Annotated in this window: 52 protein-coding genes, 1 tRNA gene and 1 pseudogene (1 of these 54 only partly in view); 29 read left to right on the forward strand and 25 right to left on the reverse strand. The window is 66.7% G+C overall.

Going from position 1 to position 55,839, the window contains the following annotated elements:
* Window positions 1–19: pseudogene (locus E6K76_04955) on the reverse strand (hypothetical protein); it reaches 398 nt to the left of the window's first position.
* A gap of 187 nt (window positions 20–206) precedes the next feature.
* Here E6K76_04955 and E6K76_04960 point away from each other — a divergent pair.
* The 5 genes from E6K76_04960 (at window position 207) to E6K76_04980 (ending at window position 4,938) form a co-directional block, all read left to right on the forward strand.
* A tRNA-Ala gene (locus tag E6K76_04960) sits at window positions 207–279 on the forward strand.
* Between the two features lie 64 nt (window positions 280–343).
* A complete protein-coding gene (locus E6K76_04965; protein ID TMQ59419.1) occupies window positions 344–1,165 on the forward strand; it encodes an IS1 family transposase in 822 nt (273 codons plus the stop codon).
* Window positions 1,166–1,210: 45 nt separating this feature from the next.
* Window positions 1,211–2,203 (forward strand): TGS domain-containing protein, encoded by a 993-nt coding sequence (locus E6K76_04970; GenBank protein ID TMQ59420.1) that lies wholly within the window; start codon window positions 1,211–1,213, stop codon window positions 2,201–2,203.
* A gap of 52 nt (window positions 2,204–2,255) precedes the next feature.
* Complete coding sequence (locus E6K76_04975) at window positions 2,256–3,647, forward strand: NAD-dependent succinate-semialdehyde dehydrogenase (GenBank protein TMQ59421.1); 1,392 nt, start codon at window positions 2,256–2,258, stop codon at window positions 3,645–3,647.
* A gap of 43 nt (window positions 3,648–3,690) precedes the next feature.
* Window positions 3,691–4,938: a hypothetical protein gene (locus E6K76_04980; protein TMQ59422.1), complete on the forward strand. Its 1,248-nt coding sequence runs from the start codon at window positions 3,691–3,693 to the stop codon at window positions 4,936–4,938.
* 52 nt (window positions 4,939–4,990) lie between these two features.
* On the opposite strand, the gene E6K76_04985 is transcribed toward E6K76_04980, so the two are convergent.
* Complete coding sequence (locus E6K76_04985; GenBank protein ID TMQ59423.1) at window positions 4,991–5,539, reverse strand: hypothetical protein; 549 nt, start codon at window positions 5,537–5,539, stop codon at window positions 4,991–4,993.
* 25 nt (window positions 5,540–5,564) lie between these two features.
* On the opposite strand from E6K76_04985, the gene E6K76_04990 reads away from it, so the two are divergent.
* On the forward strand, window positions 5,565–6,860 hold the full coding sequence (locus E6K76_04990; protein ID TMQ59424.1) for a T9SS type A sorting domain-containing protein: 1,296 nt from the start codon (window positions 5,565–5,567) through the stop codon (window positions 6,858–6,860).
* Window positions 6,847–7,710 (forward strand): hypothetical protein, encoded by an 864-nt coding sequence (locus tag E6K76_04995; GenBank protein TMQ59425.1) that lies wholly within the window; start codon window positions 6,847–6,849, stop codon window positions 7,708–7,710. Before E6K76_04990 ends, E6K76_04995 begins: the two co-directional genes overlap by 14 nt.
* Before the next feature lie 46 nt (window positions 7,711–7,756).
* Here E6K76_04995 and E6K76_05000 read toward each other — a convergent pair whose 3' ends face one another.
* Genes E6K76_05000 through E6K76_05010 form a run of 3 tightly spaced genes read right to left on the reverse strand, consistent with a single transcriptional unit; the run spans window position 7,757 to window position 10,714 of the window.
* Window positions 7,757–8,779 carry a threonine/serine dehydratase gene (locus tag E6K76_05000; protein ID TMQ59426.1) on the reverse strand — a complete coding sequence of 341 codons (1,023 nt, stop codon included), beginning with the start codon at window positions 8,777–8,779 and terminating at the stop codon, window positions 7,757–7,759.
* On the reverse strand, window positions 8,709–9,716 hold the full coding sequence (locus E6K76_05005) for an ornithine cyclodeaminase family protein (GenBank protein ID TMQ59427.1): 1,008 nt from the start codon (window positions 9,714–9,716) through the stop codon (window positions 8,709–8,711). The genes E6K76_05000 and E6K76_05005 overlap by 71 nt, the downstream gene beginning before the upstream one ends.
* A complete protein-coding gene (locus tag E6K76_05010; GenBank protein ID TMQ59428.1) occupies window positions 9,713–10,714 on the reverse strand; it encodes a threonine/serine dehydratase in 1,002 nt (333 codons plus the stop codon). The genes E6K76_05005 and E6K76_05010 overlap by 4 nt, the downstream gene beginning before the upstream one ends.
* A gap of 100 nt (window positions 10,715–10,814) precedes the next feature.
* On the opposite strand from E6K76_05010, the gene E6K76_05015 reads away from it, so the two are divergent.
* Window positions 10,815–12,725, forward strand: a complete 1,911-nt coding sequence (locus tag E6K76_05015) for a M61 family metallopeptidase (GenBank protein ID TMQ59429.1) — start codon at window positions 10,815–10,817, stop codon at window positions 12,723–12,725.
* A 32-nt stretch (window positions 12,726–12,757) separates the two neighbouring features.
* On the opposite strand, the gene E6K76_05020 is transcribed toward E6K76_05015, so the two are convergent.
* The 5 genes from E6K76_05020 to E6K76_05040 form a co-directional block, all read right to left on the reverse strand.
* Window positions 12,758–12,937 carry a hypothetical protein gene (locus tag E6K76_05020; protein TMQ59430.1) on the reverse strand — a complete coding sequence of 60 codons (180 nt, stop codon included), beginning with the start codon at window positions 12,935–12,937 and terminating at the stop codon, window positions 12,758–12,760.
* A complete protein-coding gene (gene feoB / locus E6K76_05025; GenBank protein ID TMQ59431.1) occupies window positions 12,934–15,210 on the reverse strand; it encodes a ferrous iron transport protein B in 2,277 nt (758 codons plus the stop codon). Before feoB ends, E6K76_05020 begins: the two co-directional genes overlap by 4 nt.
* Window positions 15,194–15,562, reverse strand: coding sequence for a ferrous iron transport protein A (locus tag E6K76_05030; GenBank protein TMQ59432.1), 369 nt, complete (start codon window positions 15,560–15,562; stop codon window positions 15,194–15,196). The genes feoB and E6K76_05030 overlap by 17 nt, the downstream gene beginning before the upstream one ends.
* Window positions 15,451–16,014, reverse strand: a complete 564-nt coding sequence (locus E6K76_05035; protein ID TMQ59433.1) for a metal-dependent transcriptional regulator — start codon at window positions 16,012–16,014, stop codon at window positions 15,451–15,453. The genes E6K76_05030 and E6K76_05035 overlap by 112 nt, the downstream gene beginning before the upstream one ends.
* A gap of 124 nt (window positions 16,015–16,138) precedes the next feature.
* A complete protein-coding gene (locus tag E6K76_05040) occupies window positions 16,139–16,636 on the reverse strand; it encodes a hypothetical protein (protein TMQ59434.1) in 498 nt (165 codons plus the stop codon).
* A 174-nt stretch (window positions 16,637–16,810) separates the two neighbouring features.
* Here E6K76_05040 and E6K76_05045 point away from each other — a divergent pair, with 174 nt between their 5' ends.
* Window positions 16,811–17,581: a transporter gene (locus E6K76_05045; protein TMQ59435.1), complete on the forward strand. Its 771-nt coding sequence runs from the start codon at window positions 16,811–16,813 to the stop codon at window positions 17,579–17,581.
* 42 nt (window positions 17,582–17,623) lie between these two features.
* Here the strand turns inward: E6K76_05045 and E6K76_05050 are convergent, their stop codons facing one another.
* On the reverse strand, window positions 17,624–19,243 hold the full coding sequence (locus tag E6K76_05050; GenBank protein ID TMQ59436.1) for a tetratricopeptide repeat protein: 1,620 nt from the start codon (window positions 19,241–19,243) through the stop codon (window positions 17,624–17,626).
* A gap of 18 nt (window positions 19,244–19,261) precedes the next feature.
* On the opposite strand from E6K76_05050, the gene E6K76_05055 reads away from it, so the two are divergent.
* The 5 genes from E6K76_05055 to E6K76_05075 are packed head-to-tail and all read left to right on the forward strand — an operon-like array spanning window position 19,262 to window position 24,934.
* A complete protein-coding gene (locus E6K76_05055) occupies window positions 19,262–20,803 on the forward strand; it encodes an FAD-binding protein (protein TMQ59437.1) in 1,542 nt (513 codons plus the stop codon).
* The gene (locus E6K76_05060) at window positions 20,803–21,228 is read left to right on the forward strand and encodes a hypothetical protein (protein TMQ59438.1); all 426 of its coding nucleotides are present in this window, start codon (window positions 20,803–20,805) and stop codon (window positions 21,226–21,228) included. Before E6K76_05055 ends, E6K76_05060 begins: the two co-directional genes overlap by 1 nt.
* Before the next feature lie 19 nt (window positions 21,229–21,247).
* Window positions 21,248–23,194, forward strand: a complete 1,947-nt coding sequence (locus E6K76_05065; GenBank protein TMQ59439.1) for a S9 family peptidase — start codon at window positions 21,248–21,250, stop codon at window positions 23,192–23,194.
* Window positions 23,195–23,249: 55 nt separating this feature from the next.
* Complete coding sequence (locus E6K76_05070; GenBank protein ID TMQ59440.1) at window positions 23,250–23,522, forward strand: hypothetical protein; 273 nt, start codon at window positions 23,250–23,252, stop codon at window positions 23,520–23,522.
* A gap of 2 nt (window positions 23,523–23,524) precedes the next feature.
* Window positions 23,525–24,934: an amidase gene (locus E6K76_05075; protein TMQ59441.1), complete on the forward strand. Its 1,410-nt coding sequence runs from the start codon at window positions 23,525–23,527 to the stop codon at window positions 24,932–24,934.
* A gap of 24 nt (window positions 24,935–24,958) precedes the next feature.
* On the opposite strand, the gene E6K76_05080 is transcribed toward E6K76_05075, so the two are convergent.
* Window positions 24,959–25,393 (reverse strand): CoA-binding protein, encoded by a 435-nt coding sequence (locus E6K76_05080; protein TMQ59442.1) that lies wholly within the window; start codon window positions 25,391–25,393, stop codon window positions 24,959–24,961.
* Window positions 25,390–26,442, reverse strand: a complete 1,053-nt coding sequence (locus tag E6K76_05085; protein TMQ59443.1) for a DNA-3-methyladenine glycosylase 2 family protein — start codon at window positions 26,440–26,442, stop codon at window positions 25,390–25,392. Before E6K76_05085 ends, E6K76_05080 begins: the two co-directional genes overlap by 4 nt.
* A gap of 365 nt (window positions 26,443–26,807) precedes the next feature.
* On the opposite strand from E6K76_05085, the gene typA reads away from it, so the two are divergent.
* Together typA and E6K76_05095 are read left to right on the forward strand one after the other, a co-directional pair.
* On the forward strand, window positions 26,808–29,177 hold the full coding sequence (gene typA, locus E6K76_05090) for a translational GTPase TypA (GenBank protein ID TMQ59444.1): 2,370 nt from the start codon (window positions 26,808–26,810) through the stop codon (window positions 29,175–29,177).
* Between the two features lie 31 nt (window positions 29,178–29,208).
* A complete protein-coding gene (locus tag E6K76_05095; protein ID TMQ59445.1) occupies window positions 29,209–29,985 on the forward strand; it encodes a prohibitin family protein in 777 nt (258 codons plus the stop codon).
* Window positions 29,986–30,118: 133 nt separating this feature from the next.
* On the opposite strand, the gene E6K76_05100 is transcribed toward E6K76_05095, so the two are convergent.
* The 6 genes from E6K76_05100 to E6K76_05125 all read right to left on the reverse strand — a co-directional run bounded on the left by E6K76_05100 (window position 30,119) and on the right by E6K76_05125 (window position 34,062).
* Window positions 30,119–30,532, reverse strand: coding sequence for a DoxX family protein (locus tag E6K76_05100; GenBank protein TMQ59446.1), 414 nt, complete (start codon window positions 30,530–30,532; stop codon window positions 30,119–30,121).
* Between the two features lie 54 nt (window positions 30,533–30,586).
* Window positions 30,587–30,982 carry a transcriptional regulator gene (locus E6K76_05105; GenBank protein TMQ59447.1) on the reverse strand — a complete coding sequence of 132 codons (396 nt, stop codon included), beginning with the start codon at window positions 30,980–30,982 and terminating at the stop codon, window positions 30,587–30,589.
* The gene (locus tag E6K76_05110) at window positions 30,975–31,526 is read right to left on the reverse strand and encodes a hypothetical protein (protein TMQ59469.1); all 552 of its coding nucleotides are present in this window, start codon (window positions 31,524–31,526) and stop codon (window positions 30,975–30,977) included. Before E6K76_05110 ends, E6K76_05105 begins: the two co-directional genes overlap by 8 nt.
* 154 nt (window positions 31,527–31,680) lie before the next feature.
* On the reverse strand, window positions 31,681–32,685 hold the full coding sequence (locus E6K76_05115; GenBank protein TMQ59448.1) for a DUF4097 domain-containing protein: 1,005 nt from the start codon (window positions 32,683–32,685) through the stop codon (window positions 31,681–31,683).
* The gene (locus E6K76_05120; protein TMQ59449.1) at window positions 32,682–33,470 is read right to left on the reverse strand and encodes an anti-sigma factor; all 789 of its coding nucleotides are present in this window, start codon (window positions 33,468–33,470) and stop codon (window positions 32,682–32,684) included. The genes E6K76_05115 and E6K76_05120 overlap by 4 nt, the downstream gene beginning before the upstream one ends.
* Window positions 33,471–33,483: 13 nt before the next feature.
* Window positions 33,484–34,062 (reverse strand): RNA polymerase sigma factor, encoded by a 579-nt coding sequence (locus tag E6K76_05125; GenBank protein ID TMQ59450.1) that lies wholly within the window; start codon window positions 34,060–34,062, stop codon window positions 33,484–33,486.
* Window positions 34,063–34,365: 303 nt separating this feature from the next.
* On the opposite strand from E6K76_05125, the gene E6K76_05130 reads away from it, so the two are divergent.
* The 4 genes from E6K76_05130 to E6K76_05145 all read left to right on the forward strand — a co-directional run bounded on the left by E6K76_05130 (window position 34,366) and on the right by E6K76_05145 (window position 39,699).
* On the forward strand, window positions 34,366–37,035 hold the full coding sequence (locus tag E6K76_05130; GenBank protein TMQ59451.1) for a hypothetical protein: 2,670 nt from the start codon (window positions 34,366–34,368) through the stop codon (window positions 37,033–37,035).
* Window positions 37,036–37,097: 62 nt separating this feature from the next.
* Window positions 37,098–37,676, forward strand: coding sequence for a DUF664 domain-containing protein (locus E6K76_05135; GenBank protein ID TMQ59452.1), 579 nt, complete (start codon window positions 37,098–37,100; stop codon window positions 37,674–37,676).
* Between the two features lie 8 nt (window positions 37,677–37,684).
* Window positions 37,685–38,503: a GNAT family N-acetyltransferase gene (locus tag E6K76_05140; GenBank protein TMQ59453.1), complete on the forward strand. Its 819-nt coding sequence runs from the start codon at window positions 37,685–37,687 to the stop codon at window positions 38,501–38,503.
* Window positions 38,500–39,699, forward strand: coding sequence for a serine/threonine-protein phosphatase (locus E6K76_05145; GenBank protein ID TMQ59454.1), 1,200 nt, complete (start codon window positions 38,500–38,502; stop codon window positions 39,697–39,699). Before E6K76_05140 ends, E6K76_05145 begins: the two co-directional genes overlap by 4 nt.
* Before the next feature lie 58 nt (window positions 39,700–39,757).
* Here E6K76_05145 and E6K76_05150 read toward each other — a convergent pair whose 3' ends face one another.
* From E6K76_05150 to E6K76_05165, 4 genes are read right to left on the reverse strand one after another with little or no spacing between them, the layout of a single operon-like run.
* Complete coding sequence (locus E6K76_05150; GenBank protein TMQ59470.1) at window positions 39,758–40,861, reverse strand: ABC transporter permease; 1,104 nt, start codon at window positions 40,859–40,861, stop codon at window positions 39,758–39,760.
* A 20-nt stretch (window positions 40,862–40,881) separates the two neighbouring features.
* A complete protein-coding gene (gene ccmA / locus E6K76_05155; GenBank protein ID TMQ59455.1) occupies window positions 40,882–41,655 on the reverse strand; it encodes a heme ABC exporter ATP-binding protein CcmA in 774 nt (257 codons plus the stop codon).
* Window positions 41,630–42,634, reverse strand: coding sequence for an HlyD family efflux transporter periplasmic adaptor subunit (locus E6K76_05160; protein TMQ59456.1), 1,005 nt, complete (start codon window positions 42,632–42,634; stop codon window positions 41,630–41,632). Before E6K76_05160 ends, ccmA begins: the two co-directional genes overlap by 26 nt.
* Window positions 42,631–43,149 (reverse strand): O-acetyl-ADP-ribose deacetylase, encoded by a 519-nt coding sequence (locus tag E6K76_05165; protein TMQ59457.1) that lies wholly within the window; start codon window positions 43,147–43,149, stop codon window positions 42,631–42,633. Before E6K76_05165 ends, E6K76_05160 begins: the two co-directional genes overlap by 4 nt.
* Before the next feature lie 54 nt (window positions 43,150–43,203).
* On the opposite strand from E6K76_05165, the gene E6K76_05170 reads away from it, so the two are divergent.
* The 4 genes from E6K76_05170 (at window position 43,204) to E6K76_05185 (ending at window position 49,625) form a co-directional block, all read left to right on the forward strand.
* Entirely contained in the window at window positions 43,204–45,003 is a 1,800-nt protein-coding gene (locus E6K76_05170; protein TMQ59458.1) for a DUF2156 domain-containing protein, read from the forward strand.
* An 880-nt stretch (window positions 45,004–45,883) separates the two neighbouring features.
* Entirely contained in the window at window positions 45,884–46,345 is a 462-nt protein-coding gene (locus tag E6K76_05175) for a helix-hairpin-helix domain-containing protein (GenBank protein TMQ59459.1), read from the forward strand.
* Between the two features lie 96 nt (window positions 46,346–46,441).
* Window positions 46,442–48,760 carry a 4Fe-4S binding protein gene (locus tag E6K76_05180; GenBank protein TMQ59471.1) on the forward strand — a complete coding sequence of 773 codons (2,319 nt, stop codon included), beginning with the start codon at window positions 46,442–46,444 and terminating at the stop codon, window positions 48,758–48,760.
* Window positions 48,687–49,625 (forward strand): radical SAM protein, encoded by a 939-nt coding sequence (locus E6K76_05185; protein TMQ59460.1) that lies wholly within the window; start codon window positions 48,687–48,689, stop codon window positions 49,623–49,625. The genes E6K76_05180 and E6K76_05185 overlap by 74 nt, the downstream gene beginning before the upstream one ends.
* Here E6K76_05185 and E6K76_05190 read toward each other — a convergent pair.
* The gene (locus tag E6K76_05190; protein TMQ59461.1) at window positions 49,622–51,010 is read right to left on the reverse strand and encodes a hypothetical protein; all 1,389 of its coding nucleotides are present in this window, start codon (window positions 51,008–51,010) and stop codon (window positions 49,622–49,624) included. The genes E6K76_05185 and E6K76_05190 overlap by 4 nt on opposite strands.
* A 63-nt stretch (window positions 51,011–51,073) precedes the next feature.
* Here E6K76_05190 and E6K76_05195 point away from each other — a divergent pair, with 63 nt between their 5' ends.
* Entirely contained in the window at window positions 51,074–51,301 is a 228-nt protein-coding gene (locus E6K76_05195; protein ID TMQ59462.1) for a DUF2905 domain-containing protein, read from the forward strand.
* Window positions 51,302–51,384: 83 nt separating this feature from the next.
* Complete coding sequence (locus E6K76_05200; protein TMQ59463.1) at window positions 51,385–51,816, forward strand: hypothetical protein; 432 nt, start codon at window positions 51,385–51,387, stop codon at window positions 51,814–51,816.
* 13 nt (window positions 51,817–51,829) lie between these two features.
* Here E6K76_05200 and E6K76_05205 read toward each other — a convergent pair whose 3' ends face one another.
* Window positions 51,830–52,630, reverse strand: a complete 801-nt coding sequence (locus E6K76_05205) for a TIGR00266 family protein (GenBank protein ID TMQ59464.1) — start codon at window positions 52,628–52,630, stop codon at window positions 51,830–51,832.
* 359 nt (window positions 52,631–52,989) lie between these two features.
* On the opposite strand from E6K76_05205, the gene E6K76_05210 reads away from it, so the two are divergent.
* From E6K76_05210 to E6K76_05220, 3 genes are all read left to right on the forward strand, one after another.
* Window positions 52,990–54,216, forward strand: coding sequence for an insulinase family protein (locus E6K76_05210; protein ID TMQ59472.1), 1,227 nt, complete (start codon window positions 52,990–52,992; stop codon window positions 54,214–54,216).
* The gene (locus tag E6K76_05215) at window positions 54,213–55,652 is read left to right on the forward strand and encodes an insulinase family protein (protein ID TMQ59465.1); all 1,440 of its coding nucleotides are present in this window, start codon (window positions 54,213–54,215) and stop codon (window positions 55,650–55,652) included. Before E6K76_05210 ends, E6K76_05215 begins: the two co-directional genes overlap by 4 nt.
* Window positions 55,645–55,839, forward strand: a 195-nt coding sequence (locus E6K76_05220; protein ID TMQ59466.1) for a hypothetical protein, incomplete at its 3' end; no start/stop codon positions are given. The genes E6K76_05215 and E6K76_05220, both read left to right, overlap by 8 nt.

The raw sequence follows: 55,839 nt of genomic DNA on the forward strand, positions 1-55,839 counted from the left end.
GACTGCGCACCTTACCCATTTGGACACCTCCTATGCGGAAACGATACGACTCTGCCTCTCGCGTGTCAAGGCTTAAGTGAGGTCCGAAAAGAGGCTGGCAGCCTCCTAATTGCCTTGACAAGCCGGGGCGTTTGTGGTAGGGTTATGTCTGTTGGGATAAGAAGATGGCCGTCCACGGTTGCCGCCGTGAACGGCCAGTAGTGCAAGCCCCTGTAGCTCAAATAGATAGAGCCACCGCTAGCTACGTGTGAGATGCGGGTGCAAGACCCGCCAGGGGCACACCTAATATACACCGGATTCCCCAAATCGTCAAGTTTCAATGGGGTATCCATGGGAGTAATCCATGAATCGGCTCTCCGTCGATAGACGCGCCCAGATTGTCCGAGTGCTCGTAGAGGGAAACTCGATCCGCGCCACCTGCCGCATGACCGATACCACCAAGGGAACCGTGCTCAAGCTCCTAGTGGACCTTGGCCGTGCGTGTTTCGAGTACCAGGACAAGACCCTACGGAACCTGCCATGCAAGCGGCTCCAGCTGGACGAGATTTGGAGCTTCGTCGGCGTGAAGGAGAAGAACCGCCCGGAGCGTGAGCGCGGCAACTATGGACGCGGGGACGTTTGGACGTGGACGGCGCTCTGTGCCGATACGAAGGTTGTCCCGTCTTGGCTCGTATCGTCGCGGGACGCGGGAGCGGCCACGGAATTCTGCCAGGACTTGGCGGGCCGTCTCTCCGGGCGCGTGCAGATCACCACCGACGGCCACCGCGCCTATTTGAACGCGGTCGAGGATGCGTTCGGAACGGACGTGGATTACGCGGTGCTCCAAAAGCTGTACGGGGCCGTTCCTGACGAGGTTCGGTACAGCCCGGCCAAATGCATCGGATGCCGCCGCGATTCGATCACTGGCGATCCTGACCCCCGCCATGTCTCCACGAGCTACGTGGAACGCCAGAATCTGACCATGCGCATGTCAATGCGACGGTTCACGCGGTTGACCAATGCCTTCTCAAAGAAGCTGGAGAACCTAGAGGCTGCGGTTGCCCTGCATTTCATGTGGTACAACTTTGGGCGGATTCACCAGACATTGCGGGTCACGCCTGCGATGGAGGCCGGAGTCGCGGATCACGTCTGGGCGGCGGAAGAAATCGTGGGCCTCTTAGAGTGAAAACGACCCACTACCCCGTCCCGCTCCACCGGAGATGTTCGACCCATGCCCGCAAACCTGACGCCGCAATACAAGGAGGCGGAGCAGCGATTCCGTCATGCGACCTCGCATGACGAGAAGCTCGAAACGCTCCGGGAGATGCTGGCGCTCCTGCCGAAGCACAAAGGCACGGAGAAGATCCAGGCGGATCTGAGACATCGCATCGCGAAGCTCGAAGAGGAAGGAGAGCATGCGAGGCGCGCCGGACCGCAGCGCTTTGACCCCGGGCACGTTCGCCGCGAGGGGGCCGGACAATGGGTCCTGATCGGACCACCGAACGCGGGGAAATCGGCGCTGGTGCGGGCGCTGACCCATGCCCGCCCGGAGGTGGCCGCGTATCCTTTCACCACGCGCGTGCCGCTACCCGGGATGATGCCGTTCGAGGATGTGCAGGTGCAGCTCGTGGACACCCCCGCCGTGGCCCCGCACCACACGGAGCCCTACCTCGCGAACCTGGTCCATTCCGCCGACGGAGTTCTTCTCGTGCTGGATGTGACATCCGACGACCTGGAAGAGAGCGCACGGGAGCTCGTCTCGGTTTTGGAACGGGGGCGGGTGTGGCCCGAGGACCGGCTCCTTCCGCCCGATGCGCCCACATTTCTCCAGGTGAAACCCGTGCTCGCGGTCGGCAACAAATGTGATCTCGACCCGGATGGCACGTTCGCGGCGCTCGCGCGGGACTCGATCGCTCCGGGGCTCGCGTTTCACTCCGTTTCCGCCGAGCACGGAGCGGGCCTCGAGGATCTCCGCCCCGTGCTCTTCCGGCGGCTGGGACGAATCCGGATCTACGCCAAGGAGCCGGGGAGGAAGCCCGATCTCGAAAAGCCTTTCGTCTTGAAGCACGGGGCTACGGTGCAGGCCCTCGCGCTCGCGGTGCACAAGGAGCTCGCGGAGCGCGTCAAGTACGCGCGGATTTGGGGAGCCGCCCGGTTCGACGGGCAGCAGGTCGACAGGGAACACGTGCTCTCCGATCGGGACGTGGTCGAGTTGCATGCATGAGGGGGCCGGGTCCGCACCCCGGCCATGCCCTTTCCCCGGAGCCGAAACGGCGATGCCCCAGGACGTGAGGCAGCAGAGTCTCCTCCGATCGGTCAACCCGGCGACGGGTGAAACCCTCCAGGAATACGAGGAGACGGATCCGCGCGAGGTCGATGCCGCGCTGCACCGGGCCAATCGCGCCTATGCCGTCTGGCGCGGCGAAGGATTTCCCAAGCGCGCCTCGGCGATGCGCCGCGCGTCGTCCATCCTGGTCGAGCGGAAGGAACGCTACGCCGCGCTCATGGCGCGCGAAATGGGCAAGCCTCTCGCCCAGGGCAGGAACGAGATCGAGAAGTGCGCGTGGGCGTGCGACTATTTTGCCGAGAACGCCGAACGCTTTCTCGCGGCCGAGCGGGTGCCGACCGACGCGAAGGAGAGCTTCGTCACGTATTCTCCGCTCGGCGTCGTGCTCGCGGTGATGCCCTGGAATTTCCCCTTTTGGCAGGTGTTCCGTTTCGCCGCCCCGACGCTCATGGCCGGGAACGCGGCGGTCCTCAAGCACGCGTCCAATGTTCCCGGTTGCGCGCTGGCGATCGGCGATATCTTCCGGGAGGCCGGGTTCCCGAACGGGCTCTTCGAGGTGCTCCTCATTCGATCCGAGCAGGTGTCCCGTGTGATCGAATCTCCGGAGATCGTCGCAGTCTCCCTGACGGGAAGCGCCGCGGCCGGACGCCACGTGGCCGGTCTCGCGGGGCGGGCGCTCAAGAAAACGGTGCTCGAGCTGGGTGGAAGCGACGCCTACGTGATTTTCTCCGACGCCGATCTCGACGGGGCGGCCGAAACTTGCGTGAAGTCGCGCCTCATGAACAGCGGCCAGAGCTGTATCGCCGCCAAGCGCTTCATCGTGCCGGGCGGAATCCACGATCGGTTCGTACAGCTCTTCGTGGAAAAAATGAAGACCAGGCGCCTCGGCGATCCGCTCGACGACCGCACGGACATCGGTCCGCTCGCCCGAATGGATCTTCGGGACGAGCTGCACCGTCAGGTCGAGGCGAGCTGCCGGGCCGGCGCGCGTCCGGTGCTCGGCGGAACGGTGCCGAAAGGGCCCGGTGCCTACTATCCTCCAACCGTTCTGACCGACGTGCGGAAGGGGACGCCCGCCTACGCGGAGGAGCTTTTCGGCCCCGTGGCCGCGATGATTCGCGTCGCTGACGAAGAGGAAGCGATCCAGGTCGCCAACGATTCCCCCTACGGGCTCGGTGCGGCCCTCTTCACCAGCGACGTCGGCCGCGCGAAGCGCCTCGCCGCCGAGGCGATCGAGGCGGGAACGTGTTTCGTGAACACCCATGTCCGATCCGATCCGCGCCTCCCGTTCGGCGGGATCAAGGACTCAGGCTACGGCCGTGAGCTGTCGAGCTTCGGGATTCGTGAGTTCGTGAACATCAAGTCCGTCTTCATCGGGTGAGGGACTCTAGGGAAAGCCACCGACGCGGGAGGGAACCACCATCATGACTCGGGGAACGCGGAACCGTTGGACGCTCGCAGCCTGTGGATTGCTGGTGCTCGGGATCGGAGCGGCGGTTCTCGCCGCCAATCCTTCGCCAACCTCCGAGAAATACCTCTACATCTGGGCTGGAGATCAGGCGCGAAAGGCTCCCGATTTTCTCGCCGTGGTCGACTTCGACCCCCACTCACCGGGCTACGGAAAGGTCGTCACGACGCTGCCCCTCCCGGAGCCGGGAGCGACTTCGAACGAGCCTCATCATGTCGGGCTCTCGAGCGACGGCAAGATCTTGGGTACCGGCGGACTCTTGAGCGTTCTGAAGGGGCAGAAGGAGGTTTTCTTCTTCGATGTCTCGGACCCGAGCCATCCCAAGTTCATCCAGTCGGCGGATCCGCCGCAGTCGGCGATCACTGATGAGTTCTACCCGCTGAGCGGCGGCGGGTTTCTCGTGACCATGATGGGCGGGGCGCAAGGTCATGACCCCGGGCGCGTCGTGGAGTTCGACAAGGACCTCAAGCTCGTCGGCGAGTACCCGGCAGAGCCGCCGCAGAATGGCTTCAACCCGCATGGGATCTCCGTTCGTCCGGAGGCGAATCTCATGGTGACGAGCGATTTCATCTGCCCGGCTTCGACTCTCTCGGCATCGGAAGGGGATCTGATGCTGCGCGGCGGCGTTCGCGTGTGGGACTTCAAGGCCCGGAGCATCGTGAGATCGGTCGAGATCCCGGGGGCGGGCGGCACGATCGATGTACGGCTGATACCCAGGGACGAGAACATGCGCGCCTACACGGCCGGGATGGGCGCGGACAAGCTCTACCTGGTCGACACGAAGAACGGAACGGCCGCGGCCGTCTTCGATTTTTCTTCCATCGCCAAGGGGGGCTGGCCGCAGCTCATGCGGATGACGTCGGACGGCAAACGGCTCTTCGTCACGATGAACCAGGCGGGCAAAGTCGCGATGTTGGACACTTCGAAGCCGGACTCACCCAAGCTGCTCCAGGTGCTGGACCTTGGCGCCAACGCCGGGCCGCACTATCTCGCGCTCACCAAAGACGAGAAGAGGCTCGTCGTCAGCGATTATTTCCTGAACGAGGACGATGCGGGCAAGGTCCACGCGGAAGGGGACCACAAGATCCACGTGGCGAGCGTGTCGTCGAAGGGGCTCACGCTGGACCCCAAGTTCAACCTGGATTTCAACACGGCGGTCGCGTCGGGCCCGGCCAGGCCGCACGGCGTTGCCATGAGCCGCTGACACGGGGTGCCGGCGGCCCCGGGGGTCAGGGGTCCCCCCCACGGGGCAGCGATCAACGGACGATGCAGCGGTCGCAGGCGATAATCCCCATCATGATGTAATAGGCCGCGATATGGGCGTTCTGGTCGGCGTCTTTTTCGCCCAGCTTGCTGCTCGCCGTGCACGTGACGGCAATCTGGATCCCATCCGCGAGCGAAGTGCGGGACACGGTGTATCCGAACCGGATGCTCGATCCTGCTTCCACCGGGGCCGGAACCTGCGCGTAGGTCGGAGGGTCATAGGTGACGAGCATGGAGTCGGTGACCGAGCGAAGCTTCATCGAGGCATACCGGTCGACGAACGCATGGGCCCGGTCCCACGTCTGGAGCGATCGCTCCCGTGGCACCGTGAACGTGAGCGGCGTTCCCATCGCGAGGTGGAGCGAGGCCTGTTCGTCTCCCGAGAGTTGAAAGACCGAGCTGGCCGCGCATGAGAGCACCCCGGCCACAAGCATGGATGCGGCTGCGCGTGCCACGAAGAGTCCCACGCAGTCGATTCTAACCGCGCGTTCCGGCGTGTTCCAGGCCCCACTGGCGGTGCCCTGGGTCTTGCGAGCGAGCATGCGAACATTAACCGAGGGGAGGTCCATGATGAGACAAGACGCATGCCTTCGCCACCTCACCCTGCCCGTCCTGCTGGCGATCGTCGCGATGACCGCCCAATCTGCGATGGCGGTGGACTGCGCCAGGGATTCGACCGGGCTGATTCCGCTCACCGACTTGGGCCCCGGTCTGTATGGAGGGTTTCAGGGAGGTCTCTACAGCGGCGGAACGAACGAGCGCCCGGCGGCGCACACCCAGGCGGGGCTTTCGATCGCGAATTCGATCGCTCCCCTCGATACGCTGGGGAACCCGGATCCGCAGTCAGGCAAAGTCGTTCTGATTTCGATCGGAATGAGCAACACGACCCAGGAATTTCAGACGTTCATCCCGAAAGCCATGGCCGATCCGCTCAAGAAACAGAGCGTGATGGTCGTTGATTGTGCCGTGGGAGGGATGTCGGCCGATCGCATCAAGGATCCCCGTGCCGCGTACTGGGATTCGGTGGCCACGAGACTCCGCCGGACCGGGTCCTCGCCGCTCCAGGCCCAGGTCGTCTGGCTCAAAGAGGCGATCGCGGGGCCGCGGGGCGGATTCCCGGCGTCGGCCGAGACCCTTCAATGGTACCTGGGCTCGATCGCGCGGATCATCGGACAGAGGCTCCCGAACGTGCGCCTTTGCTACATCACCAGCCGGATCTATGCAGGCTACGCCACCACCAACCTGAACCCCGAGCCTTATGCCTATGAATCGGCGTTCGCCGTGAAGTGGCTCGTCGATTCCCAAGCTCGAGGGGACAGCCTGAACTACGATCCGGCACGCGGCGCGGTCGAGGCGCCATGGCTCTCGTGGGGACCTTACCTCTGGGCGGACGGGTTGAATCCGCGCGGGGACGGGCTGACCTGGCCGTGCAGCTATTTCCAGAGCGATGGGACGCATCCCGCCATGGGGGCCCGGGTGATCGTGGCCGACAGTCTTCTGGCGTTCTTCGAGCATGACCCCACGACCGTCCCCTGGTGGAGCGTGGGCACGGTGACCGGCGTGGGCGCCTCTGGCCCCCGGCCGAGCATGTCGCTGACGGTGGCCCCGAACCCCTCCACGGGGGGGTCCAGGATCTTTTTCGCGGCCTCGGCCGGAAAGAAGTGGCGTCTCGAAGTGTTTGATCTCGTGGGACGCCGCGTGCGTGAAATCGGACACGGGACCGGCGCCGGGGCGCGTGAGGAAATCGGCTGGGATGGACGCAGCCAGGCTGGGGACCGCGTTCCGCAGGGTGTCTACTGGATCCGGCTCACGTCGGATGGCGCTCACGTCTCGAGTCGAACGGTGGTCCTTGAGTCGCGGTAGACGCGGGGCGAGAGTAGCGGCGTGTCTCTCGACCGCGCTGGCCGCGCTTTTCGTGGGGGCGCCCCTGGCGGGCGCGAATCCCGGGGCCGAGGGAGAACCCGCCTTCGGGATCTCAGGCTATTTCAAATTTCCGCCGCGCATCAACGAGCCCTCGCCCCTCCTCGTCCGAGTCTGGGGAGAGGACGCCTACGACGGGCCCGTGACGAGCATCGCCAGGATCAGCGTCCCGGAGGGAATCGAAGTTGTTTCGGGAGACACGGTGAGCGTCGCGCATGTCTCGAGGCGATCGAGGAAGCATGCGGGGCGGGTGTTCCAGATCATGATCCGCCCGGTGCGGGTCGGGAGCTACGTGATTCGCGGTTGGCTTGGAATCGAAGCGGGGGAGGAGCGGGGCTCGGATGAGACGGACTTCCTCCTGCCGATCGAAGTGAGACCGGACACGGTGATCTACGCTCGGGCGCCGCGCGCGACCCGTTTCGAGACCGTGCGTGGAGGGCAGAGGTATCGCTACGGCGGGCGCTATCTCGTTCCCATCGACAGCACCGAGGCCCTCCTGGAGGACGAGATCACGGAAAAGCCCAAGCCCTTGACCCAGGAGGCCGCGCTCTGTGCCGGTTGCGCCGCCCCGCTCCCCACGGTCGTGCCGTTCGTTGTGATGGTAGGAAGGGACGGACGGTTGCACGACTCGCGTTTCCTCGATATGGACGAGCAGGGAACGATGGATCCCGACGTGGTCGCCGCCGCGAGCGGGGCGCTTGCGCGGTGGACGTTCGAACCGGCGCGCGTGGACGGCCGTCCGGTGGCGGACTACGTCGTGGTTCGGGTCCTGGTACGGGGCCGGGAACCCTAGTCATGGTCGCGGGGCCGAAGCCCGGGTGCGCGATCGCCGGCCCGCCCTAGCGCGGGATTTCCCCCGCGAGAATTCGCGCGAGCTTCGTCAAGTCGATATTCCCGCCCGAGACGACACAGACGATCTTCCGACCCTCCGCATCGCCGCGGAGCGCCGCTGCGACCGGTGCCGCGCCGGCGCCTTCCGCGATCACTCGATTCCGTTCCGCGAGAATTCGGATCGCGGAGGCGACCTCCTCGAGCGTCACCACGATCGAGCCCTCGACGAATCCTCGAACCATCGGCCACATTTCCGGAAGAACGCTTCGTCCGCCGATCCCATCGACGAAGCTCGCGCGATGCTCGATCGTCACAGGCGTGCCGGCCGCGAGCGACGCGGCGAGCGGCGCCGCGGTCTCCACCTCACACGCGTAGGTCCGGACCGTTGGTCTCTTCGCGAGCACCGCGGCGGCGACGCCCGAGAGAAGCCCGCCTCCGCCGTAGGGAACCAAGATCGAGTCGGTGTCTGGGAGGTCCTCGAGTATCTCGAGCCCGATGGTCCCGTTTCCGGCGATCACGGCCGGATCGGACACCGGATGGACGAAGACCCCTCGCATGCCCGGATAGCGATGCTCCTCGATGACCCGCCACCACGTTTCGAATGGGACCTTCACGACGGTGGCGCCGAGCCGCTCGATCGCCTCGAGCTTGGTTTGCGGCGCGCGATCCGGGACGATCGCGGTGCAGGGGACCCCCATGGCGCGGGCGCTCCAGGCCACCCCCTGCGCCATGTTTCCCGCGCTCGCGGTATAGACGCCGTTTCGGAGGGCCGCCGGGTCCGCGAGCCGCATCGCGTTCGCCGCGCCGCGGAGCTTGAAGGACCCGATGGGTTGGAGGCTCTCGAGCTTGAGATAGATCCCGCCCGGCGCTTCGGGAACGTTTAAGGGAACCAGGGGCGTGCGGACCGCGGAACCGGCGATGCGCTCCCGCGCGGCGAGGATCTCCTCGGGTCGGGGTGGATCAATGGCCTTGATCGCGCCGCCCTCCCAGCTCGATCGCGATTCCGGCTCCGCTCTCTCTCGCCTTTTCATAGACGTGGTGCGCCGCGGCAAGATCCTCGACCGCGAGCCCGACCGATTTGAAGAGCGTGATCTCCTTCCCGGACCGACGGCCCTCGATGCGACCCAGGAACGCCTCGCCTACCTCGCCGACGATATGGTCCTCGCCGATCGCCCCTTCGGTCCGAGGGATGAGGAAATCCCCGGCTTCGTGGAGCGCGGATTCGAGACGATCGACGTAGAGCTTCGCGCGCTTGACGGCCGGGGTGTCCAGCTCGCGCCCGGTCGCGAACGAGGAGCCGACCGCGTTGATGTGGACGCCGGGAGAGAGCCACTCGCCGCGAAGGACCGGTTCGCGCGACGCGGTGGTGGTGCAGATCAAATCCGCGCGCTCCACCGCGGCGCGCGGGTCCGCGACCGCCTCGACCGGCGATCCGTAGCGCGCGGATTCCCGCTCGGCGAACGACCGGGCGTGCGCGGCGTCGCGGCTCCATACCCTGACTCTTCGGATGGGCCGCGCCACGCGCATGGCCTCGAGGTGCGACGCCGCCTGCACCCCCGAGCCCAGGATCGCGAGGTCGCCGGCGTCCTCCCGCGCCAGAAGCCGGGTGGCGGCGGCGCTCACCGCGGCCGTCCGGATCGCCGTGATGGAAGTAGCATCGATCACGGCGAGAAGCGAGCCGTGCTCGATCTCGAAGAGGAGCACCACCCCCTGGTGCGAGTCGTACTCCGTGCCGTGGTTTCCGGGCATGACCGAAACCGCCTTGAGTCCCATCGATGGCGGCGCTCCGAGATAGGCCGGCATGACGCCGAGGAGCCCCGATCGGTCGGGCAGCCACACCGCGGTGCGGAGCGGGAGGACGGCGTGGCCGCGGCTGAGCGTCCGGAGGGCCTCGGCCATGAGATCCACGCACTCCGCCATGGGAAGAAGCTTGGATACGTCTCGTTGCGGGATGACGAGGGTGCTCATCTCTCGTAGCCCTCCTGGAACGCCGAGCACGCGCGGGCCAGGTCCACGTTGCCGCCCGAAACGACGGCGACGGTGCGGGCGCCCTCGGGGAGCCGGACCCGGCCCGAAAGGAGCGCCGCGGAGGCGGCGGCCCCCGAGCCTTCGACGTAAAGCTTGGCGCGGGTGATCAGGAGCTCCATCGCGGCGATAATCTCCTCCTCCGAGACGTTCACGATCTCATCCACGAACCGACGGGCCACCTCGAGCGGGATCGCGCCCACGAACGGAGGCGTCATCCCGTCGGCGAGCGTGTTCGACGGCCGGGTCACGGTCACGGGCTTCCCTGCGTCGAGCGCCGGCTTGAGCCCCGGTCCCGCTTCGAGCTCCACCGCGATGACGCGGGTCATCGGGCTCAGCGCCTTGACCGCGCACGCGACGCCGCTCAGGAGACCTCCCCCTCCCACCGGGACGATCACCGCCTGCGACTCGGGCATCTGCTCCATGATTTCGAGCCCCACCGTGCCGGCTCCGGCGAGCACGACGGGATCGTCGAACGGGTGGACGAAGGTGGCGCCGCGCGCGCGGCACTCCTCGTGGAGCTTGTCGAAAAGGGTCGCCCGGTCTCCGTGAAGGATCACTTCCGCGCCGTAGCCCCTCACCGCGTCGAGCTTGGATCGGGGCGCATCGACCGGCATCACGACCGCGCAGGGCACCCCGACCTGCCGCGCGGCCCATGCGACCGCCTGGGCATGGTTCCCCGCGGAGACGGTGATGAGGCCCCGGGAGCGCTCCGCGCGGGAGAGGCTCAGAACTTTGTTCAAAGCGCCGCGCGGCTTGAACGATCCGGTCTTCTGGAGGTTTTCGCACTTGAGATGGAGCCGTACTCCGGCACGGTCGCCGAGAGTCGAGGCGGATAGAAGCGGTGTGTGATGGACGCTGTCGCGAAGCCGATCCGCGGCGCGCCGGATTTCCGAGACCTCGATCACAGAGGGCCTGTTCGCGCGGGAGAGGGCTGACATCGGGAAACCGGGAGCGTAGCACAAGCCTCTTGAGGAATCGCGGCCGCGGGCGCATGGTATCCCGTCGCCCGTGCTCCGTCTAACGTTCCAGGGAGATCCAATGATGCGATATTTCGCGCGGTTGTTGGCAGCAGCTCTCCTCGCGGCCCTCGCCGGGGGCGGTCTTCCGCGGCCCGTCCTTGGCGCCGATTCGATCACGCTCTTCGCGGATCTGACCGAGGCGCCGCGCAGGATCATCCACGCGCGTCTCGGGATTCCGGCGCGGCCAGGGCCGGTCACCCTTTTCTACCCCAAGTGGATCCCCGGCGAGCACGGCCCGACGGGGCCGATCGTGAACCTGGCCGGTCTCACGATCACATCGAACGGGAAGACGGTGCCGTGGCGGCGCGACGATGTGGAAATGTACGCGATCCATGTCTCGGTGCCGGGCGGTGCCAAAAGCCTCGATCTGTCGTACGACTTTCTTCTCTCGGGGGAGGAGGAGGGGTTCACCTTTGGAGCGTCTTCCACCGCGAACCTGGCCGTCCTGAATTGGAACCAGGTCCTCCTCTACCCGACCGGGATCCCGCTGGACAGTCTGATCTACACGGCGACCCTCCGTCTTCCCGCGGGATGGAAGTACGGGACCGCGCTTCCGGTCGCGAGGGAGTCGGGCGGTTCGGTCGAGTTCAAGCCGGCGCCGATCGTGACGCTCATCGACTCGCCGGTCCTTGCGGGCCGCTATTTTCGTACGATCGCGCTCGCGCCCGAGATCACGCCGCGCCACGTGATCCACATCGCGGCGGACAGCCGGGAAGCGATCGAGATGCCTCGAGAGGTCGAGGAGCACTATTCGCAGCTCGTTCGGGAGGCGGGCGCGACGTTCGGCGCGCGTCACTACCGCGAATACCACTTCCTCTTGACCCTGAGCGATCACGTGCCCTCGTTCGGGTTGGAGCATCACGAGTCGAGCGACAATCGTGTGAAGGAACGAACGTTGATCGACGAGGATCAGAGGCTCCGGTCGGCGGACCTGCTTCCCCACGAGTTTGCCCACTCCTGGAACGGGAAACACCGCCGCCCCGCCGACCTCGCGACCCCGAACTACGAAGTGCCGATGAAGACCGATCTGCTGTGGGTGTACGAGGGCCTCACGGAGTACCTGGGGTGGCTGTTCGCGGCGCGGAGCGGACTCTTGACCCCCGAGCAGGCGCGCGAATACCTCGCGAGCGTGGCCGCCGAGCTGGAAAACGAGCCGGGCCGGACCTGGCGGCCGCTCCTCGACACCGCGGTCTCGGCGCAGTTCCTCTACGGCTCCGGGTGGCCCTGGTCCTCCTGGCGGCGCGGCGTCGACTTTTACAACGAGAGTCTTCTCTTTTGGCTGGAGGCCGACGCGATCATCCGAAACGAGAGCAAGGGCGCCCGATCACTGGATGACTTCTGCCGCCGCTTTCATGGAGGGGAGGGGGGCGCGCCGGTGGTGAGGCCCTACACGTTCGAGGATGTGGTCTCGACGATGAACGACGTTCAACCCTACGACTGGCGGAAGTTTTTCAGCGAGCGCGTCACCGAGGTGAGGCCGCACGCGCCGCTGGGTGGAATCGAGCGCGGCGGATGGAAGCTCACCTACGCCGACTCCGCATCGGCATATCAGAAAAGCCTTGAAAAGGCCAGGAAGCGGGTCGACCTACGCTACTCCATCGGACTCTATCTCAACGACGAGGGGGAAATCCTGGATCTCCTGCCCAGGAGCCCGGCCGCGAAGGCGGGGCTCGGCCCGGGAATGAAGCTGACGGCGGTGAACGGCCGGAAGTGGACGGCGGACGCGATCCATGAGGCGATTCGGGCTGCCGCGCGCTCCCGGAGCGCGATCGAGATCCTGGCGCAAAACGGGGATTTCTACGCGTCCTATCGAATCGACTACGTGGGTGGAGAGCGATATCCGCGGCTCGTGCGGGTGACAGAGGTGCCCGATCTGCTCGGGGTCGATCTCGCGTCGCACGCCGCAGGAGGCGCTGCCAAGAAACCCTAGGGCGAACCGATTCCCCGCCGCGCGGGGCCGCTTCAGGGGGCGGGGGACTCCGAGCGCCGAGCCGTGGGCCGTCTCATGGCCTTCGAGAGGGCGGCGGCGCAGCGGTCGCATCCGGGCTGGGCGCGCCGCCTGTGCATCCACCGTCGGAGGAGCCACCCGCCCGAGAGAAGCGCGGCGAGCACCGCGACCAGGTCCTGCCAGCCCGCGCTCACCCTAACCCCATGAGCTTTCCGCCTTGGTAGACCGCGAGGGAGGCGATCCAGGCGAGCCCGTTCATCATCACGACCATGAAAATCGGCCACCGCCAAGAGTTCGTCTCCCGGCGCACGACGGCGACGGTCGACATGCATTGGCAGGCGAGCACGAAAAACACCATGAGGCTCACCGCCATGAGCGGGGAGTAGGCTTTCCCCCCGCGCGGATTTTCGGCGTGGCGCAGCTTCTCCCGCAGGGAAACCGACGTCTGGTCCACGTCCCCCAAGTTGTAGACGGTTGCCATCGTCGAAACCATGACTTCACGCGCCGCGAACGAGGAGAGAAGCGCGATTCCGATCTTCCAATCGAATCCGAGGGGCGCGATCGCCGGCTCGATGAGACGGCCCGCGCGTCCCGCGAAGGAATCACGAAGGGAGATGCCCGCGATCTCGTTCTGGATCTGGGCCGCCTCGGCTTTCTTCGCGCCCGCCTCCGCGGCCCATCCGCGAGCGGCCGCTTTCGCCGCGTCATCCTCGACCGCCTCGAGCCGTTTCTCGAGGGGAAGGACCCGGCCCGGGCTCTTGGGATAGGAGGCGAGGAACCAGAGCACGATCGAGACCGCGAGGATCACCGTGCCCGCTTTCTGGACGAAGAGCCCGGCGCGGTCCCGGACGGTGAGGAGCACCGAACGCAAGGAGGGAAGGCGATAGGGCGGCAATTCCATCACGTAGAGCGGACGGCTTCCCCGGAGCGCGGTGCGCTTCAATGCCCACGCCACGAGCACCGCGGCCAGAATTCCCAATACGTAGAGGGAGAAGAGCACGAGCCCGGGGAGGTTCAGGAATCCGACCGTGCGATTCGGGATGAAGGCTCCGATCAGGAGCGCGTAAACGGGAAGCCTCGCGCTGCAGGACATGAACGGCGCGATGAGGATCGTCGTCAAACGGTCGCGCCGGTTGTCGATCGTACGGGTAGCCATGATCCCGGGAATGGCGCATGCGAAGGAGGAGAGGAGCGGGATGAAGGCGCGTCCGGAGAGCCCAACGCCGCGCATGAGTCGGTCCATGATGAACGCCCCGCGCGCCAAGTAGCCGGAGTCCTCCATGAGCGAGATGAAGAGGAAAAGGATCGCGATCTGGGGGACGAAGGTCACGACGGCGCCCACGCCGGCGATCGCGCCGTCCACGACGAGGGAACGGATCGGCCCCGCCGGGAGCGCCGGGGCGATGAACCGGCCGAGCGCCGATACCCCTGCGTCGATCGCGTTCATGATCGGTGTCGCCCACATGAAGACCGACTGGAAGACGACGGCCATCAGGAGAACGAAAATCAGAGGGCCGAGCACGCGGTGGGTCAGCACGCGGTCGATCCGCTCCCGGAGCTTCGCCTCGGGTTTGACCCGAAGCGTGGCCTTCCGGACCAGCTCTTCGATCGCGTGGTAATGGCCGATGGGCTCGTGGGAGCGCCACTCTGGAATTTCCGCGTCGAGCCGCGCGCGGAGCGTCATGACCTCCCGCCGTGCGGGGATCGGGGCCGCATCGATGAGCGAGTCCTCCTCCCCTTCGTCGAGGAGGAGCGCCATCGCGACATGAAAGCGGCTCAACGCCGCAAGGGGCCCTACGGGCGCGAGCATCCGCGCAATCCGCTCCGCCGCGTCTCGAAGCGGCTCGGGAAGGCCGCGCGTCACGGGCCGCGGAGGCGGGACCTCGCGCTCCATGGCTTCCATCAGCTGGGCGATGCCGCTTCCGGTTCGGGCCGAAATGGGGACGACCGGGGCGCCCAGAGCGCGCGAGAGGAGACCGGCGTCAATATCGAGCCCCTCGTCCCGCGCGGTATCCATCATGTTGAGCGCTACGAGAACCGGTCTTCCGATTTCGATCAGCTGCATGCAGAGGTAGAGCTGGCGATCGAGACACGTGGAGTCGAGCACGAGGAGCGTGAGATCGGGAAGCGGCGTGTGGGCCTGGACGCCCAGGAGCACGTCGCGCACCACGACTTCGTCGGGGGACCCGGGCCGCAGGCTGTAGGTGCCGGGCAGGTCGAGCAGCTCCAGCACACTTCCGGAGCGAAGCGCGCAAAAACCCGCCTTCTTCTCCACCGTGACGCCCGGGTAGTTCGCTACCTTCTGCCGTAACCCGGTGAGCTTGTTGAAGAGGGTGGACTTCCCGCAGTTCGGGCCGCCGGCGATCGCGACCAGCTTGCGCCGGCTCCGTCGTGGAGCGGGGTCGCGGAGCTCGAGGCGGACCGCGGGCTTCGATTCGACTTCCGCAAGCTCAGAAGGGATCGACATCGATTCTGTCTGCCTCGGAGGTTCGGATCGAAAAATGGGTGCCGCGGAGTCTGAGCTCGATCGGATCGCCCATCGGAGCCCGACGCACGAACGTGACAGGCGTTCCCGGGACGAAGCCCAGCTCCATCAGGCGGCGAAGGAGCCCCGGCTCACCCGACACGCGCCGGACGATCCCGCGTGACCCGGGCTCGAGCTCCGCCAGCTTTCTGGTGCGCCGGTCGGCGCGGTCGCGCGGCGGGGTCACTCGAGCGCCCCCTCCTCCGGCGGGCCGGCGAGCCCCGGGAAGGTTTCCGCGAGGCAGCGTCCTTCCTTGCAGACCGGGCACTCCTTGTGGGCTTCTTTGCCCGCGCATCGATGCTGGTACTCGCGGAACGCGGTCCGGAACCTGTTCGCGGCGGGGTGGTCGGAGCCGATGAAGGCGGTCAGACGCAGGAACTGGATCATCGATTCGGGACCCACGAGATGCTCGATCATGCACGCGTCCTCGTAGGCGATCTCTTGCGGAACGCGTAGGATGCTCGTAAAAAACATCGTGAGCACGTGGCGATTGGATTCCGTGCGCCGGGCCAGTCGGTGCCCGGCGTCGGTAAGCTCGACGCAGCCGTAGGGCTCGTGGGTTACCAGTCCGCGCGATGAGAGGGAGCGAAGCATCGAGGTGACCCCGCTCTTCGAAACGCCGAGCCGATCGGCGATGTCCCCCACGCGGGCGTGGCCTTTTTCGTGTTTAAGGCCGGCCACGGCCTGCAGATAGTGCGCCATGGAATGCGTCAATTCTTTGTCGTTGAACCGTTTCCAGATTTCCACGGGCGAGCCTCCGACCCTCTGGCAGCATGCTGAATAAAGTTAACCATGCTTAATATCCGAGATGGCCCGGCGATGTCAAGGGCTTTCCCCTCGGCCCGGCAGAGTTTCCGCGTGCGGACCTCTCCTAGAGTCGAAACCAGATCTTGCGGTGCAGGGGGGTAACGTAGGACCCGCCGGGAATGAGGGGCCGGGAGAGCGGGGTCGATTCCCACCCCATGGTCTCGATCGCCCGCTGGGCGGCCGGCGAGGGTCCGAACGTGCTTTCGTCGAACCAGGTCTTGACCGACACAAGATAGAAAGTCCCCTCGGCCCTCGTCTCATGGGGCGGAGCGCCCAGGGATTTCCTCTTCGACACGCCCTCCACCGAATAGGCGAGGTGACAGTCGATCTCGCAGAAGTACTTCTTCACTCCGGGCGCGAGCACGCGCTCCTGGCTCGTGAGCGACGCTCCGAAGAGAAGCGTCGCGTATCCGAGGAGGATCACGCCGAGGCCCATCGCGGTCCAGCGGCGCACGGCCGGCTGGTTCCGGACCGTGCCGTAGACCGCCGCCGCCGCCGCGAGCATGACGGCGAGGACCGTGCCGAGAAACAGGAGAACGACGATCGGGGCGTACTGGGGCATGAGGGACATACCATCCCCTTTCCTTTCGGCTAAATTTATGAAAACTACTTTATAGTACAAAGCATGGTCCGCGCAACGCCGATTTTCCCGCGCGGCCCCTGGCCATCGACGCGGGCTGCGGTTACACTGCGGGGGCGGCGATCCGCCTCCGCCCGGCGGAGGCCGCACTCCACCATGCACCCTGTGAATCTCCCAGAGCACCTGATCCTGGTCTTCGCCGCATTCTGTGCGGGGACGGTGGACGCGATCGCCGGTGGGGGTGGCCTGATCATCGTGCCGGCGCTCCTCGCGGTAGGGCTCCCGCCGCATTTGGCCCTCGGAACCAATAAGGGGCAATCGCTCTTCGGTTCGCTCGCGGCCGCGATCCGCTATGCAAGGGCAGGTCTCGTCGACCGGGATACGGGAAGGATCACGTTTCCGACGGCGTTCCTGGGCGCTTTGATCGGGACCACGCTCGTCCTCGTGATCCGCCCGGAGGTGCTTCGGCCGCTGGTGCTCGTCCTCCTCATCGTCGCCGCCATCCTCGTGACGATCGTGCGGCCCAATCCGCGCGGAGAGCCGCGCGGGAGCAAGGGCGGGGCGTGGTGGGCCGCGGGTCTCGTGGCGCTCGCGGTCGGCACCTACGACGGCTTCTTCGGACCGGGTGCCGGGACCTTTTACATCGCGGGGTTCGTCGTCTTTCTGAGGCTGTCGATGGCGCGCGCCAGCGCGGACGCCAAGATCGCGAATTTCGCCTCGAATGTGGCCGCGGCCGCGATCTTCGCCCATCGAGGCGTCATCGTGTGGTCGATCGCGCTCCCGATGGCGGGCGCGCAACTGCTTGGAGGATTCCTCGGCGCCCACATCGCCGTTCGCCGAGGAGATCGCCTCATCCGGGCGCTGGTGCTCGCCGTCTCTCTCGCGCTCGTGATCAAGATCGGCCGAGATCTCTATCTCGGACGCTGAGCGATGCGCCGGCAAGGAATCGGCGCCAGGCGAAGGCTCCCCTTAGAGCACCGACCCGGATAGTTTCACGTCGGCCCGCGCCCACGCGCGAACGAAACGCTTCTTCGCGCCGAGCCCTTCCGTGATCCGCCCGCGGGCGTTCAAAGCCTCGGCGAGCCCGTAGAGCGACCAGCCGTTTCCGGGATGTCGCTTCAGGTCCGCCCGGTAGACCGCCTCGGCGTCGGCGGGCTTCCCGGCCCGGAGCAGCGCCGCTCCCAGGGACTGCCGCACGGGGTAGTACCAGGGGGGCGGCTCGTCGTAGTGGAGCGAATCCTCCGCGGCCACTGCGGCCCGGAAGCTTTCGATCGCCTCCTCGGGACGTCCCGCTCGCATCGCGCGTTCTCCGTCCAGGACGGCCGTCGCCAGCCGAAGGAGCGCGGCCGACGAATTGAGCCCCGCCATCGCCTCCGGCGTCATGGCCGCCGCGATCGCCTCGAGGCTGTCCCGTTCCATCGAGGCGGCATCCGGATTCCCGGTCGCGGCGAACGCCACGCCGCGCGCGTAGTGCCACATTCCCGTCGTGTACCGCATGTCCTGAGGGGGGGCGGGCTCGCGAAGGATCTCGTCCCATTTGGCGAAGCGCGCGAGCGCGAAATAGGGCACCGGAAGCCAGAACTCCATCGGCGGCATCGTGCGCACCATGTCGACCGACACGTGGCTGGCCAGCGTTCGCGCCATTCGAATCGCTTCCTTGCTCCTGCCCTCGAAGCTCATCGCCGCCCAGCCCATGTGCATGTTGTGGCTCAAGTACATGTGCGGGTAGACGCCCTGGGGTTTCTCCTTCTCGATATAGGCCAGGTCCACGCCGATCGCCTTGCGGTTCAGCTCGGCCGCTTCGTGGTACCGACCAACCAGCATGTAGACGTGCGAGGGCATGTGCACGAGGTGTCCGGCGTTCGGCGCAAGGCGCGCAAGGCGGCTCGCGGCCGGAAGGGCGCGCGCCGGATTGGGGGATTCCTCGATCGCGTGGATAAAGAGATGGTTCGCCCCGATGTGGGATGGGCTCTTCCGGAGCACCCGGGTCAGGGCCTGGACGGCCTCCAGCGTTCCAGGCTGCGGCTTCCCGTCGCGCGACCACCAGTCCCAGGGTCTCACGTCGAGAAGCGCCTCGGCGAAAATCACGGCGGCGTCCAGGTCGTCCGGGTATTTCACCGAGAGCCCGCGCATCGCGTCCGCGAACGCGACATCCAGCGCATGGAGATCCGCTTTGGGATCGTCCGAATAGCGCCTCGCCAGCGCATCGATGTACGCGCGCTCGCGTGCCGTCGCCGCCGCTCCGCGCTGGCGCGCCTTCTGCACTTCGGCGAATGCTTCCCGTTCGCGGTCGGGATCGACCGGGAGGTTCACGTTCGGCCCGAGCGCATAAGCGATTCCCCAGTGCCCCATGGCGCACGACGGATCGAGCCTTACCGCCTCCCGGAACGCCCGAATCGCTTCGTCGTGATTGAAGGCGTAGCAGAGCTTTAAACCTTGATCGAAGTAGCGCTGCGCGGCCGGGGAGCGGGTCGTTACCGCGTGATGCAGGGTGCCGAGGCCCGAGTAGAGCGGCACATCCGCGCGCGCGGCCCCAGAGAGGTTGAGCCATACGAGTGATCCGCAGAGCACCATGAGCCTTCGTGTCACCGCACACCTCCCGGGAGAATGGGTCTCGGTCGCGCCGATCTGGAGGGTCCGATGCGGGGCGCGGCCGCGTGTGTTTTCGAGGCCGATCCGGTAAGATACCGGCTTCACCGGCCTTTCGCAAAGCGCTCGGGGGCAATCGTTGTGGATCGACTCTATCAGCTGCTTCAGAACCGCATCGAAGGCGCCGTCTCCACACCGGACCAATTTCACCCCGCCCAGCTGACCAACTTCGGAAATCTCCACCACTGGACTCCGCGATTCGTTGTCGAGCCGGCATCGGCCCGGGACGTCGCGGCGGTCGTGGCCTTCGCCCGGGATCACGGGCTCACGGTTTCGGCGCGGGGCTCGGCGCACAGCCAGAGCAGGCTCGCCATCAGTGACGGCGGCATCCTCCTTTCGATGCCGTCCATGCGGCGCATTCTCGACCTCGACCCTTCCGGCCGGACCGTGGACGTCGAAGGGGGAGTGGTGTGGCGCGACCTGGTGCGCCACCTGGCTCCTCGGAATCTCGTTCCGCCGGTGCTCACGAACAACTTGAGTGTCACCGTGGGCGGCACGCTCGCGATCGCGGGGCTTGGGCTCACGTCGTTCAAGTACGGGACCCAGGGGGATAACGTTCAGGAACTGGACGTCGTGACAGGGACGGGAGAGAAGGTCACGTGTGACCGCAGACGGAGCCCGGACCTGTTCTGGGGGTCGCTCGCTGGTTTGGGCCAGGCCGGGATCATCACGCGAGCGCGCCTCGACTTGAGAAAAGCGAAACCCATGACCCGCACGTATTACCTGCTCTATGACGACCTGCGCGGGTTCCTCGAGGACGCGAAGCTGGCGATGGAGAGCGGGTGGTGGGACCACCTCGAGAGCTGGGCGTCGCCGTGCCCCCAGGGGACCAAACCTGTCGCCGGTCGGAGGCAGGTCTTCGCGCGCTGGTTCTACCCATTCCATCTCACCGTCGAGTTCGATCCGGAGAACCCACCGGATGACGCGAAGCTGCTCCGCGGGCTCAAGCCCTTCGATCGCCTCTACACGGACGACGTGCCGACGATCGATTTCCTGGAGCGGATGATTCCCGTCTTCGATCTGTGGAAGCAGGGAGGAACGTGGAAGCACGTTCACGCTTGGGTCGAGACCGTTCTTCCGTGGGAGCGCGCGGCGGACTGCATCGAATCGGTCCTGCCCGATCTTCCCCCGTCGGTCCTGGTCGGGGGGCACGTGCTCCTATGGCCCGCCAAGGGGAAATCCTCCCGGTCCCGCTTCTTCATGAGGCCGCCGGGCGAGGACCTCATGGGTTTCGGCGTCCTTCCGGCGATTCCGCCGCGCTTCTGGGAGCAGGCCAGGCCGATGCTCGACAATTTGAGCCGGCTCACCGAGCTCATGGGCGGGAAGCGATACTTGAGCGGGTACATCGACTGGGACGAGGATCGGTGGCGGGAGCACTTCGGAGATCAGTGGGAGCCGTACTGCGCGCTCAAACGGAAGTACGATCCCGATTCGCTGCTGAATCCCGGGTTCGTCCCGTTTCCGGCGGCGCGCCCCGCCGGCAGCCCGGCTTCCGACTGATGGCGCTGGATTTCGGCACCCCCGAATGGGCTCGGGCCCTCGAGACCGAGATCAACGCTTCGAGCGAGTATCGGAACGCGGCCGCGTCCTGGGGCGCCGGGTTCAACGGAAACATTCTCCTCGCGTTCGAGAAGGGCGGGCCCCTCGAGCAGGGTCTCTATCTTCTGTTAAGGCTCGAGCGCGGCCGCTGTCTCGCGGCCGAGTTCGTCCCGGGTCCTTCGCGACCGGAAGCCGGGTTCACGCTGCGCGCGCCGTATGCGCTCTGGCGGGAGATCCTGAACGGGAAGACGCTCGCGGCGAGCGCGATCCTGACCGGGAAAATGCGGGTCGAAGGAAACATGGTCGCGCTCTTGAAGCACGCGGGCGCGCACCGCTCGCTCATCCACTGTGTCGCGTCGCTCGAGACGCGTTTCCCCGAGGCCTAGGCCCAAGGAGATAGGTTTCGTGGCCCCTCCCCGCAGCGCGAGGTACGGATCCTGGAAGTCCCCCATCACGCCGGATCGGATTGTCTCGGAGACGGTCGTCCTGGGCCAGCCGACCCTGGGAACGGACGCGATTTTCTGGTCCGAGATGCGCCCGAGGGAAGGCGGACGCGTCGTCATCGTGCGCCGTGGCGCGGAAGGCGATATCGCGGACATGATCCCCGCGCCGTGGAGCGCCCGCACCCGGGTCAACGAGTACGGGGGCGGGGCGTACGTCGTCGCGGGAGAGGAGATCTTCTTTTCGAACGACGGCGATCAGCGGATCTATTCGGTGCGGCGCGGCCACGAACCGAGGCCGCTCACCCCGGACGGGAAGATGCGCTACGCGGACGCGGTGCTGGATCCGGAACGCGGTCGCCTCGTCTGTGTCCGCGAGGACCACAATGTCGTTGGGACGCAGGCGGAGACCACGATCGTCTCGGTGCCCTTCGAAGGGGGTTCCGAGGGAGTCGTTCTCGTCCGGGGAAGCGACTTCTACTCGACGCCTCGGATCAGTCCGGACGGATCGCGTATGGCGTGGCTCGCGTGGAATCACCCCAACATGCCGTGGGATGGCACGGAGCTTTGGCTGGCCGAAATCCGCGGCGACGGATCGGTGGGGGAGCGACATCTCGTGGCGGGGGGCGCCGAGGAGTCGGTGTTCCAGCCGGAATGGTCCCCCGGCGGCGTGCTCCACTTCGTCTCCGACCGCACGGGGTTTTGGAACCTCTACCGCTTCCGGGCGGGGTCCGTCGAGCCGCTCACCGCGCGTGAGGCGGAGTTCGGGCGACCGCAGTGGATCTTTGGTATCTCGACCTACGCGTTCGACTCCCCGCGCCGGATCGTCTGCCTTTTCTGCGAACGCGGCATCTGGCGCATGGCGCTCCTCGACGCGGAGTCCGGGAGCCTCGCTCCCGTCGACCTCCCGTACACGGACATGCGCTTTCTCCGGGCCGCGGCGGGTCGGGCGCTCGTTCTCGCGGGCTCCCCGAGCGAGCCGGAGAGCCTGGTCTTGCTCGATCTCGACACGAGGAAGCCCGAGATGGTCCGTCGTTCCAGCGAAACCGCGATCGATCCCGGATACCTTTCCCCGGCGAAGCGCGTCGAGTTTCCGACCGCGCGCGGCCTCACCGCCCATGCGCTCTACTACGCGCCACGGAACCGCGATTTCGTCGCGCCGGAGGGCGCCAAGCCGCCGCTCCTCGTTCGATGCCACGGCGGGCCGACGAGCTCCGCGCCGAGCACGCTCGATCTCGAGATCCAGTACTGGACCTCACGCGGGTTCGCGGTCGCCGACGTGAATCACGGTGGAAGCACGGGCTACGGCCGGGCCTATCGCGAGCGTTTGAACGGCATGTGGGGAATCGTGGATGTGGAGGATTGTGGGGCGGCCGCGCGGTACCTGGTCTCGCAGGGGCTTGCCGATCCCGCGCGTATCGCGATCCGGGGCGGGAGCGCCGGCGGCTACACCACCCTCCGCGCGCTCGAGTCGGGGCGGGTCTTCAGCGCGGGAGCGAGCTATTTCGGCATCGGGGATCTCGAGATCCTGGCGGGCGGCTACGAGCACAAGTTCGAATGGAAGTACTCGGAGCGGTTGATCGGGCCGTATCCCTCGCGCGTCGACATCTATCGCGAGCGCTCGCCCGTCTACGCGGCCGATCGGATCCAAGTCCCCGTGATCTTCTTTCAAGGAACGGAGGACGTCGTCTGCCCGCCGGAGCAGACCGACATGATGGTGCGGGCGCTCCAAGAAAGGGGCGCGCCTTATGCGTATCTCACGTTCGAGAACGAGGGACACGGGTTCCGCCGCGGGGAGACGATCCGCCGCGCCCTCGAAGCCGAGCTCTTCTTCTACTCGCGTGTGTTCGGCTTCGAGCCCGCCGAGCCTCTTGAGCCTGTTCCGATCGAGAACTTCGGGGCGCTGCGCTGAGCCGCGCGCCCCGGCCAACGCGGAGGAGACCGCCATGCCGGAGCCATCGAGAACGATGAATCGCCGCCGCTTCGTCACACTGGTTGCCCTGAGCGGCGCCGCCGCGCTCACCTCTCCCTTGTCCCCCGCGGCCGCGCCCGGTGCAAAGGGGGCTGGAACGGCCGCCCCCGCAGGCCGGCGGCCGCTCACCGCCGCCATGCGCCGGGAGATCGCGAGCCAGGAGAAATCGCTCGCGGAGCAGCTCGAGGCGATCCGGAAATTCGAGCTCCCGCCCGGGAGCCCGATGGCCTTCGTCTTCACCCCGCTTCGGGCGCGGCGGGGGCGCTGATCATGCTGAGCGAGGACATTTTCTACCTTCCCATTTCGGAGCTGGGCGTGCGGATTCGCTCGCGCCGGCTCTCGCCGGTCGAGCTCACCGAAGGCTACCTCGACCGGATTCACCGCTACGGCACAAAGCTCAACGCCTTCGCGACGGTGACCCCCGATCTCGCGCTCACGCAGGCACGCGCGGCGGAGCGCGAGATCCATTCGGGGCGCTACCGCGGACCGCTCCACGGGATCCCGTATGCGGCGAAGGACCTCCTCGCGACCGCCGGGATCAAGACCGGGTGGGGCGCCCACCCCACTCGGGACCAGATCCCCGACAAGGACGCGACCGTCGTCCGGAAGCTCCGCGACGCGGGTGCCGTCCTGCTCGGAAAGGCCGCGATGGTGGAGTTCGCGGGGTGCCTGGGCTATCGCTTCGCGGACGCTTCGCTCACAGGGCCGGGGCGGAATCCCTGGGACCCCGAGCGGTGGACCGGGGGGTCGTCGTCGGGCTCCGGGGCGGCCGTGGCCTCGGCGCTCGTCGGCTTCGCGATCGGGACGGAAACATGGGGTTCGATCCTCTGCCCGTCCGCCTTTTGCGGCGTGACGGGACTCCGCCCGACGTACGGACGCGTGAGCCGCGCGGGAGGGATGGTGGGCGCGTACACCTTCGACAAGATCGGACCGATGGCGCGCTCGGCCGCGGACTGCCGCGTCGTGCTTCAGGCGATCGCGGGACCCGATCCCGACGACCCCAGCGCATCCACGGAACCGCTTCGCCTGGATCGGGGAGGCGTTGAACTCTCGCGCCTCCGGGGAGCCTTGGTCCCGCTCGATTTCACGAAAACCAAGGGCGCGGAACCCGAGGTCAAAGCCGCCTTCGATCGCGCCGTCGCGGACCTCGGGGCTCTGGGTCTCAAGCTCGAGGAGGCGAAGCTCCCCGATTTCCCCGCCTCGGAGATGGCGAGCCTGATCATCAACGCGGAGGCGCTCTCCACATTCGAGAACTACTACAAGAATGGCGGGGTCTGGGAGTTGAAGGATCCCTACGCTCCGTACCAGCGAGAGATCACCCGGGCCCTGAACGGCGCGGACCTCGTGAAGGCGTGGCGGATGCGGACGCTCCTCCAGGAGAGGATCGCGGATTTCTTCTCGCGCTACGACGTCATCGTGACGCCGAACTTCATGTCGGTTGCGCCCTCGATACGCGACGATCTCGTGAAGGCCCTCCCGTACCCGGATCCAGTCGGCGCGATCGGGAACTCGTGCGGGCTCCCCTCGATCGCGCTCCCGTGCGGGTTCGGCAAGGGGCGCATGCCGGCCGGCTTCCAGATCATGGGCTCCGCCTTCGAGGAAGGGACGCTCCTCCACCTAGGGGAAGCGTTTCAGTCGCGGACGGCGTTTCACCGAGAGCGCCCGCCGCTCTTCGTCTAGAAAGGGGGGCTCGCGGGGGCGGCGCTATCCCCGGAACCCGGTCTCCACCAGAAAACAGCTTCCGTCGGCGATGACCTCGAGCCCGCGCGCTCGCGCGATCCGGACCGCTTCCGGGCTTTCCGCTCCCGGTTGCATCCACACGAACCGCGCGCCGGCGTCGGCGGCCTCCGCGACGATCTTTTCCGTGATCGGCGGCGGCGTGATGATGGAGACGCCGCGCGGCGTCTCCGGAATCGATTTGAGATCCGCGTAGGTCTTCAATCCCTCGATTTCGGGCTCGCGCGGATTGATGGGATAAACCCTGAACCCCTTCCTTTGATACGCGCGAAGCACCTTGTTCCCGAACTTGTCCCGGTTCGTCGAGGCGCCGACGACGGCGTAGGGCCCCTCCGCGAGAAAATCGGCGATGATGTCGCGAATGGGGCGCGCCGAGGCCCCGGACCCGAGATCCCGTTTCATTCGAGCGACCTCCAGAGATACCAGCTCGCCACGGTACGGAACGGCCGCCAGCGCTCGCCGCGCCGGGCGACCGACTTGGGTTCCGGGATGCCGCGCGTGCGAAACGTGCGCTGGAATCCCTTGCGTACCCCGTAATCGTGAATGGGGAGCACATCGGGTCGGCCGAGCCTGAAAATGAGGAACATCTCGGCGGTCCACCGTCCGATTCCCCGCACCACCGTGAGCCGCTCGACCACGTCCTCATCCTCCATCGCGCCCAGCCTCCTCATCGTGGGGATCGTTCCGTCGAGCGATTTCGCCGCGAGGTCGCGCAAGGCCGCGCATTTTGCCCTCGAGATCCCGACTTCGCGGAGCGCGGTGTCGGATGCCTCGAGAACCCGCTCCGGGGGCGGAAAGCGTCCGTCCCCGAGGCGATCCCGGAAACGTCCGGCGATGGTCTCCGCCGCGCGGCCGGTGATCTGCTGATAGAGGATGCTCTCGGAGAGCGCTTCGAACGGCGTGGCGACCGGATCCAGCTTGAGCCGAAACGCCCCGACTCGATCGATGAGGAAGGCGAGCTTCGGATCCCGTCCGCGGAGAAGCGAGAGAGCTTCGCAGGCATCGAATCGGACTTCCGCGCCGAGGATTCTGGACGAGCGTCCTGCCATGGGATCTCCATTGTACCGATCCGCGGTCGCCGCGCATAAGCGGAAGCTTCCGGCGTTTGATCGGGTGAGGCCGTTGTGGTAGGATACCGGCTTCCCTCCGGGCCTTCTCCCTCCGAGGCAGCGCGGCGGCGCGGGCGGAGGCGGCTCAAACTTGGCGGTTTGTCGCTCCACAGCAAGGAGGAACTCCCCATGCCAAGAAAGCACAAATCCTCGGGTCCCGTCCTGCTGGCGCTGATCGCGCTGGTCGGGTTCGCGGCCCTCTTGCTCTCGAGCTGCAGCCGGGAGCATGGCTCCTCTCTCACTCCACCGACCAGCTCCGCGGGCGCCCGGGCGGGGAATGACGTCCTCTCGCCGCGCAATCCGGCGGACGTTGCGCTGGCGATGCGCATTCAAAACGCGCATACGCCCGACCTCCTCAAGCACGCCGACGTGGTCGGGACGGGAACCGGAGTCGGCTCGAGCGGCCACCTGGCGCTCCTCGTTCTGACGCGGCGTCCCGGCGTGGCCGGCATCCCCGGAGAGCTCGACGGGATTCCCACGGAGATCCGCGTCGTGGGGGACGTCGTGCCGTATGCGAAGCCGCAACCCCTCCAGTGCGGAACCTCGACCGGCAACGACCTCGAGTGCGCGGCGGGGACCATCGGCGCCGTCGTCTTGAAGACTGGAACGAAGTATCTTCTCTCGAACAATCACGTGTACGCGCGCGAGAACGCGGCGAGGGTCGGCGAGCGTGAGGACGCTCCCGGCCGCTACGACGGCAAGCCGAGATGCGCGCAAACCCAGATCTGCGGCACCCTGTCCGACTTCCAGCCCATCAATTTCGGCGGCGGCAGCAACACGATCGACTGCGCGATCGCCCTGATGGACACGGGCCGGCCCACCCCGGTGACCCAGTCGGGCGGCTATACCGCGACCTCGAACGTGGTGGCGGCTTCGGTTGGGCTCGCGGTCAAGAAATCCGGCCGCACGTCGGGTCTCACGCACGGCACCGTTCAAGCGATCAACGTCACGATCCAGGTCCAGTACTCCTCTGGGATCGCTACCTTCAACGGACAGATCATGACGCCGGCGACCTTCATCAGGGCGGGAGACTCCGGCTCTCTGATGGTGACCGAGACGGCGAACGACCCCGTCGGGCTTTGCTTCGCCGGGGGCGGAGGGGGCTCCTTCGCGAACCCGATCGGGCCCGTGCTCCAGAGGTTCAACGCAACGATCGCCACGCAGTAGGGCACAGGATCAGGAACCAGGAAGTCCGGGGCCATCCGCCGCGTGGCCCCTTTTTTCTAACTGGGAAACAGGAGGTCGCACGCTTGGAAGAGGTCGAGTCCATTCGGAACATCGCGATCATCGCGCACGTGGACCATGGGAAAACGACGCTTGTGGACGCGATGCTCAAGCAGAGCGGCACCTACCGGGACAACGAGCGGATCATCGAGCGCGTCATGGACAGCATGGATCTCGAGCGCGAGCGCGGGATCACGATCATGGCGAAGAACACTTCGGTCCGCTATCGGGGGGTCAAGATCAACATCGTGGACACCCCCGGTCACTCGGACTTCGGCGGGGAAGTGGAACGGGTGCTCAAGATGGTGGACGGAGTGATGCTCCTCGTCGATGCGTCGGAGGGGCCGCTCCCCCAAACGCGGTTCGTGCTGCGCAAGGCGCTCGAGCAGTCGCTCCCGGCGATCGTCGTTGTGAACAAGATCGACCGCCAGGACGCCCGTCCCACCGAGGTTGTGAACGAGATCTACGACCTCTTTATCGATCTCGACGCCAGCGAGCGTCAGATCGAGTTTCCGATCCTCTACGCGGTGAGCCGCGACGGCATCGCCAAGCGGTCGCTCACCGATTGCGGCACCGACTTGACTCCGCTCTTCGAGGAGATCGTTCGAAGCATCCCGCCGCCGCGCGCGCGGATGGAGGGAAAGCTCCAGCTCCTCGTGGCCAACCTCGACTACGACGATTACGTCGGACGGATCGCGATCGGGAGGGTTTTTTCCGGGAAGATTTCGGTGGGGGACCAGGTCTCCGTTTGCAAGCTGGACGGGACCGAGGTCAAGACGAGGATCACTCAGCTCTACACTTTCGAAGCGCTGAAGCGCGTGCCCGTCGAGAACGCGGCCGCCGGCGAGATCGTCGCGCTCGCGGGTATCGAAGGCATCTATATCGGCGAGACGGTTTCCTCCCTCGAGGACCCCGTGCGCCTGCCCCCGATCACCGTGGACGAGCCGACGATCTCGATGATCTTCTCCGTCAACAATTCTCCGTTCGCCGGACGAGACGGGCGCTATGTCACCTCCCGCCAGGTTCGGGAGCGCCTCTTCAAGGAGACGCTCGGGAACGTCTCGATCCGCGTCGAGGACGCCGAGTCGGCGGACGGCTGCAAGGTTTCCGGACGCGGAGAGCTGCAGCTCGCCATCCTGATCGAGATGATGCGGCGCGAAGGCTTCGAGCTTCAGGTCTCGAAGCCCGAGGTCATCACCCGGGAGGTCGACGGCAGGCGCTTGGAGCCGATCGAGCTGGTCGTGATCGACGCGCCGGAGATGTTCATCGGCGTGATCACGGAGGCGCTTGGTCGGCGAAAGGGACAGATGACCAAGATGGTCAACCACGGCCGCGGCGGGGGCCAGCACCGCGTCCGCATGGAGTTCGAGGTGCCGACGCGCGGCTTGATCGGGTTCCGCTCGGAGTTTCTCACCGATACGAAGGGGACAGGGCTCTTGAACACGATGTTTTTGCGCTGGGATGCGTGGCAGGGCGCCATCGTGAACCGCCTGACGGGAGCCCTCGTGTCCGACCGGGTCGGCCAGGCGACCCCCTACGCCCTCTACAACCTGCAAGAGAGGGGTGAGCTATTCATCCGCCCCGGCACGGGCGTCTACGAGGGAATGATCGTCGGCGAGAACGCGCGGGACGCCGATATGGACGTCAACGTGACCCGCGAAAAGAAGCTGACGAACATGCGCGCATCCGGCTCGGACGAAGCAGTGCGGCTCATCCCCTTCCGCGAGCTGTCGCTCGAGCAGGCGCTCGAGTTCATCAACCAGGACGAGCTGGTCGAGGTGACCCCGGCCGCGATCCGCCTCCGGAAGCGGATCCTCGCCGCGAACGTGAGGCCGAAGCGGAAGGAAGCGTAGTCGCAGCATCCACTCTCGTAGGGAGGTGACCATGAAGCGTCTTTCCGGATTTGCGCTCGTGCTCGCGTTATCGGCGGGCTGCGCGGCGGTGCCGCCGCAGCACGTCGGCGTTCTGGACACGTTCGGCAAGGTGCACGACCAGACCTGGGGCCCCGGGCTCCACGCGTGGGCTCCCTGGCTCGGAGTCCATCGCATCAACTGCCGCACGCTCCAGGCCGAAGAGCAGACGATCACTCCCACCGGAGAAGGGCTCCTCGTGGGGCTCGACGTCAGCTTGGTGTATCACGCGAATCCGGACAAGGGGGCGGAGATCTATTCGCGGTACGGCGGGCTCGCGGGCATCGAGGCGAACGTCCTGCAGCCTGAGTTCCGATCCACGATTCGCGACGTCACCGCGGGCTTCAACGCGGTCGATCTCTACTCGGGTCGGCGTCAGGAAGTGAGCGCGACCATGCTCAGCGAGCTGCGAAAGCGGCTGGAAGGGCGCGGGATCACGGTCGAGGCGGTTCTTCTCCGCAACGTCAAGATGCCGAAGCAGGTCTCCGACGCGGTCGAAGCGAAGCTTGCCGCGGACCAGAAGGCGCAGCAGATGGAGTTCGTGCTCCGCAAGGAGAAGAGTGAGGCCGAGCGGAAGCGGATCGAGGCGGGCGGCATCGCCGATTTCCAGCGGATCGTGACCGCGGGGATCACCCCCGGGCTCCTCACCTGGAAGGGAATCGAGGCGACCGAGAAGCTCGCGGAGTCCGCCAATTCGAAGTTCATCGTGGTCGGAGGCAAAAACGGGCTGCCGCTGATCCTGAATCCCTAGATCCCCGGCGTGCCGCCGTTTCGCGGCTTCACGAGCATCGCGCGGCGCCCGCGACGGCGTGGTCCGCGATGGGCCTGGATTGCCCCGCGGTCACCGGACCGATGGGCTGACGGCCTCCTTCAAGTAGCCACGGCTATGGATGCCGGTTCTTCCGCCTTCGCGCGTCGACCGAGTACGGCCCGCCCCCATGCGCCGCGAGGAATAGGAAAACGAAGCAGTACAGGACCGCGAGCTCACCGTGATTCAGGATGGGCCAGAACCCGTGCGGGGCATGGGCCATGAAATAGGCGACCGCCATCTCCCCCGAGAGGAGGAACGCGACCGGTCGTGTCAGAATCCCCAGCGCGATGAGGGCGCCCCCGACCAGTTCCAGGATCCCCGCGAACCAGGGCAGCTCCGGAAACTTGAACGACATCTTGGGAGCGCCCGGTTCGGCGAACCAGCCCAGGATTTTCTGCGCCCCATGGCAAAAGAAGAGAAATCCAACGACGATCCGAAGCAGCGTGAGCGCCCAGTCGCTGAACTTCCCCCGCGCGTGTTCATCCATCGCCACCCTCCTTTTGAGAACGGACCTCTTCCGCGACCCTCATCCCGCACAACGTCACCGGCGCTCCCGCGTGGCCGTGATCAGCGCCTCCATGTGGTCCAGATAGCGTAGAAGGGAGCGCCGCCCGAGCTCCGTGATTCGAAACTCGGTCCTGGGGAGCCGGCCTTCGAAGGATTTGGCGCACACGATGTACCTCGCCCCTTCGAGCTTCCGCGCGTGCACGCTCAGGTTCCCGTCCGTGGTTCGCATGAGGCGCTTGAGCTCCTTGAACGTCAACGAGTCGTTCACGGCCAGGGCGCTCAGGATCCCAAGGCGCAGCCGCTCGTGGATGAGCCGGTTGAGCTCCGGCGGGCCGACCGAGGGTGCGCGTTGGCGTGGGACGCGCGCGGCGGGCCGCTTGAGCGCGGCGCGGCGGACGCGTCTTCGCGGAGTCCGCTCGAGCTCAGCCACCGTACCGCCTCGCGATCGCGATGCCGAAGGCGATGTGGAGGCCGCCGAATCCGGCCGCCATGAGCGGGTCGCCCCAGGTCGCGGGGCCGTAGAGCGCACACGCGCCGAGCAGCATGAAGCAGAGTCCCATGACCGGAACAACGGCCACCGAGAAAAGCCCGCCGGTAACGATTCCGGCGCCGTAGAGAATGAGCCACAATCCCGGGATCCGGTCGGACGCTCCCGAGCGAAGCAGGGGAGGGGTCAGGAGGGCGCCCACCAGAATCGGGAGCCCGAAGCTCAGAGCGAATTTGCGGCTCGCGCCCGTGAAGAGCGGCAGCTCGGCCTTGCGCGCCTTCTTCGCGATCGCCCAGGCCGAGACGAGGAGCGCGGCGAGCGCCTCGGCGACCCACACCAGAACCCAGCGTTCGCGGGAACCCTGGCCCGCCGCGATCCAGGCGGCGGCGAACGCCGTGACCCCCACCGCGGCCTGTCCCGTGCCGGAGACCGCCGTGAAGGTGCCGGCGCGCTCGATCGCGCCGCGGATGAAGGAGAGATTGTCCATGGCGCGGAGATGGATCGGGACCGGATCGGCGTGCGGCTTCGGAGGATGGGGCTCGTTCACCCCGCAATGCTAGGAACCGGTGCTTGGAACGTCAAGCGGGGCTTTGCAGCTTAAAGTGAAAGGGGGAGCCCCCCGCGCCACGTCCGGGGGGGGATCATTCATCGTCATCCTCGTCCGATTCGGCCTTCTCGTGCTCCTCTCCCTTGTCTTCGTCCTCCGAGGTACAGCGGGAGCGGGCCTCGTTCGGCCGGCGGAGGAAGATCGTGCCCTGGAAGGACTCGAGCTCGAGCTTGGCCCTGCCCGAGCCGAGCGTCGTCTGAAATCGCCTGGACTTGATCTTCTTCAGCGTCACGGGGAAGCTCGAGTCGATTCCGCCGCTGAAGGTCGAGAGGGACAGCGTGGCGTTGGACCGCTCGGGCATGGCGACGTCGATGCAGCCGTTGTGCGTGGCAAAACGGTAAAAGCCCGCGTCGGAAATCGCGCCCTCGAACGTGACCGGCCCGTTGACCGTGGACGCCTCCACCGAATCGGATTGGGCGCCTTCGATGACGATTCCACCGTTCACCGATTCCGCGAAGATCGGGCCCACGATGTTCTCGAGGTGGACGCCCTGATTCACCGAGCTGGCCTCGATGCGTCCTCGAATTCCCTGCACTCGGATCAAACCCTGAATCGAGCTGAGCGAGGCAAACCCGGAGCAACCCCTGAGCGTGACGTCTCCCTGCACGGTCTCGACGCGCACCTCGCCGCGCGAGTCTTCGACGTCGACATCGGTGTTCACCCCGGAAAGCTCGAGCTTCATCCAGCGGGGCGCCGTAATGCGGTAGCGCACGGAACCCGGCACCCATCGGCGCGATTTCACCTTGAGTCGCAGAGCGGAGCCGGTTTTCTCGATCAAGATCTGATCCCTCAGAGAATGGTCCGCGGCGATCTTGATCGCCTCCCGGTCCCAGGTCTTCACGGTAATCGCGCCGCCGAAATTCTCGATCTCGAGCGTGATCCCGGGCCGCACGACGATGGTCGTGTCGGGTTGCGGGACGACGACCCCCTTTGCGGAGACGCCGGTCTCGGAATCCCAGCGCTCGGCTGCAAAGGCCGCGGGCCGCGGGATCAAGGAGACGGCAGCCAAGAGGACCGCCGCGAGCGCCGCGCGCATCACCGGGATCCCTCCGAAGTGGATGAGCTCGCCAGCATCGTGGCGCGCTGCAGAAGCTCGACCTTCCGCCGCATCGTGTCGGCGAGGTGCTCCTTGACATAGGTGTTCGCGGGATCCGCGGCGAGGGCGCGCTTCGCCTGGTCGATCGCCAGATCGATGATGGCCAGGTTGGATTCCAAGGTGCGGATTGTGGCGGGGTCGAGTCGATCCCGCTCGCGCGCGAGCGCTTTGCGAAGCTCCGCGATCGCTTCCTCGTGGGGCGACTCCAAGGAGCCCTTCGGGGACACCGCCCCGAGGGAGGCGGGCTCGGCCCGTGCGGGCGGGGAGGTCCCCCGCTCCGGCGCCGACATGGTCCCCGACTCGGGCGCTCCGCTCAGCGAAGGGACGGGAGCCGTGGCCGGCCGTTTGGGGTTTTTCAAGAGCCCGAACACGGCGCCCCCGGAGACCAGGGCCACCGCGAGGCATGCCGCGACCAGCTGGGGGATCGAGAATGAGAACCGCCGCCCGCGTGCGAAATACGGTTCCGCGGCGTGCTCGGGCTCGATCCGGCTTCCCGGGAAGGGAACCGTGCGCCGGGCCAGGATGCCCGCCTCGATGCGGGCCCAGAGACTTGGAGGCGGAGCCGCGTCTTTCAGATCGCGCGCGCGGGCGCGGACCTGCCGGAGGCCGGCGAGGATCGAGGCGCACTCGGGGCAGATTCCCAGATGCTCCTCGAGCCTCTCGCGTTCCTCTCGGTCGAGCTCCTCGTCCAAGTACTCGGACAACCGATGGGTCCAGGGGTCTTGCATCACGTCGCTCCGATCATCGCGTGAGGTGCCGGCGGAGGATCATTCGCGCCCGGTGGAGCTGGGCCTTGGATGTGCCGGACGAGATCCCCAGCATGCCCGCGATTTCCCCGTGCTGGTAGCCCTCCACGTCGTACAGCACGAAAACAACTCTCGCCCCCTCGGGAAGGACCTCGATCGCGCGCTCGAAATCCATTTTCAGATCCGCGCTCCCCGCCTTGGCGGGGAGGGAATCCAGGGTTCCATCATCTTCGCGGAGGCGCCCCTTCTCCGTCCGGAGGGCCGCCCGGCGCGCCAGGATGACGTTGACGGCGAGCCTGTGAAGCCACGTTCCGAATGCCGCTTCCCCCCGGAAGGTCCCGAGCTTCTCCCAGGCTCTCAGGAAAATGTCCTGGGTGATATCCGTGGCCGATTCGCTCGTCGTCATCCGACGTGCCAGATTGAAGATCCGGGCGGAGTGTCCGCCATAGAGGCGCGCGAAAGCCCGGACGTCCCCGCGGGCGGCAAGCACGGCGTCCTCCAGGTCCTTGCTTCTCGATAGCGTGCCTTCCGAGTCCTTGCTCGGTGTCATGACCCCGCCGCCGGAGTAGCTCATTCGCCCCCTTGGATAGAAATGGCCCGCTTGGGGTTGGAATCGCCCGAGGGGTCGCCCCCGCTTCCAACCATTCCTCCCGGAGGGCCATCTTACCGTTGCGTCGGGCCCGGGCGCACCCCCCCGCGGCGCCGGCGCTCGAGGCCAGGAAGCCTGCCCTGAGCCGGCATCTTGGCCACCGTCGCCTCAAGTCTCGAAGCGCCGTCCGCCCGCGGGGGATGAAACCGGGCACGCCGCCGGCGGCGTACAGTCCTCAGCCGGGCGGCGTATCATGCCTCCGGCCGGGCGCACCATCCGAGGAAAGGGATGCCGCGAATGCGCGTGATCTTCTTGATTCTCCTGTTCTCCGCGCTGCCCGCCTTCGCTCAGACGTCGGATTCGACGCGCGCGTACCGGCACGAAAATGCTCCGGTGATCCGCGCGGCCGCGGCGTCCGAGCGCATCCGGGTGGACGGGAAGCTCGACGATCCCGCCTGGTCCAAGGCGACGCCCGCCGATCAGTTCACCCAGCGCGACCCCAACGAGGGGCAGCCGGTCTCCGAGCGGACCGAGGTGCGGATCCTGATCGGCGAGGACGCGCTTTTCGTGGGGGCCCGGCTCTACGATCGAGAGCCGTCGAAGATCCGCCGCCGTCTCGTCCGGCGGGACGAGGATTTGGCGTCCGACTACTTCGCGTTGATGCTCGATTCCTACCACGACCACCTGACCACCTATCGATTCCGTGTGAATCCCGCGGGCTCCTACGACGACTCGTACATCGACTCCCGCGGAAGCGCGGACTTTTCCTGGGACCCGGTATGGAACGTCCATACGGCTGTCGACTCCCTCGGCTGGACCGCGGAGATGGAGATCCCGCTGTCCCAGCTGCGTTATAACCCCGCGGCGGACGCGGTGTGGGGAATCCAGATGAGGCGCTGGATCGACCGGAAGCAAGAATTGGCCGAATTCGCGTTCACGCCGAAGAAGCAGCAGAGCGACGCGAGCCGGTACGGGCACCTCACGGGGCTCGGGGAGCTTTCCACTCCGCGGCACGTGGAGATCCTCCCGTACAGCCTCGCGAAGGCCGACTATCACGCCGTCGCGCAGGGGGACCCGTTCCAGGACGGCACCGAGAAGGCCGGGTCGCTGGGGGCCGACGTGAAATACGGTCTCACGAGCAATCTCACCCTCGACGGGACGGTGAACCCCGATTTCGGGCAGGTCGAGGTGGACCCGGCCGTCGTGAACCTCACCGCCGTGGAGACGTTTTTCCCGGAGCGGCGACCCTTCTTCATCGAAGGGGCCGACCTCTTTCGGTTCGGTCAGAGCCGAAGCCAGAACAGCTTCAACACGACGATACCGTTCCACGCCCGGCGGATCGGAAGGGCTCCCCAGCGGACCCTGAGCGGCGGGGGCTATCACTTCGTGGACAGCCCGTCCGTGACGACCATCGACGCGGCGCTCAAGCTCACGGGAAAGACCGGAAGCGGGTGGTCCGTGGGGGTGCTCGACGCCGTGACCTCCCGGGAGCGGGCACGCTATCTCGATGACGCCGGGCTCATGCACCGGGATCCGGTCGAGCCTCTGACGAACTACTTCGTGGGAAGGCTCCGGCGTGAGTCCGGAGGCGGCAACACGTCGGTCGGCGTCCTCGGCACGGCCGTCGCGCGCGACGGATCGGATTCGACGCTCGCTTCCATGCTCCGCTCGCGCGCCTACGCCGGCGGGATCGATTTCAACCGGTACTGGGCCAACAGGAACTGGTCGCTGGACGGATACCTCCTCGGCAGCTACATCCGAGGCACGGCCGCCGCGATCGACCGAGCCCAGCGGTCGAGCGTCCGCTACTTTCAGCGTCCGGACGCCGATCATCTGCGCTACGACCCGACCCGCACCTCCCTGACCGGCGCCGCGAGCCAGCTCTCGCTCAACAAGATCGGCGGCGAGCACTGGATTGGAACCGTCACGTATCAGGATTGGAGCCCGGGGTTCGAGATCAACGACGTGGGATATTCGAATGCGGCGGATGCCCGCGGCTTCTCGTGGCTGGCGCTCTACAAGCAGAACAAGCCGGGCAGGATCTTCCACAACTGGGATGCGTTCGCGTTCACGAACCATTCGTTCAACCACGCGTGGGATCTGACGTACCAGGGCTACGAGGCGGACGCCGAGGGCACGTTCCGAAATTACTGGTACGGGGACACGCGGGTCTCGTGGTACCCGGGCGGCTACGACGACCGTCTCACGCGCGGTGGGCCGATGTCGCGCGTCCCACCCGGCGGGCGCGCGCGGTTCACGGTCGACTCCGATTCCCGGAAGAGCTACCTCGCGGGCTTCCAGGGAAACTGGACGTGGGACGACGCGGGCGGACGCTCTGCCCAGTACAACCCGTCCCTGACCCTCCATCCTTCCACCTCGGCGCTGCTGCGTTTCGAGCCCACGATCCGTTTCTCGCGGGACATGGCGCAATACGTGACCACCACGCCCGACCCCACGGCGGCGGCCACCCACGGCGCCCGGTACGTGTTCGCGACCCTGGACCAGACCTCGATCTCGCTGGACACGCGGCTCAACTGGACCTTCTCCCCGAAGCTGAGCCTGCAGCTCTATCTGCAGCCGTTCGTCGTGTCGGGGCTCTACAAGGATCTCAAAGAGCTGGCGACGCCGCGGAAATACGATTTCAGCGTGTACGGCAGGAACGCCGGCACGATCCAGCGCGATTCCACGGGCGCCTATCAGATCGACCCGGACGGTCCCGGGCCCGCGTCCGGCTTCACCGTCCCCGACCCGAACTTCAACTTCCGCTCGCTCCTCGGCAACGCCGTGCTCCGCTGGGAGTACCGGCCCGGCTCCGCGGTCTTCCTCGTCTGGCAGCAGAGCCGGAACGAGGAGCAGCCGTTCGGAGACTTCGATTTCTCCCGCGACTTCCGGGCCCTCTTCGAGAGCGGCCCTGAGAACATCATCGCCCTCAAGGCGACCTACTGGCTGGGCATCTGAATCTGCTATCCTGACCGCTTCGACTCCACTCGCACCACCCAACCCAATCCGGAGATGCGGTCATGGCAGAAGTGGTGAAGTCCCTTCTCAGGCCCGCGGAAGGCTTTCGCTCCCGCGAGGCCGCCAGCTTCTACGCTCAGCTCGAGGATCAGGCCCGCATTCTCCACGAAACCGTTCAGGGGATCACGCCCCAGGAGCTGGAGTGGCAGCCCGAGCGCGGCATGAACACCATCGGGATGCTCCTCACGCACAACGCCATCGTGGACGTCTTCTGGACCCAGCTCGCGATTCTCGGAATCACGCAGACCGACAGCCTGCCCGCCCTCGGGATCTCGATGGACGACGATGGGATGCCGATCCCTCCGGACGCGGAGGGGCCGCCCAACCTCAAGGGCAAGCCGCTCGCCTTCTACGAGGATCTGCTCTCCAGGGGACGCGCCTTCGTCCGGGAGGCGTGGGCCAAGGTTTCGGACGCGGACATGAACAAGGAGATCACGCGGGAGCGTCCCGACGGGAGCCAGCGGCTTTTGAGCATCCGCTGGGCCATGTACCACGTGCTCGAGCATTACGCGGGGCACCGCGGACAGGTTCAGCTCCTTCGCCACATGTATCGGGCGACGGTCGGTGCTCCCTCGAAGTAGAACGCGCGATGGATCGAAACGAGCGCGGCACCGGCGGCGGTCGCGGGGTCGTCCGCTACGAGGTCTACACCTGGGTTCCCGAGGACATGCTTGCGGAGTGGAACGACTGGCATAACCGGGTCCACATCCCGCACGTGCTCGCCGCCCCTCAGATGAAGAGCGTGCGGAAGTTTCGCGTGCAAGAGAGCACGGGAGATCTGAGATTCCGCCCCCAGTACGTCACCGTATACGAGCTCGCGAGCACCGCGGACTTCGAGGCCTACCGGACGGGTCCCGGCATCGCGCTCAAACGCGAGTACGATGAGCGGTACGGCAGCGGGGGGAAGATCGCCCGCATGGTCTACGTCGAGACGCCGCTCGAGCAGGTCCGCCCCGCGCGCATCCCCGAGGACCTTGTGCTCGTGCGCTCGCTCTTCGAGGAATACGCCGGCTCGCTCGGGTTCGATCTCTCGTTCCAGGATTTCAAGAGGGAGCTGGCGGGGCTTCCCGGCGAGTATGCTCCACCGGGCGGCGCGATCCTCCTCGCGTGCGAAGGGGACCTGGTCCTGGGGTGTGTCGCGCTGCGGCCGATGGGAAAGGGCGTGTGCGAGATGAAGCGGCTCTTTGTGCGACCCGGATTCCGCGGCCGCGCCGTGGGGCGCGGGCTCGCGCAGGCCGTGATCATGGAAGCCGCCGCGAAAGGATACCGGAAGATGCGGCTCGACACCGTTCCCGCCATGATCGAGGCGATCGCGCTCTACCGCTCGCTGGGGTTTCGGCCGATCGAGCCGTACCGGGCCAATCCGATCGCCGGCGCGTTGTTCTTCGAGAAGGATCTCGGCCCGTGAGCCAGCGCAGGATCAACCCGCGCCGGGTGCTCAGCCTCATCGCGTGGCAGACCTTCCTCGCGGTGCCGTTCGGCGTGTTCTTCAACCTGCTCTACGGGGAGGGACTCAAGACCCTCCTCCCCTTCATCCTCGTCTCGCTCCTCTTCGCGTACGTGATCGGTCTGGCGGTGATGGTGAACAGGATGTGGATCCTTCCCGCAATCCTGCGAACGGTTCGCCCGCAGGGGACCTCCGCGCTGGTGATCGAGATCGGCAGTTTCGCGGTGGCGAGCATGCTGGGGGCCATCCTCTCCGGCCTGCTCCTGAACGCGACCGTGGCCCACGGCCAGTTTACCTCCGCCCACGGTGTCGCGAGTTTCCTGGCGTTCACGGTTCTCTTCTCCGCCCTCTTTCTTGGATGGATCTATGCGGTTCGTTTCCAGCGCCGCTACACCGAGCGCATCCGCGCCGAGGCGGAGGCGAAGGCGAAGGAAGAACAGGAGCTCCGGATCGCCGGTGAGATCCAGCGCGGGCTCCAGCCCGGCCGCCCGCACGCGACCCGCTCCTTCGCCGCGGCCGGAGCGGCGATCGCGTGCCGGACGATCGGCGGCGATTTCTTCGACTACTTCGACCTCCCGGGGGGACGCCTGGGATTCGCGCTGGGGGACGTGGCGGGCAAGGGCCCGCCGGCGGCGCTCCTCGCCGCCATGGTGCAGGGGATCTTCACCTCGCACGTCGACGACGGGCACGGCCCCGCCGGAACCATCGAACGCGTGAACCGGGTCCTGTCGCAGCGCATCGTCGAGGGAAGGTTCGCGACGATTTTCTATGCCGTGCTTTCTCCGGACGGGCGGCTGGTGTCGTGCAATGCCGGCAACAACCCGCCGTTCCTCGTCGGACGGGATGGGTCCATCCGCCGCCTCGAGCGGGGAGGTCTCCCGATCGGTCCGTTCGCGGACACCACCTTCGAAGAAGAGGAAACGCCGCTTCGTCCGGGGGACACGCTGGTTCTCTACAGCGACGGCGTGAGCGACGCGGCCGATCCCAGCGACGAACCGTTCGGTGAGGAGCGCCTGCTCCGGTGTCTCGGTGCCGCGTGCGGGATGGAGCCCGAGAAATTGATCGAGCACGTGCTCGGGGAGGTCCGCGCGTTCGCGGCCGACCGGCCCCAGTTCGACGACATCACGCTGCTCGTCGTCCGCTACGCCGGGGAGTAGTCGGGTCGACGTTCACCCGGCGGGCCCGCTGGATCCACGGGCGGGACCGGACCACGCCCTATCCCAGCCTCTTCTGGAATCGCTGGACGCTGAACCCGAAAAAGACGACCGCCAGCAGGAGAAGCATCAGCGTCTGCGGAAGGACGTCGAGAAGATCCGCCCCCTTGAGGACGACCCCGCGAAGGATCTGGAGGTAGTACGTGAGCGGGAAGAGGAGCCCGATCTCCCGCGCCACGTACGGCATCCCTTCCCTTGGGAACATGAACCCCGATAGCAGCACGTTCGGGAGAAAGAAGAAGTAGGAGGCCTGCATCGACTGGGCCTGGGTCTTGGCCAAGGTGGATATGAAGAGCCCGAGGCCCAGGTTGGCCACGATGAAGAGAAACGTGACCGCGTAGACGACCAGCAGGCTGCCGCGGATCGGGACATGAAAGATGAAATGACCCAGCGTGAGCACGGCGGTGAGCTGCACGTATCCGACGAGCACATAGGGGGCGATCTTCCCGATCATGATCTCCCCGCGCGTGATCGGGGTCACGATGAGCTGCTCCAGCGTACCCTGCTCGCGCTCCCGCACCACCGACATCGATGTGATGATCATCATCGTGACCGAGAGGATCATTCCAATGATGCCGGGGACGATGAAGATGGAGCTCTTGAGCGCGGGGTTATAGAGCGGCCGAACCCGGACGTCCACCGGGGGCGCGTCGGTGTCCACCGGCATCCGGGAAAGCGACGTCAGGACGTCGATGTTCTTGCGCTGCCCGACGAGCTGCGCCGCCGCGATCGCGTTCTGAGATGTATTGGGGTCGGAGGCATCGACCAGGAGCTGCGCCGAGCTGGGGCGCGCGCGCTTGAGCCGCCGGGCGTAGTCCTCCGGGATCACGATCGCGGCACGCACCGTCCCGCGGTCGATGAGGCGGTTGGCTTCGGTGTAGGACTCCACATGGCGCGTCACGACGAAGTTGTCGGTGGCCGCAAGCTTCTGGATGAGCTCCCGGCTCTCCTGCGTACGGCTTTCGTCATAGACCGCCATGGGGAGGTGGCGCACATCCATGCGGATCGCGTAGCCGAAGACCAGGAGCTGGATGATCGGGATCCCGAGCATCATCCCGAGCGTCGCCCGGTCACGGCGCATTTGGATGAACTCCTTCCAGATGATCGAGCGCAGGCGGTGGCGCGTCACGACTCCTCCCGCTCCTGGATCGCGACGAAAATGTCCTCGAGGCTCTGGCCGACGCCGAAGGTGGTTTTCACTTCCGCCGGCGTACCGAGGGCCTTGAGCTTGCCGCGTGAGAGAAACGCCAGCCGGTCGAACTTCTCGGCCTCGTCCATGTAGTGCGTGGTCACGATCATCGTGGTGCCGGAATCGGCGAAGGTGCGGATGATCCTCCAGAAGAGCCGCCGCGCGGCCGGATCGACTCCGGCCGTCGGCTCATCGAGGAACACGACGGGGGGCCGGTGGAGAAGGGCGCAGGCGAGCGCGAGCCTCTGCTTGATCCCTCCGGAGAGGGTCCCCGCGAGCTGATCCGGGCTGCCGACGATGTGCATTGCGTGAATCGCCCATTCGACCCGTTCTCGCCATTCGCGCTCGAGGCCGTACACGCCGGCGTAGAAGCGGAGGTTCTCCACGAGCGTGAGGTCGCGATAGAGGCCGAAGGACTGCGACATGTAGCCGATTCGGGACTTCACCTGGTCGGGATCTTCCAGGACATCGATCCCGGCGACGCGCGCGGTCCCCGAGGTGGGCTGCAGGAGCCCGCAGAGAATCCGGATCGTGGTGGTCTTTCCCGAGCCGTTCGGCCCCAGGATCCCGAAGATTTCGCCCGGTTGGATCCGGAAAGAGACATCCTCGACGGCCGTGATCTTCCCGAAGCGCCGGGTGATCGCGCGGACCTCCACGACGGGCGAGGCGCCGGGCCCCCCGCGCTCAACGGCCTGCGAGGATTCGCGCATCGGCAGGAAGTCCGGGCTTCAGGATGCCGCCGCCTGGATCGAGCGCCACCTTGACCCCGAATACGATGTTCGCACGCTCCTCCTCCGTGAGCGCCGCGCGCGGGGTGAACTCGGCGCGGGTCGCGATCTCGACGACCCGTCCGGTGAACGCCCGGCGCTCGCCCAGGACGCGCACTTCGACCCTGTCGCCGAGACGCACCTTGGTAAGCTGCGGCGCCGGAACGTAGACGCGCAGCCATAGCTTCGCCGGGTCCCCGAGCGTGAGAATCGGGATTCCCGGTCCGATCACCTCGCCTTCCTCGACGTTCTTCAAGAGGACCACGCCCGCGATGGGCGCCGTGAGCACAAGCTCGTGCGCCCTGCTCCGGGCCGACGCGAGTCCGGCGCTCGCGGCCTCGGCCGCATGCCTCGCGGCCGCCACGACCTGCCTGCGGTATCCCGCCTCGAGGAGCCTGGATCGCTCCGCCGCGGCGTCGCGCCGGGCCGCGGCCTGGTCGCGCTGCGCCTGCGCGCGATCCAGATCGGACTGCGCGATAAGCTGCTTCACGAAGAGCGCCCGCACGCGGTTGAGATCGTTCTCCGCGAGCTTCAGGGCCGCCTCTGCGGTGTCGAGATCCGCCCTGGCCGCCCTCCGCTCCTCGGGCCTCGGCCCCAGCTCCTGGTCCCGCGCGAGCGCTCGGGCGCGCTCCGCCTCGGCCTCCTGCTCGCGCACGCCGGCGGTCACTTCACCTTGTGCGAGCACGGCAAGCGTGTCGCCGGCGCGCACCGAGTCCCCCTCCTCGACCGTGACGAGCGACACACGCCCGCCCACGAGGGAAGCGATGTCCACTTCATCGAGCTCGATCGTTCCGCTCCCCCGGATCCCCCGGTCCGGGTTCGAGCATCCGGCGAGAGCCGCGGCGAGGATCAGCGCTCCGCCCAGCGAAGAGAAGGCAATCGATGCGCTCCGGCTCGCTCCGCCGGGCGGCCGGGCCCTCATGGGCTCGTCACCGGGCGAAGGGCCTCCTGGTAGAGTGATAGATCGCGCGGGCTGAAGCAGACGAAGCGGACCACCTCGATGGAGGACGGCCCGTGGAGCCGTTCGCGAACCGCGCGCACAGCGATCCGCGAGGCCTCCTCGATGGGGTAGCCGTACGCGCCGGTGCTGATCGAGGGGAACGCGATGGAGCGGAGTCCGCGCCCGCTCGCCAGATCGAGGCTCGACTCGTAGCAGCGGCGCAGCAACTCGGGTTCGCCCGCGCGACCTCCGCGCCAGACCGGCCCCACCGTGTGGATGACGTATCGCGCGGGCAGACGGTACCCTCTCGTGAGGCGTGCCTCCCCAGTGGGACAGCCGCCCAGCGCCGCGCACTCCTCGAGGAGCTCGGGGCCCGCCGCCCGGTGGATCGCTCCGTCGACGCCTCCGCCGCCCAAGAGTGAGGAATTCGCCGCGTTCACGATGGCGTCGACGCGCATCGTGGTGATGTCCCCTTGGACCGCTTCCAGCGTCGCCATCGCTGGTACTATATCAGGCGTGTCCAGGCGGCGCATGTCCCAGCCGGGGAACGAATGAGTCCAGAGCACGATCCGGCCAGGCGCGGCGGCGGGATGACCGGGCGCCGCGTCGCGCTCTCCCTCGCCGTCGCGGGGCAGGGAATCATCAACCTTTTCTCGGCGCTCCTCTCCCACCCGCCGAGCCGTCTTGTGGCGCTTCGACGCATCGTTCCCACCCAAGTGCTCGACACGAGCCGCACCTTTACCCTCCTCGCGGGAGCGCTCCTCCTCGTGACCGCGTGGGGTTTGCGAAGAGGGAAACGGCGCGCCTTCGTGGCCGCCCTCTTCCTCTGCGCCGTCTCGGTGCCGGTGAATATGCTCAAAGCATTCGACTTCGAGGAGGCGACCGCGGCCACCCTCCTCATGTTCGTCCTGGGCGTGAGCGCGGACGCGTTCCGTGTGAAAAGCCGGGAGCCCTCGCTTCGCGCGCTCAGGTCGCGCGCGCTCTGGGCGGCGCTCGGCCTCGGCGTCTACGCGATCGCCGGCTGCTGGTTCCTCGAGGCCCGGTACGGTGGCGGCGCGTCGCTCGCGCGCGCGGTCGGGGAATCGGCGTACCGGCTCTTCGGCGTCGGTCACGAGACGCTCGCTCTTCCGTATCATCTTGGAGCGCACGCGCGGAACGTGGTCCGGTGGTTTCTCGATTCGCTGAGCATCCTCGCGCTCACCCTCGTGGTCGGGGTGGGCATCGGGGCGCTCAAGCCGGTCCGGCACGGGGGGCGGTATCGGCTCGAGTCCGCGCGCGTCGCGGCGTTGCTCGAGAGGCACGGCGACTCATCGGTCGCCGCGTTCGCGCTGACGCCCGGCACCGACTACTTTTTCAGCCCGAATGGCCGTGCGGTGATCGCCTATCGCTTCGAGTCCGACACGTTGCTCGCGATCGGCGACCCCATCGGGCCGGAGGAGGAATTGAGACCCCTGCTCGAGGCTTTCTCGGAGCATTGCGCCGAGCGGGACTGGAGCTTCGCTTTTTTCCAAGCCCGCCCGGAGCGGCTCCCGGTCTACCGCTCCCTGGGCTGGCGCGCGCTCCACATCGGCGAGGACCCCATCCTCTGGACCGATCGTTTCACGCTCGAGGGACCGGCCATGGGGGACGTGCGGCGATCCACCCGCAAGCTCGAAGCCGCCGGCATGGAGGCGCGGCATTTCGTGCCCGGTTCCAATCCCTTCGACCCCTCCAAGCCCGAGGGCGTGCTCGCGGCCGAGCTGCGTCACGTCTCGAACGAATGGCTCTCCGCGCGACACGCGGAGGAGAGGGGATTCTGCATGGGCCGATTCGATCCGCACCGCCTGCCCCGGGAATGGCTCGCGGTCGCCTGGAATCAGGAACAAGGCCGGGCCGAGGGGTTCGTCACATGGGTTCCGATCTGGGCGCGCCGCGGCTGGGCGCTCGACCTGATGCGCCGCCGCCGGGAAGCGCCGGCCGGCACCATGGAATTCCTGATCGCCAAATCGGTCGAGAAGGCAAAATCCCGCGGCGATGCGCTGCTCTCGCTCTCCCTTTCCGCGCTCGCGAAGGTGGACAGCCCTGAGCAAGATTCCGGATCCGCGAGCCCGCCCGCCTCGGGGAGGCAGGAGAGGGCCCGCGCGTTCCTGATGCAGCATCTCGCGCGCTTCTACGACTTCGAGAACCTCTTCCGTTGGAAGGGGAAGTTCAATCCTACCTTCGAGGACCGGTATCTCGTCTACCCCGAGCCGCTCTCCCTGCCGCGCATCACGCTCGCCCTCGTCCGGGCCCAGACGACCGGCGGGATTCTCTCCTATCTCCGCCGGCCGCGCGGTCCGGGCGCGGAGCCTCAACCGGTGGCCGCATCATGAAATGGCTGGGATCCATGCACCCATCGCCGCCGAGACGCTCCCGGGAACTCGCCTCCAAACCGCGGGGTAACTACTTGCGGAACAGGTGCCTCGGAACCCCCGTGCACAAAGGAGCCGGAAGCTCAATGAAACGTGGATGGATCATCGCGGCCCTGGTCGCTTGGGCGGCGCTGGCCCTTGGGGGCGCTGCCGAGGCAAGCGTCGCGGCATCCCCCCCGGCGCCCCGCCGAGTTGCCGCCTCCCTCCGGCACTCGGCGGCGGGCGCATCGGCCACCGCCACGCGCGGCCTGAGGGCGCGTCATGGACGAAGGCATCACCGCGGACTTCGCCCGGCTGAGGGGCCTCGTCAGATCAGCGCTCGCCCCTCAGGTTCCACGGCAGGAGGCTCCTCCCCCCCGCTGCCGGCCCGCCGAAGCTCGGGCCAGCGCCACAACGCGGCTCTGAGTCCGCCGCCGCACCTTCCTCGGCCGCTCGCGCGAACCAAGGCGGGAAGCCCGGGGCTGGCCGCGGTGTCGCCTTCTTGCATCGCCGTTTTCACCGCGATGAGCCGGCTGGATTCCAATCCCGTGTCGCCGCCCATTTCGCAGGACGACCCGGTTGCCTCCGGCCGGGGCCCCCCGCGGGCCGGCCCCCAATGCGTCGCGCTTTCCCCCTCGCTAATCGCAGCCTCCGGCTTTTCGCGTACCCCGAATTCCATCGCATCACAACCCGATGAAAACCGATCCGGCCCCCTGAGCCCGTTCGAGGCTCCCCCTGCCTTCGCGCGGGCCGAACCGGTTCGCTCCGTTTTGTTTCGGGATCGGCTCGAGAGCCGTCCCCACGCCGACCGCCTGGAGGGCGCGGCGGCGTGCTTCGATTCGCCCTCTACAGGAGGTGTTTCATGTTCCGCTCTGCCAAGTTTCCCACGCTCTCCGCACTCGCGGTCGGGATGATCCTTCCGATCGCCGCGTATGCCGTTCAGGGGACGACCGCGCCCCCGTCGGCCACTCCGGCTACCAAGGCCGCGTTGCACCACACGGCGACGCCGGTCAAGGCGATGAACGCGAGCAAGGCGCACGCGACGCATGCCAAGCGTCCGGCGCCTGTCGACATCAACACGGCGAGCAAGGAAGAGCTGATGGCGCTCCCGGGCGTCACCGATGAGATCGCGCAAAAGATCCTCGACGCCCGTCCCTTCAAATCGAGGGCCGAGCTCCTGAGCAAGAAGATCCTCACGCGCGCCGAGTACTCGAAGCTGCGCGGCCGCGTGATCGCAAAGCAGGAGGCGAAGACGTCCGAGGCCAAGCCGATGGAATCCACGCCGGGATCCAAGGCTCCCGAGGCGACACCCGAAACGAAGTAGTAGATTCACGCTGGCCCGCGGAGGGAAGGAAGCCTACAGTCTCTCCGCGGGCTTCACCTTTTTGTTTCACCGTTCGGAGATCGCGTGCTCGGACTCATCGCGCGTTACACGGAATGGCTTCACACACGCTGGCCCGCCGGCACCGTGGAGAAGCTCCCCGACGCGCGCGAAGGAGGCGGCACGAGCCTCCCCGGCACGTACATTTCGGGCGACCTGACCGGAATTCCGCTCCTCAAGTTCGCGATCGATTCGGGCGTCCGGGTCGTGCGCTCGATCGCCTCGGATTCCGGGCTTCGGTCGGAGGGTTCCGGGGAAGAGGACACGCTCGACGTCGCCATCATAGGAGCGGGAGTGTCCGGCATGGCCGCGGCCGTGGAGGCGAAAAAACAGCCCCTCACGTTCCAGATCTTCGAAGCGACGGAGCCCCTTTCAACCCTCGTGAACTTCCCGAAGGCGAAGCCGATCTATACCTATCCACGCTCGATGAAACCCGCCGGAGATCTCCAGGTGACCGCCGACGTGAAGGAGAAGCTGATCGAGGAGCTGAAGTCTCAGACGGCGCGCGCGGGAATCACCCCCGCGGCCGCCCGAGCGGAGAGGGTGGAACGCCAGGGATCCAGGATCCTCGTCCATCTCGCCGGGGGCGGGACGCCTCGAGCGCGGCGCGCCCTGATCGCGATCGGGCGGAGCGGGAATTTCCGGAAGCTCGGCGTGCCGGGGGAGGGTCTCGACAAGGTCTTCAACCGGCTCCACGATCCCAAGGACTTCTCCGGGAAAGAGGCGCTCGTGGTCGGCGGTGGAGACTCGGCGCTCGAGACCGTGATTGCGCTCGTCCAGTGCGGGGCTCACGTGACGCTCTCCTACCGTAATCCCGAGCTGTCGCGCCCGAAGCCGGAATTGATCGAGAAGCTGGAGCGGCTCCGCCGCGACCCGAAGGCGAACGTCTCCATCGAGCGCCCCCATTCCGAGCGCGTGACCACCGCGGCGGGACCGTTCGTCATGGAGCGGCAGCCGGGAGGCTCGGTCGCGCTGAAGCTCGGCACGAAGGTGCGCGAGATCCGCGAGACCGAGGTGGTGCTCACGGGGCCGGGGGGCGCCGAGGAAACCATACGCAACGATGTGGTCTTCACCATGTTGGGGCGAGAGCCTCCCCTCGAGTTTTTCCGGCGGTCCGGGATCCGGATCGCGGGCGAGATGCGGCCTCGCCAGTGGATCGCGATGGGGCTCTTTCTGCTCTTCTGCGCATGGCTTTACAACTGGAAATCGGGCGGATCGATGTCCCAGCTTTTTGCGGAGCGACATTGGTTCCCCTTCAATCTGCCCGACCTCTTGAGCCGGCTCGGCCCAGGTCTCGCGGCCGCGGTCAGAACCCCCGGGACCCTCATCGGCACTCTGGCGATCAGCGCGTCGGGGCCTGCGTTCTGGTATACGCTGGTCTACTCAACCGTCGTCGTCCTCTTCGGGCTCAAGCGGATCCGCCGGAGGAGGACGCCCTACGTCACGGTGCAGACCTGCACGCTCATGTTCGTCCAAGTTGTTCCGCTCTTTCTGTTGCCCGAGATCATTCTTCCCCAGCTGAACTACCACGGCCTCCTGCCGCGCGGCATCGCGGACGCGCTCTTTCCGGCCGTGAGTTACGGGCACGGCCGTGAATTCTGGCGGGCGTACGGCCTCATCCTCGCGTGGCCGCTCAACGTGTACAACATCTTCACGCACGATCCGCTCTGGTGGTGGATCGCGATCGGGGCGCTTCAGACGCTCGTCCTCATCCCGGTCGGGATCTACTTTTTCGGGAAAGGGGTCTACTGCGGGTGGATCTGCTCCTGCGGGGCCCTTGCGGAGACCCTGGGGGACACGCACCGCCACAAGATGCCGCACGGACCCCTGTGGAATCGCATGAACATGATCGGGCAGGGGATCCTTGCGATCGCGGTCGCGCTCCTCGTGATTCGAATCGTCGGGTGGATGCTGCCGCCCGGGAACTGGGCCGATTCAGTGTTCGATCCGCTCCTCAAGACGCCCTACAAGTGGTGCGTCGATGTGTTTCTCGCCGGCGTGATCGGCTACGGGCTTTACTTCTGGTTTTCGGGGCGCGTGTGGTGCCGGTTTCTGTGCCCGCTGGCCGCGCTCATGCACATCTACGCACGCTTCAGCCGCTTTGCGATCGTGGCGGAGAAGAAGAAGTGCATCTCGTGCAATGTCTGCACCTCGGTCTGCCACCAGGGCATCGACATCATGAACTTCGCGAACAAGGGGATCCCGATGCAGGATCCGGAATGCGTCCGCTGCTCGGCGTGCGTCCAGAGCTGCCCGACGGGGGTGCTGCAGTTCGGCCAGGTGGATCGAAGGGGAGCCGCCATCAAGCTCGACCTTCTCCCGGCGTCCCCGGTCCTCATGCGGGAAGGGAAGGCGTGACGTGGGCGAAGGGCCGCCGGTCTCCTTCCGGGCGCTGGACACCGTTTGGATCCAGGTCACGGGGACGCTCTGCAACATCGCCTGCCGGCACTGTTTTGTGAGCGCCGGTCCGAGGAGCGCCTCGCTCCCCGTGATGTCGCGGGGGCAGGTCGAAGCCGCCCTCGAAGAGGCTGTCGAGCTGGGGGCGCGCGACGCGTACTACACCGGGGGCGAGCCTTTCCTGCATCCCGAAATCCGGGCCCTCGTGGACCTGGCGCTCGAGCGGATGCCGCTCACGGTGCTCACGAACGCGCTTCTGATCGACGAGGACACAGCGGGTTGGATCGGTGACCGGTTCGAGAGAAGTCGCTACTCGTTCGACATCCGGGTGAGCCTCGACGGGGCGACCGCGGAATTGAACGACCGCGTGCGCGGCCATGGCGTCTACGAGCGTGTCGTGGAGGCCCTGCGCCGCCTCGCGCGCGCCGGGGTCACGCCGGTGGTGACGGTCGTGGAGCATGAGGACTCCCTGAAGGCGGCCGCGGCGCGGGCGGAGTTCGCCGAGTTCCTGCGTGGTCTGGGGTTTCAGCGTCCTCGGATCAAATTCCTGCCGCTCCTTCGCATCGGACGAGAGGAACGACGCACGCGTGGATACCTGGAGCAAGAGCGGCTGGGCCCGGAGCCGGTCGCGCCCGAAATCGAAGAATCGCTGATCTGCTCGACAAGCCGCACCGTGACGGCGCGCGGCGTTTGGACCTGCCCGATCCTGGTCGAGGTTCCGGACGCGCGCCTGGGGGATTCCCTGCGGCAGGCCGGACGAGAGATCAACCTGAATTGGCGCGCCTGCCACACCTGCGTGGCGGAGGGGCTGCGCTGCGCGACCTAGGGGCTCCGTCCCGGGAGCTCGCGCGGTTCCCTCTGGTCCAAATCCCTGAGGGTCCGGATCATCGGTTCCCACACCTGTCCGAGCGCCAGCCTGGCGAGCTCCCCTTCGGGCGGCACGTCGCCTAGGAAGAAGGCGCGTCCCCCCGCCCGGAGGTCTGAGTCGTCGCCGTACCGGGATTCGGAGCCCGATCGCGCCTTCTCCTTGCGGGAGCGATCGAGCAGCTCGGTGAGCTTCCAGCCTCCGCAGCGATCTTCCCAGTCGGATTCGATCCGCTTCGCGCGATCGGGATCTGATTTCTTGATATCGGGCGGCACGAGGCAATAGTCGTCGCAATCGCCGGCCACGGGGCTCGACGTGAAGATCGCGTGCGCCGTCGCCTCCATCGTTCCGGAGTATCCGACGATCGCCGAGCCGTCCCCGACGTCGAGCACCTGGTACTCGTATCCAACCGAAAGGTCCCGGTCACGCGTCACGACCTCGATCAGCTGCTCGACGTAGCGTTCGCGGGTCGCTCCTTTCTCGTCCTTGTCCTCCGTTTTGTGGAAGATGGTCTGGAGGAAGTTGCCGGTGTTGGTTCTCGTCCGAAGGCCGTAGAAGCGGCCGACGATGACCCGGTCGGCGCCGAGTTCACGCCCGAGCCGCGCGGCTTCTCTACGGTTGATGCGCTCGAGGAGGGACACGGGAACCGCGTCGTAGACGCGCTCCCGCGGCAGGAGGTCGGTGAATCGGAATTCCGGCGCGCTGGTCCGCCGCTCGAGCACCGTGTAGGCGCGGTCGGCGAAGCCCTTGGACAGGGCGGCCACGTCCGTCTCGTTTGCGAAGGGGAGGAGAGCGATCCGAGGAAGCGCCTCGTCGTAGGCCTGCTCGATCCGGCGCCCCACGTCCCGGTAGCGGGGCTCGAAGGCTTGGGCCAGCTGGAGCTCGTCGTAGGCCCGCTTCGGGTAGCCCTCCCCGAGATCCTCGAGCCCTTGGCGGTACTCGATCCCGGCGGCGCCGTGGCGAATCGCGTCCTCATCCCGGTCGAAGGAAGAGTCGGGGGCGAGAAAGACCCGATAGCCGATGACCTCGCGGCGGAACGTGTCGAGGGCAAGGGAACGTTTCGCGGCCGCGACCGTGTCCCGTGCGGCGATCCCCCGGATCTCCGCCTTGCGCTCTTCCATGATCTTGGCCGCCGCCTGCGCCATCGCATTCCGCGCCCGCCGGTTCTCGGGATCCTTCCGCAGGGCGCGCGCCGCTTTCTGGTACGCCTTCTCCACCTCTCCCTGGCTGTAGGCCTTCTCGCTCTGCTGCGCCAGCTTGTTCGGCCCCGCGCAAGAGAGCACGACCGAGGCGGCGACCATGGGCCCCACGAAAAGACGTAACCTCGAGAACGTGCGTTCGTTCATGATTCCCCCCGTGTTCGCCAGGTATCGGCCGCCCGGCACCTATGTATAGATTCAACCGGAGTCATGACCGTGGAATGGCAGGGATTTGGCAAATTATTGATATTGTTCGGCGTGGCGCTGGCAATCCTGGGGGTGTTTCTTGCCTGGGGACCTAAGATCCCGTGGATCGGGCGCTTGCCCGGGGATCTGAGCTTCGGGGGCGAGCACTGGCGCGTGTACATCCCGCTCGGAACCTCGCTCCTCCTGAGCCTTCTTCTGACCGGCCTGTTCTGGTTGTTCAAACGTAACTAGTTCGTGGTAGGTTCCGCGGCATAGTCACCTGGGCCCGGGCCATCCGTGCCCGGCACGGTGGCACCCTACCATGGAGGTGAAACGTGGCCAAGATGAACACCGGTCGCGTCATCCAAGGTGGACTCCTCGCCGGTCTCGTCATCAATGTGATCTGCATGGTGAACAACGGGGTGATCCTGTCCGGTAAGCTCTTGCAGGCTCAGCAGCACGGCCATTTTCTCCAGCAGCCCCGTTTCGCCTTCATGCCCGCGTGGGTGCTCGTGATGTTCCTTGTCGGCATCGGGCTCGTGTGGCTCTACGCCGCGGTCAGACCGAGGCTTGGACCGGGACCCGGCACGGCGTTGGCCGTAGGGATCGTGGTCGGGCTCATCGCCGGCGTCCCCGACAACCTGGCCAACGCCGCATGGGGCTTGAGCGGGCGTTACCTGCCGTTCATGTGGGCGGTCGAGCGGGTCGTGAGCTACATGCTAGGGGCGCTGGTGGGCGCGTGGTGGTACCGGGAGCCGGCCGCGTAGACCGCGGGCGGGCCTACCTTCCGTCCCCGTCCAGGAGATTCCCCAGTCCGCCCAGAATCGAGCCTTCCTCACGACGCCGCCCGCCGGACTGCGGCGCGGCGGCGTAAATTCGGCTGGCAAGCCGGCTGAACGGCAGGGACTGCAGCCAGATTCGACCGGGGCCGCGGAGGGTCGCGAAGAACAGTCCTTCGCCTCCGAACAACGCGCTCTTCAGCCCGCCGACGAACTGGATGTCGTAAGCGACGCTGGGCTGGATCGCGACGAGGCAGCCGGTATCGACCCGCAGGGTCTCGCCCGCCCTAAGCTCCCGCTCGAGCAGCGTTCCGCCGGCATGGACGAAGGCCCAGCCGTCTCCCTGCAGGCGCTCCATGATGAAGCCCTCGCCGCCGAAGAGCCCGACGCCGAAGCGTTTTTGGAACGCGATCCCGATGCTCACGCCCTTGGCCGCGACCAGGAAGGATTCTTTCTGCGCGATCAGCTCGCCGCCCAGCTCCGCGAGATGCATGGCCTGGATCTTCCCAGGGTAGGGCGCGGCGAACGCCGCCTTGCGGGCCGACAACGCCTGATTCTGAAACACCGTCATGAACAACGACTCGCCCGTCAGGAGCCTCTTTCCCGCCCCGACCAGCTTGTCGATGAAATCTCCCTTGGCCTGCGACCCATCCCCGAAAATTGTGGTCATCTGGATCCCATCCTCGAGGTACATCATCGCCCCCGCTTCGGCCACCACCGCCTCGCCGGGGTCGAGAACGATCTCCACGAACTGGAGATCGTCGCCCAGGACCTTATAGTCCACTTCATGCATTTTCGGCATCGTCCGCTCCTTGGAAGGTGAATCAGGTGGGATTCCGGCCACTCACCCGAGCTCGCCCATAGTACTCCCCGCCCCTTTTCCCGAGTTCCACAAACTGCTCCGCGACCTTCACGCCGCTCCCGGAACACCGCGTGACGCGCCCCGGTCCTCTTTGTAGAATCGCCGTTCGCCGCCTCACCGGCGGGTCGAGCTTCGCGAGGGGGAATCGCTTGACGCTGCGACGTAGCGCCCGTCGGACCACGTCCATACTCCTGGCTCTCGCGTTTCATTTCGCGATCCCGGCCATCGCCTCTCCCTCCCCCGCGGCCGGTCTCAAGGCCTCGGCCCGCGAGGTCCAGGTCAGGACCTTGAAGAACGGCATGAAGGTGATCGTCTGGCCCGATCACGATATTCCCAACGTCGCGATGTATACCTGGTTTCGCGTGGGGAGCAGAAACGAGCGGCCTGGAATCACCGGTCTGTCGCACTTTTTCGAGCACATGATGTTCAACGGCTCGCAGCACTATCCGTCCGGAGAATTCGACCGCGTGATGGAGCAAAACGGCGGATCGAACAACGCGTTCACGAGCGAGGATGTGACCGCCTATCAGGACTGGTTCCCGAAGGACATCCTCGAGCTCGTCTTCAGGCTGGAATCGGATCGGATCTGCTGCCTCTCGTTCGATCCGAAGATGGTCGAGAGCGAGCGCCAGGTGGTCTACTCGGAGCGGCGGACCTCGGTGGACAACGACAACGCGAGCCTCCTCGACGAGCAGGTCCAGGCTGCCGCGTACGTAGCGCATCCGTACCATAACCCGGTGATCGGTTGGCCGAGCGACATCGAGCGCTGGACCATCGACGACCTGCGCGACTACTTCAAGATCCACTACGCCCCCAACAACGCGACCATGATCCTCGTCGGAGACGTGGCGCCGGAGGAAGTATTCCGGCTGGCGGAACAATACTTCGGGCCGATCCCGGCCCAGCCCGAACCGCCGGGCGTCAGGACGCAGGAGCCTCCGCAACTGGGGGAGCGGCGGGTTTCGATCCGGAAATTCGGCCAGACGCCGCTCCTCGAGCTGGCGTTCCACACCGGAGCGGCCGACGATCCGCAGGCCGAGGCACGCGATCTCCTCGTCGACATTCTCACTTCCGGGGAATCCTCGCGGCTCTACCGCCGCCTCGTGGACCAGGATCGATTGGCTGTCGACGTGAGCGGATCCGTGAGCCCGGAGGGCTTCGATCCGGGGTTGATCAAGCTCTCGGTCACGGTAGCCCCCGACAAAGGGCCCGAGGCCGCGGAGGCCGCGCTCCTGGACGAGCTTTCGAGGCTCGCGCGGTCCGGCCCGTCCGCGGCCGAGGTCCGAAAAGCGAAGAACACGCAGCTCGCCGCCCATTGGCGCCACATGAAGACCATCAATGAGAAGGCGGAGCGGCTGGGGACCTACGAGGTCTTCCGGGGCGATTACCGGAAGCTCTTCACGGCTCCCGACCGGTATGACCGCGTCACGCGCTCGGAGATTCAGGCCCTGGCCCGAAAGACCCTCGACGCGAAGAACCGGACCGTGGGGATGCTGATCCCTGAAAAATCGGAGACCTCACAATGACCGGACGCTCCATCGCCGCGATGGCCCTGGCCACGGCGCTCGCGGCGCCGGCTTCCGCTCCCGGGATCAACCTGCCTCCGTCGCGCGAAGTTCGATTGCAGAACGGAGCATTCGTGATTCTCGCGGAGAAGCACGATGTTCCGCTGATCGCCTTTTACGCTCTCCTGCGGGGCGGGGGAGTGGGGGACCCCGCAGGAAAAGAGGGGGTGGCCGCGCTCACCGGGGAGCTCCTGCGCAAGGGTGCCGGCAAGCGAAGCGCGCAGGATATCGCGGCGCTGGTCGACGGGCTCGGTGCGACTCTCGGGACCGGGGCCGGTCTCGAAGCTTCCTACGCGTACGGCGAGTTCATGGCGCGCGATCAAGCCGTGATGCTGGATCTCCTGGCGGACATCCTCCTACGGCCCACCTTCCCGGCGGATGAATTCGACAAGGTCAAGGAGCAATCGATCGATGCGCTCCGAGCCGCAAAGGACGATCCTCGGAACGTGATCCGAGACTACGCGTCGGCGTTCTTCTACGGAAACCATCCGTACGGCCGTCCGGTCGACGGGGACGAGGCGACCCTCCGGGGCTTGACCCGGCAGGACGTCGTGGACTTCTTTCGCGCGAATTACGGCGGTGACCGGCTCATCTTGAGCGTCGTCGGGGACTTCAGCGCGGCGGCGATGGAGGCGAAGCTCCGCGGGAAATTTTCCGATTGGCCGAAAGCCCCTTCGGCGGCGCCGGGTCCACCCGCGCCGGCGCGCGTTTCCGGCCGGCGCGTGCTGCTCGTGGACAAGCCGGACGCGACCCAGACCTATTTCTGGATCGGCAATCTTGGCGTCGCGCGCGGGGATCCCGACCGGGTCCCGCTGGATGTCGCGAACACGGCGTACGGGGGACGTTATACCTCGATTCTCAACACGGCGCTTCGGATCCAAGGGGGGCTGACGTATGGCGCCCGGTGGCTGGCGCCCCGCTACATGCAGGCGGGCAGCGTCGCGATCTACTCGTACACCAAGACCGAGACCACCGTGAAAGCGATCGACGTCGCGCTCGAGACCCTGTCCCAGGTGCGCCGCGCCGGTATCGATTCGCTCACGCTTGCCTCCGCCAAGACCTACATCCGGGGGCAGTTTCCGCCCCGCCTCGAGACCGAAGATCAAATCGCGGGCGCGCTCGCGGACGTGACCTTCTACGGCCAGACCCGCGAAGAATTGGAGGGATACGCCCCGAAGGTGGCGGCGGCCCGCTCGGAGGACGTGACGCGCGTCGTTCAACGCGTCTATCCGCCTCTGGAAGACCTTACCTTCGTGTTGGTGGGCGATGCTGCTAAGATCCGCGCCGCCGTGAGGAAGTACGGACCGCTGACGGACGTGAAGATCGCCGAGCCGCTGCTTTCGCGGCTCCGGCCGGGAGCCCGGGACGGACGTCACAGGGGAGGGGACCGTGGTTAGAAGCAAGGTGTGGCTCTGGGTCTGTTTCACGCTGGGCGTCGCCGTCGCGACGGCGGCCTTCGCGGACCAAGACGCGAGGGAGAGGGCGCAGGACCGCGCGCAGATTCGCACCGACCGCGTCGAGGTGAGCCGCGACGTGGCGGAGGTGAGGCGGCTCGAACGGCTCCTCGCGCACCTGGACAGCGCG

This window comes from Candidatus Eisenbacteria bacterium, from assembly GCA_005893275.1.
Lineage (GTDB): Bacteria > Eisenbacteria > RBG-16-71-46 > SZUA-252 > SZUA-252 > WS-7.

Bases quoted from the DNA above. Each gene is read 5' to 3' on its own strand.
- E6K76_04965 (TMQ59419.1), top strand. From the start codon at position 344: ATGAATCGGCTCTCCGTCGATAGACGCGCCCAGATTGTCCGAGTGCTC.
- E6K76_04970 (TMQ59420.1), top strand. From the start codon at position 1,211: ATGCCCGCAAACCTGACGCCGCAATACAAGGAGGCGGAGCAGCGATTC.
- E6K76_04975 (TMQ59421.1), top strand. From the start codon at position 2,256: ATGCCCCAGGACGTGAGGCAGCAGAGTCTCCTCCGATCGGTCAACCCG.
- E6K76_04980 (TMQ59422.1), top strand. From the start codon at position 3,691: ATGACTCGGGGAACGCGGAACCGTTGGACGCTCGCAGCCTGTGGATTG.
- E6K76_04985 (TMQ59423.1), bottom strand. From the start codon at position 5,539: ATGCTCGCTCGCAAGACCCAGGGCACCGCCAGTGGGGCCTGGAACACG.
- E6K76_04990 (TMQ59424.1), top strand. From the start codon at position 5,565: ATGATGAGACAAGACGCATGCCTTCGCCACCTCACCCTGCCCGTCCTG.
- E6K76_05000 (TMQ59426.1), bottom strand. From the start codon at position 8,779: ATGAAAAGGCGAGAGAGAGCGGAGCCGGAATCGCGATCGAGCTGGGAG.
- E6K76_05005 (TMQ59427.1), bottom strand. From the start codon at position 9,716: ATGAGCACCCTCGTCATCCCGCAACGAGACGTATCCAAGCTTCTTCCC.
- E6K76_05010 (TMQ59428.1), bottom strand. From the start codon at position 10,714: ATGTCAGCCCTCTCCCGCGCGAACAGGCCCTCTGTGATCGAGGTCTCG.
- E6K76_05015 (TMQ59429.1), top strand. From the start codon at position 10,815: ATGATGCGATATTTCGCGCGGTTGTTGGCAGCAGCTCTCCTCGCGGCC.
- feoB (TMQ59431.1), bottom strand. From the start codon at position 15,210: ATGTCGATCCCTTCTGAGCTTGCGGAAGTCGAATCGAAGCCCGCGGTC.
- E6K76_05030 (TMQ59432.1), bottom strand. From the start codon at position 15,562: ATGCGCGGGCAAAGAAGCCCACAAGGAGTGCCCGGTCTGCAAGGAAGG.
- E6K76_05040 (TMQ59434.1), bottom strand. From the start codon at position 16,636: ATGCCCCAGTACGCCCCGATCGTCGTTCTCCTGTTTCTCGGCACGGTC.
- E6K76_05045 (TMQ59435.1), top strand. From the start codon at position 16,811: ATGCACCCTGTGAATCTCCCAGAGCACCTGATCCTGGTCTTCGCCGCA.
- E6K76_05055 (TMQ59437.1), top strand. From the start codon at position 19,262: ATGGGTCTCGGTCGCGCCGATCTGGAGGGTCCGATGCGGGGCGCGGCC.
- E6K76_05060 (TMQ59438.1), top strand. From the start codon at position 20,803: ATGGCGCTGGATTTCGGCACCCCCGAATGGGCTCGGGCCCTCGAGACC.
- E6K76_05070 (TMQ59440.1), top strand. From the start codon at position 23,250: ATGAATCGCCGCCGCTTCGTCACACTGGTTGCCCTGAGCGGCGCCGCC.
- E6K76_05075 (TMQ59441.1), top strand. From the start codon at position 23,525: ATGCTGAGCGAGGACATTTTCTACCTTCCCATTTCGGAGCTGGGCGTG.
- E6K76_05080 (TMQ59442.1), bottom strand. From the start codon at position 25,393: ATGAAACGGGATCTCGGGTCCGGGGCCTCGGCGCGCCCCATTCGCGAC.
- E6K76_05085 (TMQ59443.1), bottom strand. From the start codon at position 26,442: ATGCGCGTTTTGAATGCGCATCGCCAGCGCAACGTCCGCCGGATTGCG.
- typA (TMQ59444.1), top strand. From the start codon at position 26,808: ATGCGCGCAAACCCAGATCTGCGGCACCCTGTCCGACTTCCAGCCCAT.
- E6K76_05095 (TMQ59445.1), top strand. From the start codon at position 29,209: ATGAAGCGTCTTTCCGGATTTGCGCTCGTGCTCGCGTTATCGGCGGGC.
- E6K76_05100 (TMQ59446.1), bottom strand. From the start codon at position 30,532: ATGGATGAACACGCGCGGGGGAAGTTCAGCGACTGGGCGCTCACGCTG.
- E6K76_05110 (TMQ59469.1), bottom strand. From the start codon at position 31,526: ATGGACAATCTCTCCTTCATCCGCGGCGCGATCGAGCGCGCCGGCACC.
- E6K76_05120 (TMQ59449.1), bottom strand. From the start codon at position 33,470: ATGCAAGACCCCTGGACCCATCGGTTGTCCGAGTACTTGGACGAGGAG.
- E6K76_05125 (TMQ59450.1), bottom strand. From the start codon at position 34,062: ATGAGCTACTCCGGCGGCGGGGTCATGACACCGAGCAAGGACTCGGAA.
- E6K76_05130 (TMQ59451.1), top strand. From the start codon at position 34,366: ATGCCGCGAATGCGCGTGATCTTCTTGATTCTCCTGTTCTCCGCGCTG.
- E6K76_05135 (TMQ59452.1), top strand. From the start codon at position 37,098: ATGGCAGAAGTGGTGAAGTCCCTTCTCAGGCCCGCGGAAGGCTTTCGC.
- E6K76_05140 (TMQ59453.1), top strand. From the start codon at position 37,685: ATGGATCGAAACGAGCGCGGCACCGGCGGCGGTCGCGGGGTCGTCCGC.
- ccmA (TMQ59455.1), bottom strand. From the start codon at position 41,655: ATGCGCGAATCCTCGCAGGCCGTTGAGCGCGGGGGGCCCGGCGCCTCG.
- E6K76_05160 (TMQ59456.1), bottom strand. From the start codon at position 42,634: ATGAGGGCCCGGCCGCCCGGCGGAGCGAGCCGGAGCGCATCGATTGCC.
- E6K76_05165 (TMQ59457.1), bottom strand. From the start codon at position 43,149: ATGGCGACGCTGGAAGCGGTCCAAGGGGACATCACCACGATGCGCGTC.
- E6K76_05170 (TMQ59458.1), top strand. From the start codon at position 43,204: ATGAGTCCAGAGCACGATCCGGCCAGGCGCGGCGGCGGGATGACCGGG.
- E6K76_05175 (TMQ59459.1), top strand. From the start codon at position 45,884: ATGTTCCGCTCTGCCAAGTTTCCCACGCTCTCCGCACTCGCGGTCGGG.
- E6K76_05190 (TMQ59461.1), bottom strand. From the start codon at position 51,010: ATGAACGAACGCACGTTCTCGAGGTTACGTCTTTTCGTGGGGCCCATG.
- E6K76_05195 (TMQ59462.1), top strand. From the start codon at position 51,074: ATGACCGTGGAATGGCAGGGATTTGGCAAATTATTGATATTGTTCGGC.
- E6K76_05205 (TMQ59464.1), bottom strand. From the start codon at position 52,630: ATGCCGAAAATGCATGAAGTGGACTATAAGGTCCTGGGCGACGATCTC.
- E6K76_05210 (TMQ59472.1), top strand. From the start codon at position 52,990: ATGAAGGTGATCGTCTGGCCCGATCACGATATTCCCAACGTCGCGATG.
- E6K76_05215 (TMQ59465.1), top strand. From the start codon at position 54,213: ATGACCGGACGCTCCATCGCCGCGATGGCCCTGGCCACGGCGCTCGCG.